The sequence below is a fragment of the Nostoc sp. genome (genome assembly GCF_036917395.1).
Lineage (GTDB): Bacteria > Cyanobacteriota > Cyanobacteriia > Cyanobacteriales > Nostocaceae > Nostoc.
In genome coordinates, this window is sequence record NZ_JBALDI010000074.1 from 57,672 (window position 1) to 101,343 (window position 43,672).

The following is a 43,672-nucleotide window of genomic DNA, read 5'->3' on the forward strand; positions in this document are numbered from 1 at the left end:
ACTCTAACAGTCCTGATCGTGTTGCATCTGCTAATAACGAGCCTAAGCCAGGAAAGCTTTTAATTCCGCGATCGCAGCGACAGAGGTTTTTTATTCAGTTTACCTTAATGACCCTGATCGGATGGATTGTGGGTGGCGTTGCCAGTATCGCCTTAGAGAAAATTATTCTCCAAAGTCTCTCACCTAGCGTTCCTATCCAACCACAAACATGGAGTATTTTGGTCAGAAGTCTCAGCAACGTTGTGTTTGCCGTGATTTTCGCTGCTGACCAAGCCCTTGTCATCTACCCATATTTACCGAGTTGCCAGTGGATATTTGCTACTAGCGTCGGTTGGCTGATTGCCAACGGCGTTTCTACAGCCTGGATTAGCGATATTTCATCCATAGCCTCATCATTTCGTGAAGATACTTTGATTTTGGGATTTCTATCTGCGATCGCATATATAATTTCTGGTATTTGGCTGGGACTTTGCCAATGGCTGGTACTGAGGCGATATACAGTAGGCATTTGGTGGTGGAATTTTTTACCTTCAATCTCTTTTTTATTAATTAGTATTTTGGTTTGGTTGCTTTTTCTTGTGCAAAATTTGATTCCAGAACCCAACCGGACTCTCATATTGTATTGGAGTGGACAAGGATTTACAGCAATAATTCTGGGGATTGTACCAGCAATTGGCTTGTGTACCTTGAAAAGAAATTCACATCGCCAAAGCGGAATTTCTGGTTGATTATAATTAAGCATCGGGTTTTAGACCTAGTTCTTGCAAGGTCAGTAAAAAAGAAGTCTTAGTTAGGATTTCATATCTCATCTAGATTGTAGGGAATCCCAAATTGAATCGAGGTTTGCTTGGGCTTGTTTGAGTGCTGTTTCTGGAGATGCACCTAGCATCGTGGCTTCGATGGCTCGACCTAAACTGTCAGACAAGTGACTATAGCCAGGAATGATTGGTCGAGAACCTGATACAGACATTTGGTCAATAAAGACTTTCAAGACAGGTTTTTGCTGGAGAAATTCTTGATAAGTCTGACTTTGGGCAGATTTAATGTTAACTGGTAAAAAACCCGTCCCTATACTCCATTCTGTTTGGAATTTTTCACTTAAAACATACTCTAAAAATTTGAGTGCAGCTTGCTCTCTTGCTGGTGTGGTCTTCATCAAATACATATTTCCAGTGCCTGTCACCGTAGCAGGCTTCACACTTGCAGGTATGGGGAATACTTTAAAGTCAACATTGGACTTCATTATATAAGTCCAAGGGCCTGTGATCTGCATAGCAACACGACCTGCAATAAAAGCGTCTTCTTCATAACCTCGCTCTGGAGAGGAAAGTGTTGCTGAACCATCTTTTAATATGTCTTGCCAAAATTGTAAGGCTGCGATCGCTCCTGCATTCGTCAAATTTGGGTAGTTATTTGTTACAATCTCTCCCCCAGCGCTCAATAAAAAGGGGAACCAACTAAAGACAGTCCATTCTCCCTTTCCTAAAGGCAATAACATTCCGTATTGTTCAGGTCGATTATCACCATTCCGGTCTATGGTTAATTTTTTGGCAACTTCCCTCAACTCTTCCCAAGTCTTAGGAATTTGCGTAATTCCCGCAGCTTGGAAAAGTTTAGGTCGGTAAAAAATGCCTATATTGCTCGTGTAAAGTGGGATTGACCAAAGATGACCGTCTAATTTTAATTCCTCCCATAGGTTGGGGCTAATTTCTGACTTCAATGGCAATTTGTCCAGCCATTCTTCTAAAGGTCGAATTGCCCCTAGTTCCATAAACTGACCTGTCAATTGAGGATCGAATGACAGAATATCTGGAGGCGCATTGCCCACAACTGCTGTTAATATTTTTGGCAATTGGGGTTGACCTATGAATATAGATTCTACCTGGACATCAGTATGAATCTGATTAAATTTTTTTACTAGTTTTTCAAATACATTGCGATTAGTAGGGGGATTGATTGATTGCCATAGGCTTAAATGAATTACTCCATCATTATTTGCAGATGTTTCCTGACAACCGGATAAAAATATGAGACATGTACTAAGAACAATTATCAGAAGTGAAAGCCGCCAAGCAGAATTAATCAACTTCCGAGAACAATTTTGAATTTGGGATTGCAAAAGAGTAGAGTTCATGCCAAGTAGTTAAGCAATTGCATCATCTGAAGGATGAAAGATAAAATATTAAGTGTAAAGTTTTTGAGAAAAAAATGCATCATAAATTATTATTTATGTCTACACCAATGGGTGCGTTAGGTTCAGGATTGGGAGGCGGAGTAGAGTTGACCCTATCTAATCTTGCTACAGAGATGCTACGGCGAGGACATCAATTAGAAATTGTTGCACCACAGGGTTCTGTCAGTAATTCATTACCTATTAGACAAATTCCCGGAGAACTAATACAGATACCAGCGCAAAATCAGAGTCGTAGTGATCCAATTTTCCTGCATAAAAATTCTGTTTTAGCGAATATGTGGGATTATGCTCGCCAAGTCCAGGCAGATTATGATTTGATTGTTAATTTTGCTTATGATTGGTTGCCACTGTATTTAACACCATTTTTTAACTGTGCGATCGCCCATTTTATCAGTATGGGTTCTTTGACAGATGCAATGGATCAGATCATTGAAAGTGTGGCAATTGAGTTTCCGAATACTATTGGTGTTTACACTCAATCACAGGCGGCCACTTTTTCATGTGTAGAACAATGTTACTGTCTGCTTAATGGTTTAGATTTATCTATTTATCGGTTTTGCCAGAAACCAACTCAGAGCTTGGCGTGGGTAGGTAGGATAGCTCCTGAAAAAGGGCTAGAAGATGCAGTAGCAGCAGCAGAAATAATCGGAATTCCACTGAAAATATTCGGGTTAAAACAGGATATATTTTACTGGGAGAAGATTTGTCAAGAATACCCTAATGCTCCCATAGAATATGTCGGATTTTTACCAACGGTTGAGTTACAAAAGGAGTTAGGTCAATGTCGAGCACTTTTAGTTACTCCTCGTTGGATAGAAGCATTTGGAAATGTAGCAATAGAGGCGCTTGCTTGTGGAGTGCCTTTAATTGCTTATCGTCGGGGTGGTTTAACAGAAATTGTCCAAGAAGGCAAAACTGGTTTTTTGGTAGAACCTGATAGTGTCCAAGGTTTAGTAGAAGCGATTAAGCATTTGGATGAAATTGACCGCCAAACTTGTCGCCAGCAAGCAGAAACTCTGTATTCTTTAGAAGCTATGGGCGATCGCACAGAAGAATGGTTTCAAAAAATTCTGAAAAAATGAATAGTAATAATGTCCTTTAACTTGGATATTATTTGATTTTATGTACCACCAAAACTTTTTGTTATAAAAATATTTGCGGGAAACTATGGTGCGATGGCTAATATTCCCGCATCCCCATCTAAAGTTGCTTTTCTACCTACTGGTAATGCTGCATTGGGACTATCATGACCAAAAGGTAGATTAGAGACAATCGGAATATTTAAATCGCCCAAGCGATCGCGCAATACTTCTTCTACACTAAAGCTAGGCACAGTTGGCGGCGCTTCACAGCGAGTAAACCCTCCCAAAGCAATACCGCAGACTTGAGACAAAGCACCGCTCAAACGCCACTGTGTCAGCATCCTGTCAATCCGATAAGGTGCTTCTGTAACATCCTCCAAGGCCAGAATTACACCATCCAGATGCGGCAGGATTGGTGTACCTAAAAGGTGAGTTGCCACCGTGAGATTACCTGGTAATAAAGTGCCATTAACTGCACCACCACCCCAACCGCAACCTTTGAGAGGGGCGAGAGGGCAACCTTCCACCAAATTGAATAATCGCTCAATTGACCAATCTGGCTCATCTGCCAAAGTCGTCAGCACGGGAGCATGAACACCAGAAATTCCTGCTGTATAAAGGCTCCATAATAAAGCTGTGATATCAGAAAATCCGATGAGCCACTTGGGAAGCCCTGAGTTTGGCCAATTCCAATTTTCTAAGATACGGGTGCTGCCAAAACCGCCTTTGGCACAGAGAATACCGCGACAATCAGGATCTTGCCATGCTGCTGCGAGCTGGTGACGACGGTTTTCATCTTTACTTGCCAAATAACCACATTGGTCATCTATCTGGGGACTGATTTCTACTCGATAACCACGCGATCGCCAAATTTCTACACTTTGCCCAAATGCCTCAAATTCTCGCAAAGCACCACTAGGGGCAATTACTCGTAGTAAGTCAGCAGGTTTCAGGGGCGGTGGTAAGATTTTGGATGGCATGAAAAAAGTTAGGGGTTTGGAGAGACACGAAAAATCTTTGTCTGTACAGGAGTTAAGAATAAAAACTATACCTCATAACTCCTATAAAATTTTATTGAATCATTTTTGAAATTACTGAGTGTTCCTATAATTAGGGTGAGGATTACACAAACCGAAAGGAAACGTTTGCAGTCAAAGCCTCTGGTAGTGGTTTTCCTTGTGCTTGGTAATCTTCAATTAAAAGTTCCAGCACTTCCTCAGCATTATTGAGAGCATCCGCGTAGGTATTTCCATGAGTGTGTGCATAAGGGCCAAACTCAGGTAGGCTGACAATGTACTTTTTATCTTCGATCGACCACTGAATTACAATACTATATTGGGGTTTCATTCCTGTTCTCCCTTGTCTTCTTCATCCAGTTGTTTTACTTCTATGAGCGCATTTCTAACATCTTTTTCCTGGTAACGATCTGCATCTGCTCCATCTTTGCCAGACAAAATGAGGCTGTAAAATAGCAAAGGATGGTTCCATACTGTATGGCTGCCTTTGCCGCTTCTATAAGTGAATCCAGCTTTGAAAAGCATTGCTTTTAGTTCCCGAATTTTCTTGGGCACTGTTAGAAATTTCTGACCTAGCTAGAAATATTTTGTCACGATCATCTGGGAAAATCTCAGACCTACAGGGACGATACAGTAGATGTTTTCAATCAGCAGTGCTAGCTTTTTGTGGCAAAAGATAAATTGCCCCAGATATTAAAGTTAGGGCAACAGAAACCCAAAAGGCAATCACAGAGGGAATTTGCCACACTTCAGGTAGGGGTGCAATCAAAAGTGCGATCGCGACTATTTGACTAACAGTTTTGAGTTTACCCCAAATATTTGCCCCGGTAATCGTTGTTTGATTTACCCGCCAACCGGCGATCGCTAATTCTCGCGCTAAAATCAGGAACACTCCCCAAGCCGGCACTTTTCCTAGTTCAATAAAAACCAGCAACGGCGCAAGTACTAGAAGTTTATCCACTAAGGGATCAAGAAATTTACCCAATTCACTAATTTGGTTGAGTTTCCGCGCCAAATAGCCGTCTAACCAATCAGTCAATGCAGCAATCAGAAAAATCGCCAAACATATCCACTTAGCTTGAGGTGTGGGATTATATAAACCGTAAAGCAGAAATGGTATCCCCAATAGGCGAGAGAAAGTAATCCAGTTGGGTATAGTCATAGGGAATTCAAAAATCAAAATTAACAAGTGTAAAGCAACAAGCAGCCAAGCAAATATGCAAAATCTATGCAGATTAGTGTATCTGAGTGTGCCTGCGTGGGAAAATCTGTTTTCTGTAGCTCTCCTAAAACAATACTATGACTGAACACACAGACTCCCAATTCCGCATCGAACGCGATTCGATGGGCGATCGCCAAATCGCTAGTAGCGTTTATTACGGCATCCAAACGCTGCGGGCAATCGAAAATTTCCCCATTAGCGGCATCAAGCCTTTACCTACTTACGTAGATGCTGGACTAATTATTAAAAAAGCTACAGCAATTGTAAATGGTGAACTGAATTGCATTCCTCAAGATATTAGTCAGGCGATTGTGCAAGCAACTGATGAAATCTTAGCTGGGAAGTTCCGCGATCAATTTGTCGTGGATGTTTATCAGGCGGGTGCTGGAACATCCCACCACATGAATATCAACGAAGTTCTGGCAAATCGCGCCTTAGAAATTCTTGGTGAAGAAAAGGGCAATTACAAACGTGTTAGTCCCAATGACCACGTTAATTATGGGCAGTCTACCAATGATGTGATTCCTACCGCAATTCGCATTGGTGGTTTATTGGCATTATCCAAGACATTACACCCAGCAATAGATGGGGCGATCGCGTCCTTAGAAAACAAAGCTGTAGAATTTCAAGATATCGTCAAATCTGGTAGAACCCATTTACAAGACGCAGTACCCGTGCGTTTGGGTGAAAATTTTCGGGCTTGGGCGCAAATCCTCACAGAACATCAAAACCGGATTTACACCGCGTCTGGTGATTTGATGGTGCTGGGTTTGGGAGGTAGTGCAGCCGGAACGGGGCTAAATACTCATCCTCTGTATCGCGCCCGTGTAGTAGAAGTTCTCTCAGAATTGATTGATACTCCTTTAGAACCTGCGCCCCATCTTATGGCAGCCATGCAGAGTATGGCACCATTTGTAAATGTTTCCGGTGCTTTACGCAACTTAGCGCAGGATTTAGTCAAAATATCTCACGATTTGCGGCTGATGGATTCGGGACCAAAAACAGGCTTGAAAGAAATTCAACTGCCTCCAGTGCAACCCGGTTCCTCGATTATGCCAGGGAAATATAATCCAGTAATAGCAGAGATGACATCAATGGTGTGTTTTCAGGTGATGGGTTACGACAGTGCGATCGCTTTAGCCGCCCAAGCCGGACAATTAGAATTAAATGTGATGATGCCGCTGATTGCCTATAATCTAATTCACAGTATCGAAATTCTCGGCAATACCATCGCTGCACTCACCGAACGCTGCATCCAGGGAATTACAGCTAACCGGGAACGTTGTTTAGCATCTGCTGAAGGCAGTTTAGCTTTAGTAACCGCACTAAATACCCACATCGGTTATTTAAATGCCGCAGCTGTCGCTAAAGAATCTTTAGAAACTGGTAAATCCCTGCGGCAGATTGTCCTAGAACGAGGATTGATGAATGAAACAGACTTAGCCACAGTGTTAAATCTAGAACAAATGAGTGGTATCTTACCGCTCAAAACAGAATAATAGGTTATGGGGAATTGGGAATTGGGAATCGGGCAAGGGGGAGAATTAAAATTACTATTACTTCTTTCTCCCCAGATCCTGCTCTCTTGCTTCTTACCTATTCCCCAGTCCCCATTCCCCATTCCCCAATCTATGCAGACTCAAAAACCATCTGTTAGTCTCATTCGGGCTACATCTTACGAACGAGAGGCTTTACGAGAATCCTTAGTCATTCTCCTGGAACCTTTTGGAGGAATAGCAGCATTTGTGAAAAAAGGCGATCGCGTTTTACTCAAACCGAATCTACTTACAGGGACGCGTCCTGGTAAAGAGTGTATCACCCGTGCCGAACTAGTTTACGAAGTTGCCCAGATGGTAATTGAGGTTGGCGGTAAACCATTTTTGGGTGATAGTCCTGCTTTTGGCAGTGCCAAGGGCGTAGCAATAGCAAACGGCTATCTGCCTATTTTAGAAGAACTCAATCTTCCGATCATCGATTTTCACGGTCAGCGTTACCAAACTGTCAGTGACAATTTTAACCATCTGCGACTGTCTAAAGAAGCGATGGAAGCAGACGTAGTGATTAACCTACCCAAAGTTAAATCCCATGCCCAGTTGACGTTAACACTGGGCGTAAAAAACTTGTTTGGTTGCGTCCCCGGCAAAATGAAAGCTTGGTGGCACATGGAAGCTGGAAAAGACGCGAATAGATTTGGTGAAATGTTAGTAGAAACTGCCAGGGCAATTAACCCTAACTTAACCATATTAGATGGCATCATCGGTCATGAAGGAAATGGCCCTAGTAATGGTGAACCTCGCCACCTGGGCATTTTAGCAGCCGCATCAGATATATTTGCTTTAGATCGGGCAATGGTAGAAATCCTCAATGTTCCTCCTGAACAAGTGCCCACAGTTGCAGCTTCCCAAAGGCTAGGAGTTTGTCCAGAACTTGCTACCATCGAGTTTCCGCATTTAAATCCTGACTTATTAAAAATAGAAGATTGGCGGCTACCAGACAAGTTAATGCCCATCGATTTTGGTATGCCCCGCGTCATTAAGTCTACGTTTAAGCATCTTTACACCCGATTTATCAAGGAACCAATGAGTGTTTACGGAAGGAACTAGTACCGCAAGGCGGAAGTCACTCATTCAAAAGTCAAAAGTCGAAAGAATTGTATTCCAAGCTCTTGCGCCATTTGAAATGGTGAACTAGCGCTGCGGGAGGGTTTCCCTCCGCAGGCGACTGGTGAACCCGAAGGGTATGTTTATTTCCACCGTGTTGTACTAGGGAGTGGGGGAGACAAGGAGAATAACCATGCCCCATACCCAATGCCCAATCCCTAATTTACATGTGCAAACTTCGTTACAGCAATTTCATTTATTAGCAAATTAATCTGTAATTACCCTCCGATTGCTTAACCAGACCGCCCTATCATAGTTAGTGGCGGTTTTTTTGGCTGATTAATTTGTTATATAATTTCTCGTCTTAGATTTTGATTTATCCAAAAACTTATATGGATTTAGGATTTGGAAATTGGGATTGGGTATTTTGTTCAGATATGAGCAAAGTTTGGCGATAACCCGCTACACGTCTACGCCACCTTCTAAAACGCTCTTTACTCTACCTATATATAGATTGACAAAGTTTCTGTGATATTACATAGATTTTAAAATTTAAATTCTGAAATATTTGTTTAGTGGTATCACTGAATCCATGCTGCACAACACAGTTGATGTATCTGTATTTATTCGGTAGTTATAATTGGTTACAAAAATCATTCCTACCATTTCTTCTCTGATGTCAAATATTTTGTGTATAACTACTGTATAACAATCAAAAGGACTGACAGATATTCAGTGCTTGTGCGGTTTTGTATCCTGTATCACAAATTAGCAATTCCAGTAAAATCACCTTATCAAAGGCGTTGTAGGATGTTATAATCATGAAGTATCGGACAAATACATTTTGCTAATTAATCTTTAAACAGCGAAAAAATGTAATTTATGATGCTGTTAAAGTTGGCTTTAGGTATGCGAACGTTTACACAATACAGGGAAACATCTGAAAATATTAATTACAAAATAAAACATGATTTGTTGATTTGTAACTTTGTATTAAGAAGTCCATGTATAAAAACGCTATTATGACAGTTGTAAAACTGATTTAGATTGGAGAATGCCAAACATTTTGCAGTTTAAAAATAGCTAAAATAGCATTAAAACTCTCGATAAGAGAGTAGACCTACACAGTGTTACGAAGAACTTCAATTTTGTATGAATTCAAATAGCCAGTCTGCCAATACCGATACATATTCCCAACGTTTGGCAGACATTGTGGGAACTGCGATCGCTCTATTGACTCTCACCCTACCCGTGTTTGTCATTGCCCACTATTCTTCAACTAATGTTCAAAATAACCAGCAACCCCTGATCCAAAACCTCAAAGGAAGTCAAGATTGATAAAGCTTTCCAGTAGCATTTCACCAGCAGGAGAGTTACAAAAAAAAGAAACCTGATTTTGAGAAAATCTCTGTAGATTTGAATGTAGTTCATCAGCAATAAGCTGAAATCTGGATTGTGTGACTCCAGATTTCAGTTATATTCACAGAATGGGGCAGAAATCCCTTTAACAGCAATCAAGGGCGGGAAAGAATAATACCCTTTTGGAAAAAGCGTTGCGAGGAAACTTCGCAACGCTTTTTCCATTTTTTGGCTAATTCAAGGGAACTGGGGATAAGGGGGATAATTGCCCTGGAATAAATACCTTGGGAAGAGATCCATATTGCCTTAAAATTCTACACGGGGAGCGAAGCTGACTGAGTGCCCCCATGATTCACTGTTATCAGAGGAGTTTTTTGTGGATTTATCTCGTATTCCTGCCCAACCAAAACCGGGTCTAATCAACGTTCTGATTGAAATTATTGGCGGAAGTAAAAATAAATACGAATACGACAAGGAACTAGAAGCTTTTGCTCTAGACCGAGTACTTTATTCCTCGGTACAATATCCATACGACTACGGCTTTGTACCCAATACTTTGGCTGAAGATGGCGATCCCCTAGATGGTATGGTCATAATTGACGAGCCAACCTTTCCAGGTTGCGTTATTGCTGCACGACCGATTGGCTTCTTGGAAATGATTGACGGTGGCGATCGCGATGAGAAAATCCTTTGTGTTCCTGACAAAGATCCGCGCTACACTCAGGTGAAATCACTGAATGACTTAGCGCCACACCGCTTAGATGAAATTGCCGAATTTTTCCGTAGTTATAAAAATTTGGAAAAAAAGGTGACTGAAATTCTCGGTTGGCAAGATGTGGACAAGGTTGCAGCTTTAGTAGAAAAATCCGTCAAAGCTTATAGAGGATAATAGAGGAGTTAGGAGTTAAGAGTTAAGAGTTAGGAGTTAAGAGTTATAAATTTTTATTCCTCACTCCCGTAGAGACACGATTAATCGCGTCTCTACTCATAACTTCCGCTTGTTACGGATCGCAAAAACTGCCACCAATCCCAAACCTAAATGCAGCGCACTCTCCTTTTGGCAAAAATTCATAACTGCACCCTCACGGGGGCGAATATCAACTACGTGGGTAGTATCAGCATCGATGAAATCCTTTTGGAAAAAGCTGGTATCTTACCTTATGAGCAGGTGCAAGTAGTTAACAATGCCAACGGTCAGCGCTTTATTACCTATGCGATCCCGGCTCTAGCCCATTCAGGAGTAATTGAGCTAAATGGGGCTGCGGCACGTCTAGGCATTATTGGCGATCGCTTGATTATAATGACTTACGGGCAGTTCACTCCAGAAGAGTTAAAAAGTTACTCTCCTACGGTAGTCATTGTGGACGAAAAAAACAGGCTGTTAGAAGTGCGGCGCTACGATGACCTGCTCAGTAAGGTCTAATTTCAAGGAAAATGTCAAATTTTGAGTTGTCGGGTTCCCAGAGCTACATAAGAGAAAAGTCATCTACCCTGCCAAGTAGCCCAGCAGGTGAATTTTTCGTGCAATTCTGGGGTGTAAGAGGTTTGATTCCCACTCCAAGTAGCAACACTAATCGTTATGGTGGTAATACCGCTTGTGTAGAAATGCATGTAGCTGGGAAACGCTTGATTTTTGATGGCGGTACTGGCTTGCGTATACTGGGTAAAATTTGGCAAGAACTACAACAGCCACTAGAAGCCCATTTATTTTTTACCAACTGCCAAGCAAATCGTATTCAAGGGTTTCCCTTTTTTGCTCCAGCATTTACTGTGGAAAATTGTTTTCACATTTACGGCACAGCTGCCTCAAATGGAGCCTCAATCAAACAATGTCTGTATGACCAGATGCTCCAGCCACACTTTCCTTACCCTTTACAGGTAATGCAGTCAGAATTGCAGTTTTACAATCTGACTTCAGAAAGTGACGTGAAGCTAGATGATGTCACTATTACAACTGCATTAATTAATCAAACTCAGCGTTCAGTTGGCTACCGAGTTACTTGGCAAGAGTATAGTGTTGCCTACGTCACGGATTTGCACCCGAATGCTGATCAAGTAGAGCGAGAGCGGATTTTACAGTTTATTAAAGGCGTTGACTTGCTGATTGCCAATGCCACTTACACTCCCCCTACCTCTCACAACCATGACTCTGCTGATTTACTCTGGCAAGCTGCGGTGAATGCAGCTGTGAATGCTGGTGTGCAACGGTTAGCCATTTCTCATCATCACCCAGATGACCATGATGATTTTCTTGACCAGGTTGAAGTCGATGTCAAATCTGCCTTTCCTCAAGCGATAGTAGCCTATGAGGGTCTAGCTTTAACTGTTGGTAAGTGATTTATATTTGTTGGCAGAGCATCACTAACGGGGAGATGAGGAAGGAGGGGGGTAGGATGCCAACAGTTCAGTTTAAGATTTGATTTCCTCCCTTTTCTCCTTTTTAAGGAGGGAACTAGTCAGGGAGCCAGAGCAAGCGACTGGCTAGGAAATCTAAACTTCAACTTACAATAAACCTCGTTTACCATTGGGGCGCACAGTCATCCAATTTGTTTTTGCTAGTGCTAGCTGCTCATCAGAAATTTTGGCACTGGTGAGATTAGCACCACATAGATTAGCTCCTCGAAGGTTAGCATTGCTGAGATAAGCATTGCTGAGGTCTGCACCTCGGAGGTCTGCCCCTTCTAAATCAGCATGGTTAAAGTATGCTTTGCTCAAATTAGCATCCTTGAGATTTGCTTGAGTGAGGCTAGCTCTGCCAAAGTCACTATTGTGGAGATTAGCTCCCTGGAGATTGGTTTTTTGCAATTGAGCGGAATGGAAATTTGTTTGGGATAAGTCAGCACCTTGTAGATTCAGCAAACTTAAATTGTGTAGGGCAAAATCCCGTCTTCCCTTCAAATAGGCTGTTAATAAACCTTGGGTATCTAACTTCCGCTTAACTTTAGAATTTTGAATTTGCGAACTATTGCTGTTGCTGTTAGCTAAAGTCGTTGATTTGGCCATCCCAGAACTCTGGTGTAATCCAGCCGCTTCCGCTGCCTTGGCTCGTCTAGCGCGAATTGCTGCCGCTACCTGTGCCACTCCTACACTGGTAACAGCAGCCGAGGAGTTGTTACATAAAACAGCAGAATTTTCCAGGTAGTTGTGTGTTCGCTCTTTATATCCACTATCTGATTTAATCAGTAAACCCTTTGCTAAACTTTCTAAGTATGGTTCTATTTCCAATGCTCTGAGAACTTCTGCTGCTGACTGATAGCGACTACGTACAGACACGTCTAACATTTTTCGCAATACATTGCTCAAGTGGTCACTCACTTGCACAAGCCGCTCCCACATCATCTCGCCAGTGTTGGGATTGTAATCTAACTCTTTAGGAGTTTTATTAGTCAATAAATAAATGCATGTCACCCCCAGTGCATAGATATCACTGGCGTAGACTGGACGCATAGCCATTTGCTCTGGAGGTGCAAAACCAGGAGTGCCAATGGCATATGCAGTTAATACTGTTTGTCCTGATTGACTCGTCGCACCTTGAGTGACTTGGTCTTTGACGGCACCAAAGTCAATGAGTACCATTCTGGCATCTTGAGTGCGGCGAATTAAGTTGGCTGGCTTGATATCACGGTGAATCACCTTTTGCTCATGGATGTATTGCAGTAGTGGCAGAATCTCGCTTAAGAATTGCTTGACTCCAGTTTCGCTCAAGATGCCGTTAAGTTTGACCTCCTCCTGCAAGGTATCACCATTGATATATTCTTGAACTAAATAGAATTGTTCATGATCTTCAAAATAGTCTAACAACCTTGGTACTTGGGGATGATTGCCAATCTTACCTAGAGTTTTGGCTTCTCGCTCAAAGAGTTCTCTGGCCATCTGCAAAACATGTGGGGCGCTTCCTGATGGGCGTAATTGCTTAATTACACAACTCGGTTCTCCTGGTAAGCCTAGATCATCGGCTAAGAAGGTTGCTCCAAAGCCACCCTGACCTAATGGTTTGATCACCTGATAGCGATCGCGCAACAGTAGTTGCGAGCCACAAGACTGACACCTTTGGCTATTTACCAAATTTTCTGGATTGGGACAGGTAGGATTTAAGCAGTAGCTCATGCACTGTCAACTCGCTGCACGAATAATCACGGTGAGTGTTATACTCCCTTTCAATTATTTAGATATTAATCAATTCTTGCCAGGTAATTTTTGCTGGAAATCCTTTGAAGAGTTCCTAAAGTTTAACTGGTATTACGTAAAGCGATCGCTTAAGTAAGCTGATTTATTATACTTACACCAACAACTAGTGTTTGAGCTACTTGTTTTGTACGTAGTATTGTTTGACATTGCTGAAACAGCCTTAAGCCAGAGACTTTGAATCCAAAATCCAGCTTGCGCTGAAAGCGCACCTTTGGTGCGACCCAAAATCCAAAATTGGTATTAGAAGTATTGGAGGGCAGTGCCCATCCTACAAAAAATTGCTATAGGATTTTGGATGCCCAAATTTGGAGGCAATTTAGAATCGTCTCCATTAGTCCTTAAGTAACTATTAGCTGGCTTTCATGTCCACACTAATCAGCTGTTCGATAAGTGCAAAAACATCACTGCGGCTAAGTTTCTCTTTACCATTAGCAAGGGCATCAAGGGTACCATTAGCCAAGGTTAAGGGAATTTGGCAAAAATCTAAGGCTGGACCTGTAGGAAGATTTTTGGTGTAAGCTTCTGCTAGGGCTAGATTGCGCCGAGCATACTCTTGCATATTTGCTGCACTCCAACCCTCTGGAAAAAAGTCTACCCCACGCCCTAAATCTTGAGTATGGTTACGCAGGATATTAACTGCTTGTAAACCCCGACCAAACCCAATCGCCTGGGTACGGTTAGTTTGCGTTCCATCGTACCAAGTCCATAAGTCCGAAAGTAATAATCCCACTGCACCTGCAACCCCAAAAGTATAACGGTCCAAATCAGATTCTGTGTAAATTTTCCAGTTTCTTTCTGCCCAGTAAGCCATCCGGTCTGCCATTGCAGCAGTGGCATCCCAAATTCGAGGTGCAATGGTCTCTGGTGCTAGCAGTGACCATTCTCTAATCCTCACAGTGACTTCTTCTAAGGTATTCTCATACCCACTAAATCCTCCAAAGAAAGCATCTACCGCGAAGCCATCAACCCCTGCCTGTAATGTCAGACTAATCGTTCTTAACAGCTTTGCTTTAGTAGCGTTATCTAGTTCGGGATGATCTTCAATTTCATCAATGGCACGCATACACAAATATGCTGATGCTACTGCTTCTTGCAATCCTGGCGGTAAAAGACTAATTGGAATATAAAAAGTTCGGCTAGTTTCTTTGAGGATTTGCAATGCATCTCTACGTAAATTCATGTTTTCACTCCCCGATTGATTTTTGCACCACATGAAGTTTGCAGTTTTTTGATGATACTGGATATAGTTTTGACTAAACCTTAAAAACTATAGACTATAAGATACGCTAGTATTTAATCTAAAAATTAATAGTTTTTGGTGTTGCAATTAACAAAACTCTCAAATTTATCAAAGTCCTATCTAGTATATAAGGTTTTGGTTGCAAAAATGTGTAAGGCGTCGTTTAATATAGCTTTCAGAAAGTTTTAGTGTATATATAAAGAATTATGCTAATATTTGGTTAATTACCGCGAAATTTTTCCATCAGCAAATATCCATTTTAGAGATTTGAAAGTGTTTTAAGTCTGCGTTAATCTGACTAACAAAGTATAATTATTGTATATATAAAGGCAATTTAGGAAAAGCTGGTAACGGATAACAGTAACTGTACGCACTTAAAGGTGCGAACGGCGGCTTGCCTAAGAGTTAAGGTCAAATTGGACATAGAGGGCTGCAATCCTTGGGTTGAGCTACGCCTACGCTTGATCGGTTACAGTGGGAGCGTCCTTGCTGTTCAAAGTGACATAAAATGACCATAACCTAGAGCAAGAAGTTCCCGTATATTTACGAGATTGACAAAACAGCCCATTCAACAAAACATTTGTGAATATTTGACCTCTCATCAGTCTCAAGATATAGAGATTCAACAAGTTGTTTAGAGTCAGGCTAAAGCTATGGTCTCCACTTTTTACTTGTTTTCCACTGATGTCACCTCATTGGGTGAGTTGGTTGCTACTACCACAGCATCAGCTCTCACAACTTTACCACTGCTCGTCTCAACACGGGCGGGTAAACCACCTGGGATTTTTTCTCCGTGTGCCTCCGTATAGATTCTACGACCACGGCGTTGTATAGCTTCTGCAAGTCCAGTTAGATATTTCAGTGGGTCAAATTGCCCTTGTCGGGGAAAGCGTAGACACACTCCTGTATCAAAATCGCTCAACGGCGCTTTCTTCACCATTTCTACGTTAGTGAGTCCGACCCGTGTACTGCTTCTAACTTTTGCTGAATCTCATCTATTGATTTCAGGTCTGGGGGAAAAAGATAGCCGTCAAGTCTCTCCAAGTCGCAGTTAATGTTTTCTTGGGTGGCGATCGCCTCTATAGTATTAATTGCTGTTGTATGACTTTGAGCAACAATTTTGCGCCCTCTTTACCGTGCATTTACTCCAGTTCGTGGTAACGGGAAGTCAGCACATTCGATAGGTGTGCCGTTGTTATTGCCGTTTGACCGCCACCAATGGGGTCATCATTCAGCACCACTACTGACTCACTTTCACGGGTTAACATATAAGCAGTTGACATCGCCGCTATCCCAGCACCGACAACGCACACATCTGATCCATGATAGACAGTAAAAATATACTTTCTTGGGGATAAAGTTGCCAAAAAAATATTTGATTAAAATAAGTTAGATTATTATATAATTTTTTTTACTTTTAATTTACCATAAATTATTAATAAAACCATTATCAGTATTGGCGAAGCTAATTTACGTTAGTAAAATGCTTTTTAATTAAAAAATAAATATTAAATTTAAACCAATACGCTTGGTGTTAGTGATATTTGGCCTCGGAAGATTCCCCCAACCCCCCTTTTTAAGGCTTGCTCTAATTCCCTCCTTTTTAAGGAGGATTTTTGCCGCCTGTAATTATACCTTTTTTGGTTTTGATGAACGATGAATTATACGTTGGCAAGTATCGCAACGGCTGGATTAGTAACAGTGTTGTCATTTTTACAATTGCGCTGACATTTGTGCTAGCGATCGTTGCTATTCCACTAGAAATTATTGGAGGGTATGAAATGGATGTTATTAGAGATATTCTTGATAACCAATTAGTTGACAGTAATCAACGCAAAATGGGTAAAGTTGATGGCATTGTGATGGAGTTTCCTGATCGCGAACCACCACGACTTGCTTATATTGAAGTAGGAGTAACAACCCTTACCAGACGGCTAAATCCGCGTTTGGCAGGTTTTGTAGCAACAATTGCAAGTAAATGGGGTGCTAAACAAAGTGAACCGTTTCGGATTCCGTGGTCAAAAGTGCGGGATATTGGTATTGATGTTGAAGCTGAAGCAATACCAGCCTTAGGCTATGAAAAATGGTTGCGCGATCGCATCATCGCCCGAATTCCAGGAGGGGGATAATGACAAAGAGTGAAATTCATCTAGAATTACTGCTGAGTAAACCAGTATTAGACTCAACTGGTAAAGCCGTCGGACGCATTGAGGAAGTACCCGCCGAACAACAAGGCGGAGAATGGATTGTTAAAGAATATCTTATCGGCTATGCTGCGGTGTTAGAACGGTTATCCGCTTGGACAATTGGGTTAAAAATTTTGCATTTACTGAGGGCGTAGAAAATCTATGGTAATTATACAGTACCTTGGGACAAGCTAGATTTGACTGACCCTGACAAGCCTCGTTTGCGTTGCAGTCTAGATGCATTAAAGTCATTAAACGAGCAGCCGCAGGATATAGAGTAACTTGGCTTGAAGGAGGCAGAAGTATGATGTCAAAATAATTCGTAATTGATAATGACGCTCTCTGGGAGACGCTGTGCGTAGCTTGCTTAAGAGTAGAGGTATGCGGACTCGCTTTGCGTGGCGCTTACATAATTCGTAATTATTACCTCCTCTTAAACAAGCTAGATTTTTATGATGTGGCTTTCTGCTTACGGCTAAGTACCTTGCTTGCTCCTAGCACAGCACCAAGTGCCAACACAGCTAGATCCATTCTAGGTTCAGGAACAACAGTGCTATCTTCAGTGAAAGCCAAAAAGCCAGCCCCATTCAACCCACCTCTACCGGCAGGAACAAAGGTGTCAATAAAAGCTCCTGTCTTGCCGTCGTAACGCAACACATTGTTACTATTTAAACCACTAACGTAGAGGTTGCCGTCAGTACCAAAGATTGGCTTTACAGGACCGTTAAGTCCGCCACTGCCAGATGGGACAAAAGTGTCGATAAAAGCTCCTGTCTTGCCGTTATAGCGCAAGATATTATTAGTCCGAAAGTTAGCGATGTAGAGATTGCCGTCTGGTCCAAAGTTCAAGCCACTAGGTTCCGACCCTTTTTCTTCTGTAGCAAAAGTATCGAGAAAAGCTCCTGTTTGCCCATTGTACCTTAAGACACTATCAGTCAAACTACTACTGACGTAGAGGTTCCCATCTGAACCAAAGCTCAAACCAAAAGGTGCACTGATACCGCCGCTACCTGAGGGGACAAAAGTGTCGATAAATGCTCCTGTTTGCCCGTTGTAGCGTAGAACACTATTACTTGTGCGGCTGTTAATACTGGTAACGTAGAGATTGCTGTCAGGTCCAAAAACCAAGTCTTCAGGTGTATCTAGTCCACCACTAAGAGAAGGAACAAAGGTACTAATGAAATTCCCTGTTTTTCCGTCGTAACGTTGGACGCTACCGCTCAAAATACTACTAACATACAAATTTTTATCAGATCCAATAGTTAAACCAGTTGCTCCCTTTAGTCCGCCACTACCGGAAGGAACGAAGTCATCAATGAATTCTCCCGTTTTTTCGTCATAGCGCAGAACAGAGTTATTATAATAACTCCCGACTAAAAGCGCTGCATTAGCTCTTGGGGCTATCCACCCTAGTAATGCAAAACTAATTAGTGGGAGGCTGATATAACAAAAGTTAAAAAATCTCATAATTTTGTTAGCTCCTACAACCATAATTACTTAGTACAGTTAATCATAAATTTGTAGCCTATCCTTGTTGGTTCTTAACTTTGGTTGTAAGCAAAAGTAATTTAGATGCGTTTGCCCTGCCCTGCTTTCCCTGCATCCTCTGCCCTGGCTGCCTCAACTGATAAATTTCTTTAACCCAAGCGTATTGGTATTTAGTGTGGTAACAATAACTTGTACATTACAAAAACCATTCTTGGTAAAAAATATCTGCTAATCTTTCACCCAACTTCTAGCGAAAGAAAGAGTTTGAGACTAAGTATCTCTGTAATCATGAAATGCGGACAAGTATTAACCTGCTGAATAACTGATATGCCGCAATATTTCGGAAAACTACCCACTACTAACCAACCTTGGACAACTGTTAGCAATGTAAAAGCTGTAACCTGGGACAATAATATTATTAATTTTGACTGTGATGACTCACGCCTTACCATCAGCGTACTTGCTCCCAATTTAATCCGTGTGCGTTTTGCACAAACTGGGGAATTTATGCCCCGCCGCTCTTGGGCAGTAACGCTGGATGATACAGAATGGACGACAACACCTTTTACAGTCCGGGAAACTGAAGCAACGGTAGAAATTGAAACAGCACAGATTCGTGTGTGTGTCCAGCGAGAAAAGTGTCGCATCGCCTGTTTCGATAAAGATAACCGTCCCTTTGCCCAAGATGCAGAGATGGGTATAGGTTGGCGGATGGGCGCAGTTGCAGGGTGGAAGGAAATTGCAGCCGATGAACATTTCTATGGCTTTGGTGAACGCACAGGCTTTCTGGATAAACTCAGCGAAGTAAAAACCAACTGGACAACGGATTCTTTAGATTATGATGCACTGACTGATGAAATGTACCAGGCAATTCCATTTTTTATGGCTTTGCGCCCTGAAGTAAGCTATGGCATCTTTTTCAATACCACTTTTTGGAGTCAGTTTGATATCGGTGCTGAACAACCAGGTATTTGGAAGATGGAAACTCGTGGCGGTGAATTGGATTATTACATTATCTATGGCCCCGAACCAGCCCAAATCCTAAACACATACACTCAGTTAACTGGGAGAATGCCATTACCGCCGAAATGGGCGCTAGGTTATCATCAATGTCGCTGGAGTTACGAATCAGAAACCGTTGTCCGGGAACTAGCAAAGGAATTTCGCCAACGCCGCATTCCCTGCGATGTCATTCACCTCGATATTGACTATATGCGGGGCTATCGGGTGTTTACCTGGAGTCCTCAACGCTTTCCCAACGCCGCAAAACTTATTAGTGATTTAGCACAGGATGGTTTCAAAACAGTCACAATCATTGATCCTGGTGTGAAATATGAACCAGAAGGCAATTATCACGTTTTTGATCAAGGATTAGAAAACGACTATTTTGTGCGTAAAGTTGATGGCGAGTTGTTCCACGGCTACGTTTGGCCTGAGAAAGCTGTTTTTCCTGACTTTTTACGTCCTGATGTGTGTAACTGGTGGGCTGATTTACACAAAAGTCTAACTGATGTTGGTGTGGCAGGAATTTGGAATGATATGAATGAACCCGCCATAAACGATCGCCCCTTCGGTGATGAAGGTGATAAAATTTGGTTTCCTCTAGATGCGCCACAGGGGGGAGAGGGAGAGAATTCAAAATTCAAAATTCAAAATTCAAAATTAAGAATTGATGTGACTCATACAGAAGTGCATAATTTGTATGGGTTGATGATGGCTAAAGCTTGCTATGAAGGGTTGGAACGGCATCGAGGCTCTGAGCGTTCGTTTGTGTTAACGCGATCGGGTTATGCTGGTGTGCAACGCTGGTCTTCTGTATGGATGGGGGATAACCAATCGTTGTGGGAGCATTTAGAAATGTCTCTGCCGATGCTTTGCAACATGGGACTTTCGGGTGTGGGGTTTGTGGGTTGCGATATTGGCGGGTTTGCTGGTAACGCCACAGCTGAATTATTCGCTCGCTGGATGCAGGTAGGAATGCTTTACCCAATGATGCGTGGTCACTCGGCAATGTCTACTGCTCGTCATGAACCTTGGGTATTTGGCGATCGCGTTGAAAATATCTGTCGAGAATATATTAATTTACGCTACCAACTACTTCCCTACATTTATAGTCTTTTCTGGGAAGCAGCAACAACGGGCGCACCGATTTTAAGACCCTTATTGTACCATTTCCCCAACGATCCGAAAACCTATAGCCTCTACGATCAAGTATTGCTAGGTGCGTCGCTGATGGCTGCACCAATTTACCGCCCTGGAGTTGAGCATCGAGTTGTCTATTTACCCGCAGGCACTTGGTATGATTGGTGGAGTGGCGATCGCTACGAAGGCCCGATTCACATTCTTGCTCATGCACCACTAGAAAGAATGCCACTATATGTCCGTAGCGGTGCGATCGTTCCCATGCAACCTGTCAGGCAATACGTTGATCAAGCCCCACTCGACGAGATCCGATTACGGATTTGGCCTGGTAATAACGAATACGAGCTATTTGAAGATGATGGACAGACAAATGAGTATCAAGATAAAAATTTTTCGCTAACAAATATAAGCGTATTTACAGAGGCAAACCAAACAGTTGTGGAAATTGGAGTGAGAGTTGGGGAATGGACACCTGCACCGCGTGAAGTGATTGTAGAACTTGTTGGTCTTGGAGAGCAACGTTTCCAAGATGATGGTAAGCGACGTAGCCTGCAATTCTGATAGACCACAAAGGTGGTTTTTTGAACCACCTTTATTTCTGATTCTCAATTGTGCAATAAAAAATATGCATAAGGGTAGATGAAAAGTAAGTCAAAGAGTAACATACAATACAAAGGGTAGAAATAGTTAAACCGTAAGAAATACGTAAATTTACTACGCTAGATAGATGCGGTTAGAGAACACTCAATGTTAAATGTTAACCGCTTGCGGCTGCAAAATAGATTTAAAATTACTACAAATTCACTTGTGGGAAAAGTTGCAAGTGCGATCACTGTTTTTGTTGGCAGCTTGGTACTAATTGGCTGGTGGTTTGGCATTGAAGTTCTCAAGCGCGGCTTTCTTGGTAGTCCGGCGACAATGAAAGTCAATACAGCGCTGTGTTTTGTGCTGTGTGGTGTGTCGCTGTGGCTGTTTTTAAGAGCAGGGGGAAACAATTCAAAATTCAAAATTCAAGTTGCGCTGGAAGCGCACCAAAGGTGCGACTCAAAATTATTTCCCCACTTCCCCACTCTTATAATTTCTAGGGTCTGTGCAATAGCGGCTACCACAATTGCTGTGCTTACAGTCTGTGAATATCTGTTTGGCTGGAATCTTGGGATTGACGAACTGCTATCGCGTGATTCGCTAACTAGTATAGCGACATTGCGTCCGGGGCGAATGGGGGTGAACACAGCACTGAACTTTATGCTGGTGGGCGTCGCCCTACAGATTGTGGTTAATCCAAAAACCGACCGCAGTTATTGGTATGCCCAGATTATCGCTCTGATAGCTACTTTAATTTCCTTTCAAGCGCTTATGGGCTATGCCTATAAAGTGAAAGTTCTCTACAAACTTGCCCCTTATACAACATCAATGCCCTTACACACAGCGGTGTTGTTCAGCTTACTAAGTATAGGCATTCTCTGGGCGCGGCCACAACAGGGGTTAATGAGGGTAGTTACAAGTGATACCTACGGCGGCTTAATTGCACGTCGTTTGTTGGTTGCCGCGATCGCAGTCCCTTTTATACTGGGGTGGATAATTGTTGAAGGTCAACGGGCAGGACAATACGATCCAGCTTTTGCAGTATCGGTGTTTGCGATCGTCCTGATTGTAATTTTTACTGTTTTGATTTGGCAAAGTGCGGCGGTTATTGAACGTCTCAGCCATCAACGTGATCTTGCCCAAGAAGCACTAAGAACCTACGAAGCTAAACTGGGGAGTTTTGTAGATGCTAACGTTATCGGCATTCTGTTTAGTGACGTGTATGGCAGTATCCAGCAAGCAAACGACGAATTCTTGAGGATGATTGGTTACACGCGAGAGGATTTGTTAGCAGGCAGGCTAAGTTGGAGCAATATCACAGCACCAGAGTATCTATACTTGGATGAGCGAAGTGTTGCCGAAGCACAAGGAAGCGCTAACGCTGCTTGTACGCCCTACGAGAAAGAATACATTCGTAAGGATGGTAGCCGCATCGCAGTTTTAGTTGGTTACGTGCTGCTAGGAGAAAACCGAGAAGAATCAGTAGCATTTATCCTCGACCTGAGCGAACGCAAGCAAGCAGAAGCAGAGCAACAAAAATTAGTATCGCTAGTAGAAAATAGCTCTGACTTTATCGGCATCGCCACCCTTGAAGGTAAATTACTCTACATAAATGATGCAGGTCAAAAGCTGGTAGGGCTTGCCAGCCTTGATGAAGTCAGGCAAAAAGCAGTATTAGATTACGTCATGCCCAAAGATAAAGCCTATTTTCAAGAATATATACTGCCGACTGTGCTATTAGAAGGGCGCTGGCAGGGAGAATTCTGCTTTTGTCACCTCCAGACAGGTCAACCGATACCAGTTGATTACAACATTTTCACTGTTACAGACAACAACACAGGTCAGCCAATTGCCTTAGCAACTGTGACTCGCAACATCAGCGAACAAAAACAGGCTAAGGAACAAATCTTACAACTAAACAAGGATTTACAGCGCCGCATTACTGAGTTACAAACTTTGTTGGAGGTGATTCCCATTGGAATTGGCATTGCTGAAGATCCAAAATGCCAAAATATCAAGGTCAATCCTGCTTTTGCCAAACAGTTAGGGATATCCTCAGATACAAATGCCTCCCTCAATGCTCCCAGTGACGAAAAACCGACAAGCTTTAAAATCTACCAACAAGGAAGGGAACTGTCAGCAGAGGAACTGCCAATGCAATACTCTGCCACTCATGGTGTCGAAGTTCTGGATTGTGAACTAGATGTCGTCCATGAAAATGGAAAAATCGTCAACCTGTTGGAGTATGTTGCACCCCTGTTTGACGAAGAGGGTAAAACTAGAGGAAGCGTTGGTGCATTTTTAGATATTACGGAGCGCAAACAGGCAGAGGAAGTACTTTTAAATCAGCAAAAATGGCTAGAGGATGTGTTAAATCTGATGCCAAGACCGTTGCTGTTTATCGAACCAGGAACGGCGCGGGTAACTTTTGCCAATCGCTCTGCTGACGAATTAGCTGGGGGCGAATTTCCCAAAGGTGTACCAGCCGCAGATTATCACACAGTTTACCACTACACAGATGCAGCTGGCGATCGCATCCCCAATGAGCAAATGCCAGGAGTGCGGGTTGCCCTTGGCGAACGCCTGAATGGATTGGAAGTAGACTGGCACACTCCCGGTGGTGTCCGCTCTCTACTAGTATTTGCTGATACCCTGCCAGCAATGCACGGTCATCCAGCTACCTGTATCTTGGTGTTCCAAGAGATTAGCAACCTCAAAAAGGTACAAAAAGCACTCTCGTTAGGTTACAAAAGGCTAAACCTACTATTTGACACAGCTAACGATTTACTATCGAGCCAACAACCAATAGTACTAATTGATAGCGTCTACCGAAAACTAAAAGACCAAATTGATTTAGATATTTACTTTAACTATTTGGTTGAGGATAACTCTCAGGTATTGCAGTTGGGGTCTTACAGTGGCATTTCCCAGGAGATGGCAAAGGAAATTGAGAGGTTGGAATTTGGTCAAGAGGTTTGTGGTACTGTAGCGCTCTCACGCCATCCTATAGCTGTAGAGAATGTGCAGCAATCAACTGAAGAGAAAACACAATTGATTCGCTCTTTAGGCATTACTGCTTATTATGCATACCCATTGATCGCTCAAGGAAGGCTGTTGGGTACTCTTTCTTTTGGCAGCCGCACTCGGTTAAGCTTCACTGACAATCAAAAGGGGATGATGCAAGCAGTATGCGACCAAATAGCGATCGCAATGGAACGGGCTAGTTTAATTGCTTCTTTGCAACAACAAACTGAGCAGTTGCAAGATGCTAACCGCATGAAGGATGAATTCTTAGGGATATTGTCCCACGAGTTGCGATCGCCCCTCAATGCCATCCTTGCCTGGGCGCAATTACTGCAACGAAGCAAGCTCAGTGAAACCCAAATGGCTAGGGCTATGGAGACAATTGAGCGCAATGCTAAGGCGCAAACCCAGCTAATTGAAGACCTGCTGGATGTATCACGGATGATTAGAGGCAAGTTACGCCTCAATGTTGGTAGTTGCAATTTGGTTGGGATGATTGAGTCAGCCATTGAAACTGTTAGTCTAGCCGCCCAGTCCAAAGAAATCGATTTGAGATTTTCCCTGATTCCCTCAAAAGAAACGCGAAATGCGCCACCGGGGATACTCCCCGTGGTCACTTTCGCGCAAAATTCAGATTTGGGATTAGGAATCAATCGCGAAAATCTAGAATCTCTAGAAGCAGAATCCCAAACCAATCAACACTCAGAGGACAGCAAGCTTGGCGAAAATTCTCAATTCTTAATTTCCGGGGATTTCGAGCGTTTGCAGCAAATCATCTGGAATCTGCTATCCAATGCTATCAAATTCACACCCGTAGGAGGACGGGTAGAGGTGCAATTGTCAGTAGTCACTGGTGAAAAACAACAGACAACGGATAAATATGCCCAAATTCAGGTGATTGACACAGGCATTGGTATCAGTGCTGACTTTCTTCCTTACGTCTTCGATCGCTTTCGTCAAGCTGATAGTTCTAACACTAGAACCTATGGGGGATTAGGACTAGGATTAGCGATCGTGCGTCATTTAGTAGAATTACATGGCGGTACTATCCATGTAGATAGTCCAGGTAAAGAACAAGGAGCAAGGTTTACTGTCAAGCTACCACTTTTGAAAAGTCGCCCCCTCGCAGCCTCATAACCTATTCCCTTCTTCCTAATATCAAAATTTATACAAAATTCCAAATTTTCCCCAATTACCAAAAAGCAGTTTTTTCCTTTGCAATTTAGTGTAGGTGAATACCTGCATTAGAAAAATATTTATATGTATATTTTTATCTCAATATGAATAATTATTCTGTATTAGGGCGATCGCTATTTACTAGAAGCAGCTTCAATAGGCAATGCAATGATTCCCCTTAAAAAGGCTTGCTGTTTTATACTCCATTTTTTTAGCAGTTCCCAGATGAAGTACACAAAACCTCACCCCCAACCCCTCTGGGTGAGTCTGGAGAGAGGAGATAAAGTTTATTCTTTATCAGGGTGAGGTACAGCTTAACCTCACTCTTTTATTACTCTCATTAGAGAATATTTAAAACTTTGTTTCTTTGTGCTTGGTTCCTAACAAGGATTTTTTGGCTTTGCTTATCAAGCAAGGCTTTAAAAAAGATTCAAGGTCAGCATCTTATTTTTCTCTCCTCAGAGACATAAAAGAGCGTTAGAAAACGCTATAAAAGGGTCACTACAGGCGGAGAGAACTTATCCAAAACTTATTGGAAGCAACTTCCGAAATAGGCAATTTTAGAGTTGTATTTAAATTATGTAACCTGAGTTAATCGAAACAGGCTACATAAATTGTTGTTTGAGTATTATCAGAAAAACATGTTAAAAATAACACTTGTATTCCTACTGTTAGCATGATTGGTCTGTAATATTCACGTAATTTATTCAGATAATCATCTAAAAAAAAGATGTGCATCTTCCAACTACCATAAATCTAACTAATAAGCAGTATTTGATACATTACAATACCTCCTATGATTGCTCTAACAAAAACATTAGTACAAATAGTAGCTGAACCACAACAGCTAGATAGTATTAACTTACATGAGTCGAAACGAGCTAATTTTTTACAAGAAGTAATTGAAGGCTTAGAAGACGGTATATTAATTTTAAGCAAGGCTGGTAAAGTGATTCATGCTAATGCATCTGCTCATCGCCTTTGTTGTCAATTTAATCAAGGCAATTTTAATCAGAATTTTGTACCCCCAGCCATCTGGAATCTTTGTAAGTCGTTAGTCAATAGTAGGTATTTGTTTTCTGATAAACTGCTAATTCTGTCAGATGAGATTGTGCTTGATAAGTCAAATATTTTTCGGATTAGGGTAAGATTGCTAGATTTAGATGAGTTTGAAGTGCCTTGCTTATTAGTGACCATAGAAAACCAATATGAGTCTGTGAAAAATGTAGCACTTACTGAAATTAAAAAATTTGACCTGACGCCGCGAGAAGCTGAAATTTGGTTTCTCTATAGAAGCAACTACAGCTACAAAGAAATTGCTAATAAACTTTACATCACCATCAATACCGTGAAAAAGCACATGAAAAATATTCACACCAAGCGACAAGCATCTCTTGTACTTTAAGAGTAATATCGCAATCATAATTGGTTATGCAAGTTGGGGCACAATGCTGTGTCCCTAATTGTATTCGGAGCTTTTTGTAGGCATAATAAGGTATTGGAAACTTGCTGTTTTAATAAGGTATTGTTATTTTGTAGTTCCATAGTAATTTTGTTGAACTGATCATTGCTCAAACCATTATCTTTGACAATTTTTTCAGAGAGGGTACAGAAATTTTTTGCGATATCTTGAGCCTTTGTTGGAAGATCCTTTACACTGTTAGGATCGTTACAAACAATCTTGGGAATTTCTCCATTGCCAATAAGTTTTTTAATTTCTTCAAAGGCATTTTGACGGGCTGGCTCCATTGCTAGCACGGCTTGAGCGTAACTGTTGATTTCAGTATTGTTAACTATTGGTGTTGGAGTTTGACCATCAGCTTTTGTCAATGAAAAAGCGTTGGAAATCACACTGACAGTAGCGATCGCGCCGAAAAAGAATGATTGGAAAAGAATTCGCTTTCGGCTAGGTCGGGAAAAGAAATCGGAAGTTTTCTTCATATAGTGTGTAACACAAAACTACATCAGGGATATTATAAGGACTTGGAATTATTTTCGGAGTTGGAAGTTCCAGTAACCGCTGAATACATCAAGCTTTTATATTTGATTGTTAACTTCCTCGGCATACTTGACAAAGTTCGATGACTTTAGTCTGGAGTGTTGACATTTCTGATGCTCCTTGCTTGAGGCTGACTTCTAACTCCAGTAGTAGGGGTAAGCAAGAGATTAACTGTTGCATAGAAAGCAGCCTAATTTCTTGCTGTAAGAAGTAGATCCGTTTAGGATTACCGATATCAGCAGCAATAGCTATCGCTTGTTGATTGCGCTCACCACTTTCTATCATAATCTTGACCCATACCCAAGTGCGAAATTGTCCAATTAGTGTGGCAACTATCCGTAATCCCGGTTCGGCAGCATTGATCAGATCCGCCAACGTTGTCAAAGCTTTAGCTGTATCTCCTGTTCTGATTGCTGCTGCTAATTGTAAGCTATTCTGAGTAGTATTTCTTACTAACTTAGTCACGGTATCTACATCTAAAGGCTTGTTGCTACCTTGGGCATATAACCGCAATTTCTCTAATTCATTGTAGAGTATACGTGTATCATTTCCTACAGATTCTGCCAACAGCTGGGCAGTATTGGCAGTCAGTTTCACGCCCACAGCCTGGGCTGCTTGATTAACAGATTGCACCAGCAATTCTGTTTTCCAAGGGGGAATAAGGGGAAATTCTCGGAATTCGGTAGCAAATTGTTTTAACAATTTCGTAGATTTGAGGCGTTCATCTGGCTTGTTCCGGCTAGTGAGCAATAAAAATGAGTTTTCGGGAATGACTGGTAGCGATCGCACCAATTCTGCTAACACATTGTCTGGACAGTGTTGGCACAAAGTAGTATTTATCAGCCATACCAAGCGCCCACCAGCGCCAAAAGTGGGTGTCATCACCTGATTTAACCCCTGGATAGCAGCATCAGCTTGATCTGGGGGAAATGAAGTGTAATTAAAACTGATCCATTGGGGATCGAGGACGCGATCGCGCAGCATAGCGATCGCCTTTTCTATGGCAAAATCATCTTCACCCCAGTAAACATAGATTGGCATAGATAAACCTCATTGGGCATTGAGCAAAACAGTTCCGAATTCTGAGTAAAAAAGTGAGATTCCTTACTTCTTTACTCAGCACTCCCCACTCCCCACTCCCTCAACCATCACACCCAAAAACTAAATACTTTTGAAATCATTCTGTCAATCAAGGTAATTTTCCCTAAAATCTATCAAGTGAGAGCGTGAGGCTATGAAGATTGGACGATAACTATCAAACTTACTTAAATCGGTTAGCACGACTGACGCTGCCAGAAGCCTACAGATCCCAAGTCCAGCATATTCAGGAATCTTCTAAATTCCAACCACATTCTGGGTTGAGACAAGCAGCGTCCTTTCCTGGCTATACGCTAACTACCCCGCCGGCAGAAGAAGAATCACAAAACTCTGCTTTCTATGCCAAATTACAGACTTACCAACAGGAACTTTTACAGTTGCCTGTAAACCGTAATTTGATTGTACCCGTACCTCCTGCTAGCTTCCATCTGACTTTAGCGGATTTAATTTGGGACAGTGCTTACCTTGATGCTTGCGAAAAAAATCCCAATTTTGACGAGGAGTTACACTCTTGTTTAACCCAAATATTTCGGCAATATCAACAATTGATGACAAATATGAGTCATCCAATTCAATGGCAAATGCTGGGACTGATACTGATGCCAAGAGCTGTAGCTGTTTGTTTAGTACCTCAAGATGAACGCTGCTACGAGGAAATTATTAAATTTCGCCGAACAATTTATCAAAATCCCAAGTTAATTGCTTTGGGTATTGAGCAGCATTATCACTTCACAGCCCATATTACATTAGCTTATTTTGGGGAGGTTTCATCTGACTTAGACCGCACAAGTTTCAGCACAATGCTTTCTCAATTGAATGAAGAATGGCTGTTGAATTTGCCAGAATTTTTGATTGATCGCGTCGAATTGCGGAAGTTTGACAATATGACACGCTATTATCGTGAACCAGACTGGCCAATTTTAAATTTTTGACCTGATTCGCGGATCATCTTCACAATAAACGTAAGAATTTAGCATTCAGGAGTCAGGATTTATCAGGAGTTTAGTATGATCGGTATATTCATTCATCAAATATTCTTCTGATTCTTTAACTATTCGGACTCCTGAATTCTAACTTTTGAATTATTGTTTAATATTCAGTAAGTAGGCAAGAATAAATCAAATTATGTTACCCAATATAAAATTATAGGATTAGCCCTTTCAAGGTGACTCATAAAATCTCTGCTTTCCTCTCTGCGTTCTCTGTGCCTCTGCGGTTTAAAAGTAAATTTATTGAACCACAGAGGCGCAGAGAACACAGAGAAAAGAGGAATTATCCCTTTGGTGTCTAGTTAATTGAGATAGTAGCTGGATTTATGCCATGCTGTACTAGTTTTTTATATCAAAATTCTGGTTGTTTATAAACGAGGTAAATAGCTTCTAAAAATACATCAGGTGTAACAGCTTCTGGTAGCTTTTCTAAATTAATAATAGTTTGAACTTGCTCGGCTAACTTTAGAGATAGTGAAGCTCTTGCTTTTAATGACATTGCACCACGTCGCTGTAAATACTCACGAATAACAGCAAAATCATCGGGCAACAATTGCGATAAATCGGCAATTTCTAGTAACTGCTGATTGAGTACCTTTGCCTGTTCTGAAATTGTCATTGCAGATGCAGTGGGTGTTTGGGCTTGAATCACAATTGTGCCAGCTGCCAAATCACCCAAACGCTTTTCTCGAGGGCCCAACATAATTAAAAAAGCGCCAATAAACAAAGTCTCATCAAAAGGTCTGAGTAAGGCACGTAGCGTTGCTTGTTGTAGCCCGATGAGTCTACCGTCATCTCGAACCACGCGAATTTTAGAAACCCGTTTACCAGGGGTTTGCCCAAACCATAAGGTTTCAAAAAATACAAAATAGCTGATATAAATTGCAAAGGCGATAATGAAGAAAATTGCTAAGAACCAAACTCCTAAATTTTTGCCATTAGTAAAAATCTCTTCAATAAAATTTAAGAGTTGCGTCGATAAGACACTCCAAGTAAGGACAAACAGAAGCAAGGTTACAATCAAGATTGTATAGTCAATCAGCAGTGCCAAAGCTCGATTGCCGATTCCTGCTAAAGTGAATTCCAACTCTACACTTTCTGGAGTCTGGAATGTGATGCGATTAAAAAAGCGCATATTTTAACTAATTGAAAATTAATAGAGTTGAATTAAGGTGTTGAGTTAACGAAAATCTTGTGAGGGAGGTTCTCGTAACTGCAAACCTAGACCCTCACGCCGAGTCCGCAAGTCCAAGTATAAAACAGCTTTTAGCGCTTGCCAGAATGGCATCACAAAAACTCCACCTATTAAGCTGCCGATCAAAGAAATAACATACACAATCCAGTAGATAATAGTACCTTGCTCAAGCTTTATCAGGAATAAGCTAGGTATATAGTTTAATACAAACACTAACGGCAGTGTAACTAAAAAAGCAACTAAAACAACGCCCTGAATGCGAAGTACCGAAGCTTTAGTTAACTCCCAACTTCTAGCAACACTTTCGCTACCATTAATTTTCTCCTCAACTGCTAGTGGTACTTCAGCTATTACCCAACGAGAGTAGAACCAGGTTAGTCCCAACAGTAGAATTACTGTAAAGATTATTACCGATGTAGTTACGACTATAACGCCTGTACTACCACCGAATATCCTTCCTAATACTACTCCCAGCAAGCCAGCCAAGATACCAGCTGCGATCGCCAGTCCAAAATAAATTAAAAGTATTGATATTCCTACCTGAAAACCAACTCTTAAAAATGACCACAGACGCGGATTAACATGCCTCCTGGCAGCTTGGACACTTTCAGGTTGGTAAATCAATTCTCCAAAAGCCAAGCGTGAAATTAGTCCAGAAATGGCTGCATATTTTGCCCAACCATAGATCGGAACTATAATCCACAAGTGAGCAATTAAAGCCAGTTTCAGATAAGTCTTCAGATGAGAACGATACAATCGTACCGCAGCACTGACAACATTTCCTACACTCAGTGGTTGTATCTGACCGGGAGATCCAAAACTTTCAGACATAATGGCAACTTTCCCTTGAAAGTACGGAGATGAATTTGAGGATATCTTAAGCTAAGTTAAACTCAGTGTTCCCAAAATTCATGAATATTCAACGTTGGATTGCGCGACGAGAACCGAATTGGCTGCGTTTGGATGCCCTATTAAAGCAGATAGAAAAAAAAGGGCTAAAGTCCCTACAAGCAACAGAAATTAGAGAGTTAGCGAGTTTATATCGTTCAGTAGCGGCAGATTTAGCTCGTGCCCGTACCCAGCAAATCAGCAATACTTTGATACAAAGTTTACAATCTTTAACAACTCGTGCCTATACGCAGATTTACCAAGGTTCGCGGCGACAGGAATGGCAGGCAATCCTAGAATTTTACCGTTGGGGATTACCATCTGTAGTCCAGAAAACATTTGCATATATTGCTGCTGCAACGGCGCTGTTTCTACTGGGGGCAGTAGTAGCTTGGTGGTATTCCTGGCAAAATCCTAGCTTTATGTCGTTGATAGTACCTGAAAGTTTGATTACCAAGGTGCGAGATGAGCATAAATTGTGGATGGGGTCAATTGTTGGCGTTGAACCTCTGGCATCCAGCGGTATCATGATCAATAATCTGTCAGTATCTTTTGGTGCTGCTGCTGGTGGCATGACGGCTGGAGCATATACAGCCTACTTAATGGTCTTTAATGGCTTATTGATTGGTGCTGTTGGTACTTTGGTGGGTCAAAATAATTTGGCTTATCCTTTTTGGGCGTTTGTGTTTCCGCATGGTTCCTTAGAATTACCCGCCATCTTTTTTGCTGGGGGTGCAGGATTTTTATTAGCAAGAGCAATTTTATTTCCTGGTAAATATCGCCGTGGTGATGCACTGAAATTCTATGGTTTTCAAGCAGTGCAGCTAATATTTGGGATTGTACCAATGTTAGTTATTGCTGGTGCGATCGAAGGCTTTTTTTCTCCTAATCCCAGCGTACCTGAGCCGATTAAATATCTGGCAGGAATAGGATTATTTATACTTTTGGTAATGTATTGTAGCCGCAAGCAAACATGAAATAATTTAGATGGCGGCGGATTGGTAAATTGCAAAGCTCAATTAATATTAATATTAATAAATAAAAGTTTTTGTGTTTGTAAGTAAAAGTTAAACGCACCTTAATCTTTTGTTTATTCATCGTTAACTATAAAAAATGTAAGTTAATTTAAGGCTGAAATTACAGCAGTAAAATATTCCTTGAATCAGGGTTAATATGATTTTTTCGACCACCATCTTGAATCGTGTCGTCGCTACTTCAGTGGTGACCACTTCTGTTGCACTCAGTCAATTTTTTGGTGCGATCGCACAAGCTGAAACTCTTAATGGTGCAGGAGCAACTTTTCCGGCTCCGCTTTACGAACGCTATGCTCGTGAAGTTAAGAATAAATATCCAGACTTGAAAATTAACTACCAAGCAATTGGTAGTGGTGGTGGTATTCGTCAAGTCACTGCTGGAACTGTTGACTTTGGTGGTAGTGATGCTGCAATGAAAGATGATGAAATCGCTAAAGTCAAGAACGGTGTAATCTTAGTACCTACAGCAGGCGGTGCCGTTTCTGTGGTTTACAATCTTCCAGGCGTTAATGATCTGAAATTGTCCCGCAGTACATTACCAGCAATTTTCTCAGGTCAAATTACCAAATGGAATGACGCAAAAATTAAAGCTGATAATCCGGGTGTCAATCTACCAAATCAATCAATTAAGTTCGTTGTTCGCGCCGATGGTAGCGGTACAACTTTCATTTTTACTAACCACTTAAGTGCTACCAGCGGTTATTTTAAAGGTAGAGTTGGAACTAACACTGCTCCAAAATGGAATCTGCCAAACGTCCTCAAAGGCAAAGGCAACCCAGGCGTAGCTGCCTTAGTATCTCGTACTCCTGGTTCTATTGGTTATGTTGAATATGCCTACGCTGTCAAAAACAATCTGAAATCAGCGCTGGTACAAAATAAGAGAGGAGAATTTGTTGCTCCTTCTTTAGAATCTGCAAATGCAGCTTTGTCAACTGTTACTTTCCCAAACAACTACCGCGTTTTTGTAGGAGATCCAGGACAAGGTTATCCCATCGTAGGTCTTACCTGGATTATGGTTTACAAACAGTATGCTAATGCTTCTAAAGCTGATGCTATTAAGAAATGGATTAATTGGGTATTGAAAGACGGTCAACAATATAACGATGACCTCAACTACACCAAGATTCCATCTGATGTGGCAAATCGTGTACTTCAGACAGTGAATAGCTCTGTCAAACCTTAATTTGCAATCTTACTACTTTATTCTCTTAGAGCATCGATTCGTAATCTTGGAAAAACCTCTCACCCAACCCTACAAGAGTTGGGGGCTGGGGGGTTAGGTTTTTGATTACTGAATCGATGGTCTAGTATGGTGAGTTGACAACTCACTCTATTAATAAGAAAAAAATCTATTTTATTGATTTGTAATGATAAATTCATCGGAAGCCGACAGAAATTCATCAGATGATTTAAATCTAGGCGATGAAAATTTTAATTTGACAGCTATCAGCGGTACAAATTTTTGGTTTGACCAAGGTTTTACCCGGCTAGTACACTTTTTTGCCGTGATTACCGTTGCAGTGCTATTTTTGATGAGTTGGGTAATTTTACACGAAGCATTACCAGCCATTAAGCAGTTTGGACTGGGGTTTTTGTGGGGCCAAGATTGGGATACAGGTAATCAGATTTTTGGTGCATTACCCTATATTTATGGAACTTTGGTAAGTAGTGCGATCGCTATTTTATTTGCTGTACCAGTCGGAATAGCAGTAGCCCTAGTCACGAGTGAAAATTTATTACCTTCATCGCTACGAACAACTTTAGCATTTGTTGTTGAATTAATTGCAGCAATTCCCAGTGTCATTATTGGTTTGTGGGCGATTTTTGTCTTTATTCCAGTTCTAGAACCTCTACAAAAGTGGCTAGCCAGCACTTTTAAATGGATACCACTGTTTAATACAGAAGACCCTTCTGGGACTAATATGTTAACTGCTGGAATTATTCTAGCCATCATGATTTTGCCTACAATGGCAGCAATTACTCGTGATGTTTTAATGGCTATTCCTAAAGAATTACGTAGTGCATCTATGGCTTTGGGTAGCACCCGTTGGGAAACAATTTTTCGGGTTTTGCTACCAGCTGGATTTTCGGGAATGGTGAGTGCAGCAATGCTCGCCTTAGGACGTGCTCTGGGTGAAACAATGGCTGTCACTATGGTGATTGGTAACTCGGCTCAAATCAGTGCTTCTTTACTCGATCCAGCTTATACAATTCCCTCTGTATTAGCTAATGAATTTGCTGAAGCTGAACCGGGGTTGCATATAGGCGCTTTAAGCTATTTGGCATTGATTTTGTTTGGGTTGACTCTAGCTGTAAATCTTAGCGCTGTACTCTTGGTGAAATGGTTTAGGAGGAAAAATACATAACACTATTTCAGTTTAAAATTGCCACAAATACTTCAGTATAGCAAGACGTTGATCAATCAAAATTTGTAAATAATATGAGTGGTTATATCCAGTCAGAAACTGATGAATCCCTGGCGATAGAATTATGCAATCCTCTGCCAAGAGAACGAGTAATATTTACTTATGCAATGAATGCGATCGCCTTTGGTTTGACAGGTCTAGCACTCATTCCTTTAATATCAATTTTGTGGCAAATTCTCGTCCGGGGAATATCTGGACTTCAATCAGATATGTTTGTCAAAGCAGTGATTGACAATGGCTTTGGAAATGCCATCCTGGGAACCATAATCATGGTAGTAATTGGTTCACTTTTAAGCATCCCCACAGGGATAATGACAGGAATTTTCTTGGCGGAATTTGGTGAAACTAATCCAATTGCTGGTATTGTTCGTTTTATCAGTAGTATTCTTACAGGCGTGCCTTCAATTGTTGTAGGCGTATTCGCTTATGGTGTGATAGTTTTGCTTACTAAAGGATTTAGTGCGATCGCAGGTGGTTTTGCTTTAGCCGTGATTATGCTACCTGTGATTATACTGACAACAGAAGAATCTTTAAAACTGATTCCCACATCTGGACGCCTCGCCTCTGCTGCTTTAGGCGGAACTCGTTTCCAAACTACCTTTCGCATCGTTGTCACTGCTGCAATTCCCGGAATTACTACAGGCATTTTATTAGCTGTAGCTCGTGCTGCTGGTGAAACAGCACCCTTAATTTTTACTGCTTTATTTAGTCTAGATTGGTCAGAAGGATTGTTAAGTCCAACAGCTTCCTTACCAGTATTGATTTTTAACCTCTACAACGACCCCGACCCACAAAAAAGCCAATTAGTATGGACTACTTCTATAGTTCTACTTGGCTTAATTTTATGTGTGAGTATTCTCTCTCGCTTAGTTATTAGCCAGAGAAGAATCAAGTAAAAATAAATTTTTGTTTTGTTTTGCAGCTTGGGCAAGTATGAATAACCTAATTCCAGCTATCAAAGTTAAAAATATCAGTTTTTATTATGGCACAACAAAAGCAATTGAAAAGGTGTCAATAGATATTTATCAAAATCAAGTAACTGCAATTATTGGCCCTAGTGGTTGTGGTAAATCTACCTTCATCAAAATTCTTAATCGTATTAGTGAATTAGAAGGCCCTGTGAAAGTCGAAGGAGATGTAGAATTTTTTGGTCAGAATATTTATGCTCCTCGTGTCAACATCAATCGGTTACGCCGTCAAATTGGTATGGTGTTCCAAAAACCGAATCCTTTTCCTATAAGTATTTACGAAAATGTTGCCTACGGTATGAGAATAGCAGGCAGGTATTCAAAATTAAAATTAGATGAAATCGTCGAATCTGCACTTAAAAGCGCTGCTCTTTGGGATGAAGTGAAAGATAAGCTGGATAAATCAGCTTTAGGGCTTTCTGGTGGTCAACAACAAAGATTATGTATTGCCCGTGCTTTAGCAGTCAAGCCGAAAGTTCTGCTGATGGATGAGCCTTGCTCGGCTCTTGACCCCATCGCTACCATGAAAGTTGAGGAACTCCTCCATAGTTTGCAGTCTGAGTTGACAATTGCGATCGTTACCCACAATATGCAGCAAGCCGCTCGCGTTTCTGATTTTACGGCTTTCTTTAGCATCGATGAAAGTCGCATTGGTCAAATGATTGAATTTGGTGCTACAGAGCAAATCTTTAACAACCCACTAGACCCCCGCACCCGCGATTACATTTCAGGGCGTTTCGGTTAAGGTATGTCCTAGCGTGACTTAATAATTTTTGTCAACCTATCTGATACCAAAGGCTACTTATTAAAGTGTGGTTTGAAAAAATTACTAATTCATCTTTACAGATAAACTAGCTCCTCACCGAATTTACGATGTTTAAATTTTGGATAATGGAATTAAAAGATTCAAAATTAAAAAAGGTCTGTTGGTGCAGCGTCCGTACCAGGATAAAACGAATTTAAACGCGAGAACAATTCTATTATCCAAAATCTAAATAAGTAGGCAAGCATAATTAAATATAATATCTCATTGCGTTTGCGTAGCATCTCTACCAGACCAGAGGCGAGCGCAATGATAGTCCATATTAAATTTATTTACACCCATCCACTTAAGACTTACGCTCTGTATAAATCAATCATGGTATGCATTTACCAAAATAGATCGTTTCAGGCTTTTATTAATCATTCTTTGATGGTAAATAGACCTGTGCCTCTACGACAGATGCGGTTTTTAAAAAAATTCATATTTGGTCTTTCCTGTCAATGCGTAAATCCTACTAAAATTCTTTTTTCAGAGTAACCGCTTAAAGAGCGGGAACGCGCAAAATACAGGCATAGGGTCAATCTAAAATCTAAAACCGTTCGACTGAGCGACTTGCCTTGAGCGTACCCCTACGGGGAAGCAAGCTAGCAAGAGCGTCTCTAAGAGTTGCCGAAAGGAGCCGAAGTCCAAAATCCAAAATTGTTTGACTACCCATAAAGGGTATATGATATTAATATTTTTATTTCTACATAGCTATTTTAAGTCGAACCAGTCCGAATCCTTTTTATAGGAAAGGATAGTATATAGGTCAAGGTGCGAAAGGTAGGTATAAAAAGTCTGTAAAAGAGAAATTTTTGGATACAGTCTTAATATAAATACTAACAGTTTATCTGCTGTATAGCTAGGTAATTTCCATGAACATCTCCTTTTGGGAGTAACATAGTGAAACAGCGCCGCTGATTTCTACTGCTTTACTTTGTCAAGTTTTGTTTCACACGTTTTAGGAATATGAGTAAACTAATTCCAGCCATCAGAGTCAAAAACTTCAGCTTATATTATGACACTCAAAAGATAGTTGAAGGCGTGTCAATGGATATTTACCAAAACCAAGTCACGGCAATTATTGGTTCTAGTGGTTGTGGCAAGTCTACTTTTCTTAAATCGTTAAATCGCATGAGTGAATTAGAAGCAGAAGTGAGGGTTGAAGGAAAAGTAGAATTTTTTGGACAGAGTATTTATGAGCGTCGTATCAACATCAATCGCTTACGTCGCCAAGTTAGTATGGTTTTTCCCAAGCCAAATCTTTTTCCCATGAGCGTTTACGATAATGTCGCCTATGGGGTGAAATTAATTGGATGGCATCCGAAAGTAGAATTAGATGGGATTGTTGAATCTGCCATCAAGGCTGCTGAACTTTGGGATGAGGTGAAAAATAAGCTGCACAAATCTGCTTTAGAGCTTTCTGGCGGTCAACAACAAAGATTATGTATTGCCCGTGCTTTAGCAGTCAAACCGAACGTTCTGTTGATGGATGAACCTTGTTCAGGCCTTGATCCTGTCGGTAGCATGAAAATTGAACATCTGATCCATAACTTGCGCTCTGAGTTAACAATTGTGATTGTTACTCACAATATGCAGCAAGTTCCTCGCCTATCTGATTTTACGGCTTTCTTTTGTAGTAATGAAAATCGCATTACTCAAATGGTTGAATTTGGTACTACAAATAAAATCTTTACTAACCCCGTGGATTCTCGCACCCGCGACTACGTTTTCGCCCGCATGAATTGAAGTGTTTCTTAAATTCTAGCTATTTAGAGGGCTACGACATAATGCAAGCGTAAATTAAGGTTAAAGTTAATTTCTGCTTGCTTTGAGTTGATCTTGTGTTGGGCAATATAAACTGACGTTCACAGTATTTTTTGATACTATATACTTAAAAACAGTATTTGCTCTAGACCACCTGAATTAGAAGATGAAATGTCCCCGGTGCGAATCTACTTTATATCGTAAAAATGGTCGTAGGAATGACAAGCAGAATTACCTCTGCAAAAATTGTGGTAAACAATTTCTTGAGCCTGCATTCCCTCGTTCCCTGGAAAGTGACTTGCTTGCTAACAGCAACGGGCATCCTAAAATATCTATACCTGAAACTAGAGAACTTTCTTTAGTAAAAAACCTATCAGAAGAAAAAGTTACAGAGAAAAGCCTTAGCTCTTTTAGTTTTACATTAGCTGAAGAACTGCTGCAAACTATATTATCGCCTGATTGGCTAGAATCTGCTGTATTCAGTCAATTGATCAAAAAATTTCAACAAAAAACTGAAATTCAACATCAATTAGAAACAGGAATTTCCCTTCTACTTTTGGATGCGGAAAACTTAAAATTAGATATTAATTCAGAATTATTTTTAGCCAGTGTCTGTAAGTATCCTCTCCAAGTTAAAATCGCATTTGCTAACTGGAGAAATCAAAGTATTGGGAAGCAAGATATTGAACTATATAACCGTGGCTATCAACTTGTCCATGTGCCTGAGGGTAAGGATAGTGCTGATGCAAAAATGATCGCACTTGGTGCTTGTATTTTACGCTCTTATCCAACAGCTAAAGAAATCTTGGTCTGTTCTAGCGATGGAATTTTGATCCACCTCTGTAACGAACTCCAAAATCAAGGATTAATTGTCTATTGGGTACGTAGACAAGGACAAAATTTGCATATAGAAAACCGGAATACTGGCAAATTAACTCATTATTCCTTATTAATGGCAACAAAAGTTCCATCCTTTGAAAAAGTGGTTGAGCAAATTCAAGATTTAATTAAAAACGAACAAGATTCAATCAATGCTCAATTACATAGTTTAGCAGCTATTGCTAGTTTATTTCAAGAAAGATGCAATATCAATATCAACTATAATCAAAAGCAGCCACAAGTTGAGGAAATAATTTCTCTTCCAGAAGAGTTATCTACAGAATCTATTCAACAGGAAAAACAAGAAGATTTTGCTAAAATTTCTGATGGAGAAACATTAGATAAATTTTTGTTGAAAATAATTCAACATCTCCAAAAAAATTCTCCTAAAACTAAATTATCTGTGTCAAAGCTAGGTACAGAGATACAGAAAATAACTGGAGAATCTCCTAATTCAATTATTAAAAAATTAAAGTTAGGTTCCAATTTTACCAAATATCTAGAATCATCTCCCACATTTAGATTAAAGGCGAGTGGCAAGGAATATGAGGTAACGCCGCTACTGTGCAAGTAAATACTTCTGGATATCTACGTACAACCTAAGCTGTAATTCAGTATTATGTAAAAAGATGTAAATAAATGTAAATAATACGATGCAGGATAAAGTCGTTGTTGTTGTCGGTGCTACTGGTGGTATTGGTTCAGCATTAACACACAAACTTGCGCCCACCGGAGTCCGGTTGATACTGGCTGCCAGAGATGCAGTTCGTTTAACAACACTGGCCGCTGATTTACCAGGGCAAGTTTTGACCGTTCCCACCGATATTACTGACCCCCAACAAGTAGATACTTTGATAAAAAAGACCGTCGCTGAGTTTGGTCAAATCGATATTTTGGTGAATGCAGCTGGCGCTGGTATACTCAAGCCTTACAACAACCTGGAACCAGATGATTTAGACAAGATGCTGGATGTCAATTTAAAAGGCAGCTTTTACACCACTCAGGCGGCTGCTGAAGAGATGCAAAAGCGCAAGTCTGGTCACATCTGTAATTTAGTAGGAATTCTGGGCAAGCATTCGATGGCAATGGCAGCGGCTTATTCTGCTTCTAAGTTTGGTGTTGTCGGTTTCAGTAAATGCATGGCAGAGGAACTCAAGCGTTTTGGTATCAAGTTCACGCTATTCTACTTTGGTGGGGTAGATTCTCCTTTCTGGGATAACGTGAACTTAAAAGTAGACCGAAAAAAAATGCTTAGTCCTGAAACTGCTGCCAATGCAATTTTTTTTGCCCTTTCTGCCGAACCGCAAGCTGTGCCAATGGAAATTAACATTCAACCTGATAGTCATCTGTTCTTTTAGAGTGGGAGTACGTCTACATAATTCTTGCCTGGTAAAGACATGAAAATCTAGCAAAAAAGGCAAAATTTACAGACATATAAGCTGTTATGCTTGATTTTCAGTATTTATGAAAATTGATCACGTTCATTTCTATGTAGAAGACGCCAAAGTATGGCGGGATTGGTTTGTACACCATCTTGGTTTTCAAGCAGTAGCCAAGAGCATCAGTTCGTTTCACACTTGTACAGAAGTGGTGAAAAGTGGTGCTGTCTGCTTTTTTCTATCTTCACCACTATTACCCACAAGTCCAGTAGCTGAGTTTTTACTTCAATATCCACCTGGTGTAGCAGATGTTGCTTTTGCTGTCGAAGATGTTGAAAGGGCGATCGCACTAGCTCAAATGCACGGTGCTACAATCCTACAACCCATCCAGGAACGCCAGGTGGGTACGGCATTCCTCAAGTGTGGCAAAATTGCCGCCTGGGGTGGACTGACTCATACGTTGATCGAAAAGCGCTGTCCAGAAGTGGGAATAGGCGATGCAAAGAAAGAACTCTCGGTGTCCCCGTGTCCCCGTGTCCCCGTGTCCTCTTCAATTACCGCCATAGACCATATAGTATTAAACGTGGCAGTTGGTGAATTGGAACGTGCCGTCGCTTGGTACGAAAACATTTTAGATTTTCAACCCCAGCAGGCATTTAAAATTAAAACCGATCGCTCTGGTTTACACAGCCAGGTGATGGTTTCGCGCAACGCTCTAGTCCAATTGCCAATTAATGAACCAGCTTCCAGCAATTCCCAAATTCAGGAGTTTCTCGATGTCAATCGGGGGCCAGGAATTCAACATATTGCCTTGCGGACGACCAATCTTGTGAGTGTGATCGCTAAATTTCGTGCCAGTGGTTTATCTTTACTCTCAGTTCCCCAAAGCTACTACTCACAGCTAAAACAGCGTCCAGGACTCACCCTATCACCTCTAGAACTGGAAGCGATCGCTCAACAGGAAATTCTGGTGGACTGGCAAGAATATCCTCCTTTAGGGGCACAACAAACCGCGCCTTTACTATTGCAAATTTTCACCCAGCCCATTTTTGAACAGCCGACATTTTTCTTTGAGTTTATTGAACGCCGTTTCCAAGCTAAAGGTTTTGGCGAAGGTAACTTTCGCGCCTTATTTGAAGCCATTGAAAGCGAACAAATCAAACGCGGTACCCTGCAATGATGCCTGAGTGCAAAATATTAATTGAAATTCAGCCACACTCTAAACAAGTTGATTTTGTAGACAAGCAACTTCAGGAATTTAATGTAGGCAAGATTGGAGATTAGCAATATACGCCACTGTTTCTATTACTTCATGATTCAAAAGAAAAGGTAGTGGGCGGCTTGGAGGGTTTTATCGGCTTAGGATGGTTCCATATCGGTACTCTCTGGATTGCAGAGGAGTTAAGAGGTTATGGATATGGAAAAGCACTTCTTTCGGGGGCAGAGCAAGAGGCTGTTAATCGTGGTTGCTTAAACGCATATCTTTTTACTTACAGTTTCCAAGCTCCCAAATTTTATCAGCACTTGGAGTATGAAGTTTTTGGAGAGTTAGAAGATTTTCCTCCAGGTCATCGTCGATACTTTCTTAAAAAGAGTTTACAAAAAAACCCTTAAATAGACTTGATTCTCTCGAAAAATAGCCATATATCTGAGATAATTTTAATAAAAATTAACTTTTTCCGCCGATGCTAAGACTAATTACTGACTTCGACGGCCCAATTATTGATGTTTCCGAACGGTACTACCGTGTTTATCAATTCTGTTTGGAGAAAACCCGTCGTCTGGACCAAGTAGTGCAAGAACTTCCGAAAGCGGAATTTTGGCAGTTAAAGCGATCGCGTGTTCCCGAAAAACAAATCGCCTTAAATTCAGGGTTAGACGAAGCCCAAGCACAAGAATTTGCCCAGTTGCGGCGGCAAACTGTACATACAGAACCTTACTTTCATTATGATACTCTCGCGCCTGGTGCTGTGGATGCACTGTTAAAAATTCAACAAGCTGGAATTGATTTGGCAGTTATGACCATGCGCCGATTTCGAGAACTAGATTATGCCTTTCAAAAACACGATTTAGGGAGATTTTTTCCGGAAAATCGTTGTTATTGCCTGACTAATGACTACGTAAAAACTCGCGATATTGAAGATAAGCCCTTGTTAATGGCTAGGGCATTAGAAGAACTGCCCCCCGCCACTGATATCTGGATGGTGGGAGATACCGAAGCCGACATCACCGCTGCTAAAAATTATGGTATTAAGGTGATGGCTGTAGAATCTGGCATCCGCGATCGCACCCAATTGGAACTTTACCATCCCGACTTAATCGTTAAGGATTTCAGCGCTGCTGTAGATTTAGTCCTAAAACCTAAACACCTTGTCTAGAAAGGCTGTGTAACTGCAACAGATTGAATTAATCGGCATTCGTTTATTGTCTTTGCCTTTTGCATCAATCTCAATTATGCCAATTACTCTCCAGGAAATAAATTTTCTCTCTTATAGCCAAATAGTCTTTTTGGGTTTCAACTTAGGGGTTTTCAGCCAACATTCTTAAAACCTAATCAACGTGAGTTCAACAAACCTCTCCCTGCCTTGAACTTTAGTTCAAGTCTGTCGCTCTGGCAGTCGGAGAGGGACAGCTTTTGTATAGTAAAATCTCTTATACCAATTCTTTATGAAGCTGCGCTAAATAAAGCTTCAAGAATAAAGTCGTAAGAGGTGAGAGAAACAATCACCTCTGGTGTAATATTTTC

At 41.2% G+C, this 43,672-nt stretch carries 38 protein-coding genes and 1 pseudogene (1 of these 39 running past the window's edge); 25 read left to right on the plus strand and 14 right to left on the minus strand.

The window, feature by feature from the left end; all coding sequences use genetic code 11:
* Window positions 1-728: the 3' portion of a hypothetical protein gene (locus V7K46_RS25265; protein ID WP_335118036.1), read on the plus strand. Its footprint begins 10 nt before the window's first position; only the last 728 of its 738 coding nucleotides appear in the window; its start codon lies off the left edge, out of view; it ends in the stop codon at window positions 726-728.
* Window positions 729-805: 77 nt separating this feature from the next.
* On the opposite strand, the gene V7K46_RS25270 is transcribed toward V7K46_RS25265, so the two are convergent.
* On the minus strand, window positions 806-2,134 hold the full coding sequence (locus V7K46_RS25270; protein WP_335118038.1) for an ABC transporter substrate-binding protein: 1,329 nt from the start codon (window positions 2,132-2,134) through the stop codon (window positions 806-808).
* A gap of 95 nt (window positions 2,135-2,229) precedes the next feature.
* Here V7K46_RS25270 and V7K46_RS25275 point away from each other — a divergent pair, with 95 nt between their 5' ends.
* Window positions 2,230-3,276: a glycosyltransferase family 4 protein gene (locus V7K46_RS25275; protein ID WP_335118040.1), complete on the plus strand. Its 1,047-nt coding sequence runs from the start codon at window positions 2,230-2,232 to the stop codon at window positions 3,274-3,276.
* Window positions 3,277-3,359: 83 nt separating this feature from the next.
* Here the strand turns inward: V7K46_RS25275 and V7K46_RS25280 are convergent, their stop codons facing one another.
* The 4 genes from V7K46_RS25280 to pgsA all read right to left on the minus strand — a co-directional run bounded on the left by V7K46_RS25280 (window position 3,360) and on the right by pgsA (window position 5,454).
* Window positions 3,360-4,256 (minus strand): S66 peptidase family protein, encoded by an 897-nt coding sequence (locus V7K46_RS25280; protein WP_335118042.1) that lies wholly within the window; start codon window positions 4,254-4,256, stop codon window positions 3,360-3,362.
* 142 nt (window positions 4,257-4,398) lie between these two features.
* Window positions 4,399-4,623: a type II toxin-antitoxin system HicB family antitoxin gene (locus V7K46_RS25285; RefSeq protein ID WP_335118045.1), complete on the minus strand. Its 225-nt coding sequence runs from the start codon at window positions 4,621-4,623 to the stop codon at window positions 4,399-4,401.
* Window positions 4,620-4,847, minus strand: a complete 228-nt coding sequence (locus V7K46_RS25290; protein ID WP_335118047.1) for a type II toxin-antitoxin system HicA family toxin — start codon at window positions 4,845-4,847, stop codon at window positions 4,620-4,622. The genes V7K46_RS25285 and V7K46_RS25290 overlap by 4 nt, the downstream gene beginning before the upstream one ends.
* An 88-nt stretch (window positions 4,848-4,935) precedes the next feature.
* Entirely contained in the window at window positions 4,936-5,454 is a 519-nt protein-coding gene (gene pgsA, locus V7K46_RS25295; protein WP_335118050.1) for a CDP-diacylglycerol--glycerol-3-phosphate 3-phosphatidyltransferase, read from the minus strand.
* Window positions 5,455-5,591: 137 nt separating this feature from the next.
* On the opposite strand from pgsA, the gene V7K46_RS25300 reads away from it, so the two are divergent.
* From V7K46_RS25300 to V7K46_RS25325, 6 genes are all read left to right on the plus strand, one after another.
* Window positions 5,592-7,013 (plus strand): aspartate ammonia-lyase, encoded by a 1,422-nt coding sequence (locus V7K46_RS25300; protein WP_335118052.1) that lies wholly within the window; start codon window positions 5,592-5,594, stop codon window positions 7,011-7,013.
* 132 nt (window positions 7,014-7,145) lie between these two features.
* On the plus strand, window positions 7,146-8,117 hold the full coding sequence (locus tag V7K46_RS25305) for a DUF362 domain-containing protein (RefSeq protein WP_335118109.1): 972 nt from the start codon (window positions 7,146-7,148) through the stop codon (window positions 8,115-8,117).
* 1,149 nt (window positions 8,118-9,266) lie between these two features.
* Window positions 9,267-9,452: a hypothetical protein gene (locus V7K46_RS25310; RefSeq protein WP_273769420.1), complete on the plus strand. Its 186-nt coding sequence runs from the start codon at window positions 9,267-9,269 to the stop codon at window positions 9,450-9,452.
* Between the two features lie 397 nt (window positions 9,453-9,849).
* Window positions 9,850-10,362, plus strand: coding sequence for an inorganic diphosphatase (locus tag V7K46_RS25315; protein ID WP_335118054.1), 513 nt, complete (start codon window positions 9,850-9,852; stop codon window positions 10,360-10,362).
* Window positions 10,363-10,512: 150 nt separating this feature from the next.
* Entirely contained in the window at window positions 10,513-10,896 is a 384-nt protein-coding gene (gene panD, locus V7K46_RS25320; RefSeq protein WP_335118056.1) for an aspartate 1-decarboxylase, read from the plus strand.
* Between the two features lie 11 nt (window positions 10,897-10,907).
* Window positions 10,908-11,810 (plus strand): MBL fold metallo-hydrolase, encoded by a 903-nt coding sequence (locus V7K46_RS25325; RefSeq protein ID WP_335118058.1) that lies wholly within the window; start codon window positions 10,908-10,910, stop codon window positions 11,808-11,810.
* Between the two features lie 165 nt (window positions 11,811-11,975).
* Here the strand turns inward: V7K46_RS25325 and V7K46_RS25330 are convergent, their stop codons facing one another.
* From V7K46_RS25330 to V7K46_RS25345, 4 genes are all read right to left on the minus strand, one after another.
* Window positions 11,976-13,580 (minus strand): serine/threonine-protein kinase, encoded by a 1,605-nt coding sequence (locus V7K46_RS25330; RefSeq protein WP_335118060.1) that lies wholly within the window; start codon window positions 13,578-13,580, stop codon window positions 11,976-11,978.
* 430 nt (window positions 13,581-14,010) lie between these two features.
* Window positions 14,011-14,841 (minus strand): phytoene/squalene synthase family protein, encoded by an 831-nt coding sequence (locus tag V7K46_RS25335; RefSeq protein ID WP_273769426.1) that lies wholly within the window; start codon window positions 14,839-14,841, stop codon window positions 14,011-14,013.
* Window positions 14,842-15,568: 727 nt separating this feature from the next.
* Window positions 15,569-15,841, minus strand: a complete 273-nt coding sequence (locus tag V7K46_RS25340; RefSeq protein ID WP_335118062.1) for an FAD-dependent oxidoreductase — start codon at window positions 15,839-15,841, stop codon at window positions 15,569-15,571.
* A 202-nt stretch (window positions 15,842-16,043) separates the two neighbouring features.
* A complete protein-coding gene (locus tag V7K46_RS25345) occupies window positions 16,044-16,268 on the minus strand; it encodes an FAD-dependent oxidoreductase (RefSeq protein ID WP_335118064.1) in 225 nt (74 codons plus the stop codon).
* Window positions 16,269-16,517: 249 nt separating this feature from the next.
* Between V7K46_RS25345 and V7K46_RS25350 the strand changes: the two genes are divergently transcribed.
* Window positions 16,518-17,030 carry a hypothetical protein gene (locus tag V7K46_RS25350; RefSeq protein WP_335118066.1) on the plus strand — a complete coding sequence of 171 codons (513 nt, stop codon included), beginning with the start codon at window positions 16,518-16,520 and terminating at the stop codon, window positions 17,028-17,030.
* Complete coding sequence (locus V7K46_RS25355; RefSeq protein WP_335118068.1) at window positions 17,030-17,242, plus strand: hypothetical protein; 213 nt, start codon at window positions 17,030-17,032, stop codon at window positions 17,240-17,242. Before V7K46_RS25350 ends, V7K46_RS25355 begins: the two co-directional genes overlap by 1 nt.
* A 295-nt stretch (window positions 17,243-17,537) precedes the next feature.
* Here the strand turns inward: V7K46_RS25355 and V7K46_RS25360 are convergent, their stop codons facing one another.
* Window positions 17,538-18,554 carry a Vgb family protein gene (locus V7K46_RS25360; RefSeq protein ID WP_335118070.1) on the minus strand — a complete coding sequence of 339 codons (1,017 nt, stop codon included), beginning with the start codon at window positions 18,552-18,554 and terminating at the stop codon, window positions 17,538-17,540.
* 348 nt (window positions 18,555-18,902) lie between these two features.
* Between V7K46_RS25360 and V7K46_RS25365 the strand changes: the two genes are divergently transcribed.
* The 3 genes and pseudogenes from V7K46_RS25365 (at window position 18,903) to V7K46_RS25375 (ending at window position 26,907) form a co-directional block, all read left to right on the plus strand.
* On the plus strand, window positions 18,903-21,278 hold the full coding sequence (locus tag V7K46_RS25365) for a glycoside hydrolase family 31 protein (RefSeq protein WP_335118072.1): 2,376 nt from the start codon (window positions 18,903-18,905) through the stop codon (window positions 21,276-21,278).
* A 186-nt stretch (window positions 21,279-21,464) separates the two neighbouring features.
* Window positions 21,465-25,436 (plus strand): annotated as a pseudogene (locus V7K46_RS25370) (sensor histidine kinase); the annotation flags it as partial.
* An 862-nt stretch (window positions 25,437-26,298) separates the two neighbouring features.
* The gene (locus V7K46_RS25375; protein WP_335118076.1) at window positions 26,299-26,907 is read left to right on the plus strand and encodes a helix-turn-helix transcriptional regulator; all 609 of its coding nucleotides are present in this window, start codon (window positions 26,299-26,301) and stop codon (window positions 26,905-26,907) included.
* Window positions 26,908-26,921: 14 nt separating this feature from the next.
* On the opposite strand, the gene V7K46_RS25380 is transcribed toward V7K46_RS25375, so the two are convergent.
* Together V7K46_RS25380 and holA are read right to left on the minus strand one after the other, a co-directional pair.
* Window positions 26,922-27,443 (minus strand): DUF4168 domain-containing protein, encoded by a 522-nt coding sequence (locus V7K46_RS25380; protein ID WP_335118078.1) that lies wholly within the window; start codon window positions 27,441-27,443, stop codon window positions 26,922-26,924.
* A gap of 109 nt (window positions 27,444-27,552) precedes the next feature.
* The gene (gene holA, locus V7K46_RS25385) at window positions 27,553-28,542 is read right to left on the minus strand and encodes a DNA polymerase III subunit delta (RefSeq protein ID WP_335118081.1); all 990 of its coding nucleotides are present in this window, start codon (window positions 28,540-28,542) and stop codon (window positions 27,553-27,555) included.
* A 200-nt stretch (window positions 28,543-28,742) separates the two neighbouring features.
* On the opposite strand from holA, the gene V7K46_RS25390 reads away from it, so the two are divergent.
* Window positions 28,743-29,531: a DUF1868 domain-containing protein gene (locus V7K46_RS25390; RefSeq protein ID WP_335118083.1), complete on the plus strand. Its 789-nt coding sequence runs from the start codon at window positions 28,743-28,745 to the stop codon at window positions 29,529-29,531.
* A 409-nt stretch (window positions 29,532-29,940) separates the two neighbouring features.
* On the opposite strand, the gene V7K46_RS25395 is transcribed toward V7K46_RS25390, so the two are convergent.
* Both V7K46_RS25395 and V7K46_RS25400 read right to left on the minus strand, forming a co-directional pair.
* Window positions 29,941-30,723, minus strand: a complete 783-nt coding sequence (locus V7K46_RS25395; protein ID WP_335118085.1) for an RDD family protein — start codon at window positions 30,721-30,723, stop codon at window positions 29,941-29,943.
* A 45-nt stretch (window positions 30,724-30,768) separates the two neighbouring features.
* Window positions 30,769-31,614 (minus strand): hypothetical protein, encoded by an 846-nt coding sequence (locus V7K46_RS25400; protein ID WP_335118087.1) that lies wholly within the window; start codon window positions 31,612-31,614, stop codon window positions 30,769-30,771.
* Between the two features lie 80 nt (window positions 31,615-31,694).
* On the opposite strand from V7K46_RS25400, the gene V7K46_RS25405 reads away from it, so the two are divergent.
* From V7K46_RS25405 to V7K46_RS25455, 11 genes are all read left to right on the plus strand, one after another.
* Window positions 31,695-32,648, plus strand: coding sequence for a stage II sporulation protein M (locus V7K46_RS25405; RefSeq protein WP_335118089.1), 954 nt, complete (start codon window positions 31,695-31,697; stop codon window positions 32,646-32,648).
* Between the two features lie 196 nt (window positions 32,649-32,844).
* Complete coding sequence (gene pstS / locus V7K46_RS25410) at window positions 32,845-33,888, plus strand: phosphate ABC transporter substrate-binding protein PstS (RefSeq protein WP_335118091.1); 1,044 nt, start codon at window positions 32,845-32,847, stop codon at window positions 33,886-33,888.
* Between the two features lie 184 nt (window positions 33,889-34,072).
* Entirely contained in the window at window positions 34,073-35,071 is a 999-nt protein-coding gene (gene pstC / locus V7K46_RS25415; RefSeq protein ID WP_335118093.1) for a phosphate ABC transporter permease subunit PstC, read from the plus strand.
* A gap of 74 nt (window positions 35,072-35,145) precedes the next feature.
* Window positions 35,146-36,027: a phosphate ABC transporter permease PstA gene (pstA, locus tag V7K46_RS25420; RefSeq protein ID WP_335118095.1), complete on the plus strand. Its 882-nt coding sequence runs from the start codon at window positions 35,146-35,148 to the stop codon at window positions 36,025-36,027.
* Window positions 36,028-36,064: 37 nt separating this feature from the next.
* Window positions 36,065-36,844 carry a phosphate ABC transporter ATP-binding protein PstB gene (pstB, locus tag V7K46_RS25425; RefSeq protein ID WP_335118097.1) on the plus strand — a complete coding sequence of 260 codons (780 nt, stop codon included), beginning with the start codon at window positions 36,065-36,067 and terminating at the stop codon, window positions 36,842-36,844.
* Between the two features lie 1,026 nt (window positions 36,845-37,870).
* Window positions 37,871-38,650, plus strand: coding sequence for a phosphate ABC transporter ATP-binding protein (locus V7K46_RS25430; protein ID WP_335118099.1), 780 nt, complete (start codon window positions 37,871-37,873; stop codon window positions 38,648-38,650).
* A gap of 184 nt (window positions 38,651-38,834) precedes the next feature.
* Window positions 38,835-40,121, plus strand: coding sequence for an IS1/IS1595 family N-terminal zinc-binding domain-containing protein (locus V7K46_RS25435; RefSeq protein ID WP_442939873.1), 1,287 nt, complete (start codon window positions 38,835-38,837; stop codon window positions 40,119-40,121).
* 79 nt (window positions 40,122-40,200) lie between these two features.
* Window positions 40,201-40,905, plus strand: coding sequence for an SDR family oxidoreductase (locus V7K46_RS25440; RefSeq protein WP_335118103.1), 705 nt, complete (start codon window positions 40,201-40,203; stop codon window positions 40,903-40,905).
* A 106-nt stretch (window positions 40,906-41,011) separates the two neighbouring features.
* Window positions 41,012-42,106, plus strand: a complete 1,095-nt coding sequence (gene hppD, locus V7K46_RS25445) for a 4-hydroxyphenylpyruvate dioxygenase (RefSeq protein ID WP_335118105.1) — start codon at window positions 41,012-41,014, stop codon at window positions 42,104-42,106.
* A 116-nt stretch (window positions 42,107-42,222) separates the two neighbouring features.
* Window positions 42,223-42,540, plus strand: coding sequence for a GNAT family N-acetyltransferase (locus V7K46_RS25450; RefSeq protein ID WP_335118111.1), 318 nt, complete (start codon window positions 42,223-42,225; stop codon window positions 42,538-42,540).
* A 71-nt stretch (window positions 42,541-42,611) separates the two neighbouring features.
* Window positions 42,612-43,304 carry an HAD family hydrolase gene (locus V7K46_RS25455; RefSeq protein ID WP_335118107.1) on the plus strand — a complete coding sequence of 231 codons (693 nt, stop codon included), beginning with the start codon at window positions 42,612-42,614 and terminating at the stop codon, window positions 43,302-43,304.
* Window positions 43,305-43,672 lie beyond the last annotated feature (368 nt).

Coding starts and splice junctions, on each gene's coding strand:
- V7K46_RS25270 (WP_335118038.1), bottom strand. CDS start 2,134: ATGAACTCTACTCTTTTGCAATCCCAAATTCAAAATTGTTCTCGGAAG.
- V7K46_RS25275 (WP_335118040.1), top strand. CDS start 2,230: ATGTCTACACCAATGGGTGCGTTAGGTTCAGGATTGGGAGGCGGAGTA.
- V7K46_RS25280 (WP_335118042.1), bottom strand. CDS start 4,256: ATGCCATCCAAAATCTTACCACCGCCCCTGAAACCTGCTGACTTACTA.
- V7K46_RS25285 (WP_335118045.1), bottom strand. CDS start 4,623: ATGAAACCCCAATATAGTATTGTAATTCAGTGGTCGATCGAAGATAAA.
- pgsA (WP_335118050.1), bottom strand. CDS start 5,454: ATGACTATACCCAACTGGATTACTTTCTCTCGCCTATTGGGGATACCA.
- V7K46_RS25300 (WP_335118052.1), top strand. CDS start 5,592: ATGACTGAACACACAGACTCCCAATTCCGCATCGAACGCGATTCGATG.
- V7K46_RS25305 (WP_335118109.1), top strand. CDS start 7,146: ATGCAGACTCAAAAACCATCTGTTAGTCTCATTCGGGCTACATCTTAC.
- V7K46_RS25310 (WP_273769420.1), top strand. CDS start 9,267: ATGAATTCAAATAGCCAGTCTGCCAATACCGATACATATTCCCAACGT.
- panD (WP_335118056.1), top strand. CDS start 10,513: ATGCAGCGCACTCTCCTTTTGGCAAAAATTCATAACTGCACCCTCACG.
- V7K46_RS25325 (WP_335118058.1), top strand. CDS start 10,908: ATGTCAAATTTTGAGTTGTCGGGTTCCCAGAGCTACATAAGAGAAAAG.
- V7K46_RS25330 (WP_335118060.1), bottom strand. CDS start 13,580: ATGAGCTACTGCTTAAATCCTACCTGTCCCAATCCAGAAAATTTGGTA.
- V7K46_RS25335 (WP_273769426.1), bottom strand. CDS start 14,841: ATGAATTTACGTAGAGATGCATTGCAAATCCTCAAAGAAACTAGCCGA.
- V7K46_RS25340 (WP_335118062.1), bottom strand. CDS start 15,841: ATGGTGAAGAAAGCGCCGTTGAGCGATTTTGATACAGGAGTGTGTCTA.
- V7K46_RS25355 (WP_335118068.1), top strand. CDS start 17,030: ATGACAAAGAGTGAAATTCATCTAGAATTACTGCTGAGTAAACCAGTA.
- V7K46_RS25360 (WP_335118070.1), bottom strand. CDS start 18,554: ATGAGATTTTTTAACTTTTGTTATATCAGCCTCCCACTAATTAGTTTT.
- V7K46_RS25365 (WP_335118072.1), top strand. CDS start 18,903: ATGCCGCAATATTTCGGAAAACTACCCACTACTAACCAACCTTGGACA.
- V7K46_RS25375 (WP_335118076.1), top strand. CDS start 26,299: ATGATTGCTCTAACAAAAACATTAGTACAAATAGTAGCTGAACCACAA.
- V7K46_RS25380 (WP_335118078.1), bottom strand. CDS start 27,443: ATGAAGAAAACTTCCGATTTCTTTTCCCGACCTAGCCGAAAGCGAATT.
- holA (WP_335118081.1), bottom strand. CDS start 28,542: ATGCCAATCTATGTTTACTGGGGTGAAGATGATTTTGCCATAGAAAAG.
- V7K46_RS25395 (WP_335118085.1), bottom strand. CDS start 30,723: ATGCGCTTTTTTAATCGCATCACATTCCAGACTCCAGAAAGTGTAGAG.
- V7K46_RS25400 (WP_335118087.1), bottom strand. CDS start 31,614: ATGTCTGAAAGTTTTGGATCTCCCGGTCAGATACAACCACTGAGTGTA.
- V7K46_RS25405 (WP_335118089.1), top strand. CDS start 31,695: ATGAATATTCAACGTTGGATTGCGCGACGAGAACCGAATTGGCTGCGT.
- pstS (WP_335118091.1), top strand. CDS start 32,845: ATGATTTTTTCGACCACCATCTTGAATCGTGTCGTCGCTACTTCAGTG.
- pstC (WP_335118093.1), top strand. CDS start 34,073: ATGATAAATTCATCGGAAGCCGACAGAAATTCATCAGATGATTTAAAT.
- pstA (WP_335118095.1), top strand. CDS start 35,146: ATGAGTGGTTATATCCAGTCAGAAACTGATGAATCCCTGGCGATAGAA.
- pstB (WP_335118097.1), top strand. CDS start 36,065: ATGAATAACCTAATTCCAGCTATCAAAGTTAAAAATATCAGTTTTTAT.
- V7K46_RS25430 (WP_335118099.1), top strand. CDS start 37,871: ATGAGTAAACTAATTCCAGCCATCAGAGTCAAAAACTTCAGCTTATAT.
- V7K46_RS25435 (WP_442939873.1), top strand. CDS start 38,835: ATGAAATGTCCCCGGTGCGAATCTACTTTATATCGTAAAAATGGTCGT.
- V7K46_RS25440 (WP_335118103.1), top strand. CDS start 40,201: ATGCAGGATAAAGTCGTTGTTGTTGTCGGTGCTACTGGTGGTATTGGT.
- hppD (WP_335118105.1), top strand. CDS start 41,012: ATGAAAATTGATCACGTTCATTTCTATGTAGAAGACGCCAAAGTATGG.
- V7K46_RS25455 (WP_335118107.1), top strand. CDS start 42,612: ATGCTAAGACTAATTACTGACTTCGACGGCCCAATTATTGATGTTTCC.